We start from the raw sequence: 55,929 nt of genomic DNA, 5'->3' as shown, positions 1-55,929 counted from the left end.
TCAGGCCCGCACCGGCCCATGCGATCTGCCAGGTGAGGAACCGCGCTACGACCTCGGGCAGGCCCGTAGGACTGGCGTTCGTCTGCATGAACTGCTTGGCACCTTTGAGGTAGGCCGCCCAGACAATAGCGGCGCTGGCCGGAATCCCGAAGACGAATGCCAGGCGCGCGGCATGCCGTGCGTTGTCCCACCAGCTGTCATACGGGCCCCAGCTCAGGGCCACGTCCACCACGGACAGCTGATCGGGCAGGCAGTCGCGGTCGCATCCGGCAGGCCGCCAATGGCGCAGCCGGCGCAGCCGGTCCTCCAGCAGCTCCCGAGTCGTGCCCTTCTCCGCGTGGCCTTGATCCACCAGGCGCAATTGGCTGTGCAGATTGCGGTACTCGTGGGCTTTCTCCAGCATGTCGCTACGGCCTTGAGCGGTACCCAACGCTCGGATGAGGAACTCTCCTCCCGCCTGACTCAACACCGACCACCGTCGGCCTACCGCCCGTACGGCGTAGAGAGCGGCGATATTCAGCACAAGCCACACCACGAACAGCAGGGAAGAGCCCGCGAACAGTGACTGCCTGGTCGCCACGACGATGGCGAAGACAAGGGACGTCAGCCGCATATCGTTCTGGGAGGGCCCCAGAGAGACCTGCTCCGGGTGTCGGTCAGCCTGTTTCTGCGCTGCCTTGGCACGGGCGTTCAAAAGCGCCACCAGTGCGATGTCCGTCAGCACCCATGTGTGGGCGTAGGCCCATCGAAGACCGGTCGGTCCAAAGCTCGCAAGGGCATCTCGTAGGAACTTGTCGTGTTTGGAGTGGTACGTGTTGTCGTGATCGCTGAGCCAGGTGGCACGTTGCCAACTGAGCTCGGTGGCCCGCCAATGTGAGAGAAGCATGATCACCGAGATCAGACCCAGGGCCGCACCTACGGCCCCCAGGCAGCGGACGGGCGCTCTGTCCCAGGTCTCTCCCCAGGCACGGGGGATCAGTTCCCCTTCCCGTGCGAACCGCCACGCCCACGCAGCCATCGCGGCCAGCCACAGCCAGAGCAGCACCAACGCCAACAGCATCTGCCCGGCAACACCGGCGTCAGGTGGCGCCAGATCTCCTGGCAGATGGACGAGTCGCGGGGCCAGAACCACCAGCAGGCCCATCGCAGCCGCCGCCGAAGAAGCCACGATCACGGTGCGGCCCCATGCTCGACTGTGCCGGACAGCCGCTCTCGCATCGGACTGTGGAGCGTCGGCCGATGCGATGGGGGCCGATGCGATGGGGCGCCATGGGCGGGCGCCGATGATCAGAGCCAGGCTTGCCGCGATGCCGATGACGGTTTGCCACACGGTGAACGAACGCAGATCCGGGATCAGCAGCGCGAGTGTCAGGCCAAGGCCGGCGCTGAGACCCGCCCACCACAGCAAGGCGGTCGGCGCAGGGCGCCCTTGGGAGTGGCTTCCCATGCGGGGCGACCACCACCTCGACCACCGCGCGTACCGTCCGGATGGCTGCGGGGCGACCGGCAGACGTGGCCGGGTGCACTGCAACGCTCCCTCTTTGGAGCCCCTGCCGAACCGGCGAACCAGCTGTCGTGGCCACTCTTCGTGCCGCCCCGACACCGCCGGGCGGGAGGACGAGCGTGGTCGAGTGCTGAGCACGGCCAGCGCGAACATCGCCGAGCCGCATACCCACCACAATCCGATGCCCAGCCTGCTCCAGAAAGGCTGGTCGGCACTTTTCAGAGCGAAAGAGGCGTGCCAGGGCGGGGTCAAGCCGATCGACACATCTGCCCGTGATCGATCTGTCCATACCCGACTGTCCTGGGTGGCCGCCGATGCTTTCGGATGGGAATCGCGAGCACTGAGCCCGCCCATCCGGATTTCGATACGTTCCCAGTGCGCATTATTCAGCGTTTTCGACCGAGCTTCCGGTGGAAGGGTCACCCGCCAAACGTCATTTCCTTCGTGGACGCTGATGAGCCAAGGTCCGAGCCAGGACTTCCCAAAGTGATTGATCCAGGAAAATGCCTCGTAGTGAACCGTTACTGAGTGCTTGTTCGCGGTGACCCGTGGCCGGTGGAGGCGCCATTCATACGCTCGGGAGGGCGAGAACGCCCTTCGCTGGCGCAGCAGACGGCGCATCGCACGCCGGTATGTGTCTGATTCCTCGCCGAGCGTCAGCGAATCCGCGAGATGCCATGTCATAGGCACCTTGATCGTCGTGATCGCGTGTGCCTGGACGAACGTTTGATGGTGGTGGCTGAACTGGATTTCCGCCACAACGCAGGGTTTCTTGATTTTCTCTGTCCCACAGCCGTGACGGCCCGCCGCGTGCACCGCCTCCGGCCATGACCCCCACCATCCGACCACGGCGATCAACAGCGCCAGCCAGCGCCACCACCGGAATGCCTTCATCCTCTGCTCCGCTACCCGCACGATTGGCCTGCTGGGCGCTCACCTACTCATAGGGCGCGGTGTGTCAGCGGCAGGCGCGCAGTTGGAGATGGATGTTCAACCCTGTTGGTCGCGCCCGAACGGACTGCCCCGGATTGCGAGACCCTGTGCAGCCGCTTACGATGCGATGGGGGTACATAGGCTGATCCGTATGCGCAGGAGAAGACTATGACCAATGAAAAGGTGACCGCTCAAAGGCCCGCGCTTCCCCGATTCGAGGACGCCGAGGGATTGGGCCCGCAGGACGCGGAATTCATCCAGGACCTGATCGCGGTGCTCCAGAAACACGGCAACCTCGACCGCTTCGGCCTGTGCCTGCTGCACGACCATTTCCCGCTCGAAGCAGACGAAGTTCTGGTCGAGACGAACGACCCACGCGCTCGGACGTTGAACACCCGCGTGGAGAAGACGAGCCGGACGAAGCACGTCAAGCCCTCGCAATGGCGGTTCGTGCCGAACGTCGGCCACTCGCGTGCTGCGGAGTTCGAAGGACAGCCCTATCAGGCGATCCTGCAGTGTGACGTGCTCAGCCTTTGTCCAGGCCGTGAGCGATGATGGGCGGCGCGCGCCGGGGGTGACCGCGGCGGGGGCCGCCCATCGTGGGGTGGTCGGGTCAGCCAACCGGGCCGCGGTCGAGGCGGCCCCTGCGGACCCCGCTTATGAACGCGGTCCACGCGGTGGCGGGTATGAGGAGGGCGGGGCCGGTCTTGTTCTTTGAGTCGCGGACGCCGACGGCGGTGGTCAGGTCTGCGATCTCCACGCAGGCGCTCGGCTCTTGGCCGCTGTAGGACGACTTGAACCAGATAGCTTCTTTACGGACGTTCATGGCTAGACCAACTCTCTTGCTAGTTCTTTGAGGAAGCGAGGCGTTTCCGTCGGAGGTAGCGCGCCCTCGCGCATGGCATCGAAGCGGCGGTTGTGTTTCCAGACCTCACCCTTCTTATCGGTGTAGCTGTTGGTGCTGTTGTCGAGTACGACGACTGAGTCGAGGCCGCCGTCGAAATCGAGAACGATGAAGTTGTCCTCTGCCCTGTAGGTGGCCAGGGACTGGGGCAGGATTTGGACGGTCACGTTGTCGAGACTGCACAACTCGGCGATGGCCTCGTACTGTTCCCGCATGATCTCCGGGCCACCGATGACTCGGCGCAGCGCCGATTCGTCAAGGACGACCCGAAGTTCAAGCGGGCCGTCTTGACGCGTGATGACTTGCTTGCGTTCCATGCGTACGCGCGTGTTGTCCTCCACGAACGCCGTTGTCGTCTCCTCAACGGGCTTCGCGGTCATGAACATCGCCCGCGCGTAGTTCTCGGTCTGCAACAGCCCGAAGACGACCTGCGCATTCCAGGCGCGCATCGCACGGGCGTCCATCTCCAGCCCAATGAATGTGTGCAGACCCGATGGCAGCACGTTGCGGTAAGGCGTCCACCAATCCCTGGTGAGCGAGTCGCGGTGGAGTGTCAGCAGGGTCTCTCGGTCATCGATGTCCGTAATGCCGTAGCGGTCCAGCAGCGCCTCCATGTCGGCAACCCGGGGGAGGCTGTTGTTACCGGTCTCCACCCGGCTGAGCTTGGCCTCCGAGCACCCGAGCCCCTTCGCCGCCTCAAGAATGGTGAGGCCGTTCTTCTCGCGCAGGCGGCGAAGCTCTTTACCGAGTTCCCGGCGGCGGAACGTAGTACCTCGTCGTGCTGCCATCTGTGTTCCCTCCACGTGCCTCTGTAGGGCCCCGGCACGCTGCTGTGCCGAGTCTGCCATCACCAGATCCCCCTGAAACAGCCCCTGTTGACGCAGCGGCATGTACCACTTTCACGGTAGTGGCACTTTAGCTTGCAAGTGAGCCCGCAAGTGCAGAACAGTAGTTGAGGTACCGAGGGCCGGGTCGGGGCGGCGGCTGGAGCCGGTCGATCTCTGCGCCCGAAACACCCGTCTGCCCAGCAACTTCTCGATGATGGGAGGCAGTCACATGGCCACTGTCATTACCGGGCTGAAGCGCATGAGCGTTTCTGTCGCCACCAATCCGAAAAACGTTCGAGGGTTACTCCGTGCAGGTGTACGGACCTTCGCGGAGTGGGGCCTGAAAGGGCTCGTGAGGGCGACCGGCCGGGGTCGGCATAGCGCGGCGTACCTGGCAGCTCACCCCGCCCGCATTCCCGTACCGCCGCCTCCGATGCCCGTGGCCACGGAATCCTCCGCGCCCTCCGTCCCGTGCTCTGTCGCTTACGAGGACCCGCCGACGCTCTTTCTCCCGCGCGTTCCCGCTGCCGAGCGCTTCCCGATCGTCTGGGACGCCGACCCCGTGGGGTTGTACGTCGTCCGGTACGAGCGTGAGCTCGCGTTGGGGGTGGCGAGGTGAGCGGGGAGACGCCTCCGCAGGAGACGCAGGGGGGTTCCGGCCCGTGCCCCACTCTCAAGGAGCTGGAGCAGCGCGCGGAGGCTCTGGCCAAGGCGATCCGTAAGCATCTGGAGCGGGGGACGCGGCGGTGAGGTCGTTGATCGTGCGAGCTGCCGACGACACGGAAGGGTGGGGCATGACCGCTGGAACCCGGGTCTGCGCGAAGTGCAAGAGGTACACCGCGTTGCGCGAGAAGGCCAAGCAGGACGGGGATTACGGCGAGGCGACCACGTATGAGATCTTGCGCCGCCGTCACCCGTCCCATGAAACGCCGAGCCGTACGGCCCGTTGGGGGTTGCCCGCATGAAGGAGCCGACGCCGTACAAGGGCCCGAGGGTGGGCCAGGAGGCCTACGACGCTGCAACGGGGCGCGTCGGCGTCCTCCAGGACGTCTGCCACGTTGACGATCTCGCCTTCGACCACAGGATGCCGGGGCCCCGCGTCGCCTTCCTGCGTCCGACCGAAGGCGGCCGGGAGTGGACGACCGACGCCGTGAACGTCACGTTCCCGGAGGAGGCGAAGAAGCGCCCCGACGTCTACGACGAGCCACGGCGGGAGTGACGTCGACATAAAGGCCGATGTCGGTGACTTTGCGGTGAGTATCGGACAGCGACACGCCAACACCACGGCGTGTCGCTGTCCGATACTCACCGCAACTCAGGTGGACGGGCGGGGCCGCTGCGTGTGGGGACGGTACGAACGGAACGCGCCCGGCGCCTGCCTGCGCTTTGCGGGGATTCAGCAGACCTCGACCTCATCGGTGGCCTACTGTACGGACACGCCACGCTACCCACCGTGGTTATCTGAGGAGGAATACTGTGTCATCGCCCTGCGACCCTGCGCACGCTCCCGCCGGCGATGTGGGCGCAGCGCTCATGATGATCGACTCTCGGCTCAAAGGCATTTACGACGGTAAGACCGAGACCGGTCCCGAACAGCAGGCGCTGATGGACCAGTTCACCGCGTCCCTGGGCCCCGGGGGAGCCGATGCCGTGCTGGACGGCGCGTGCACGCTCATCTTCATGTTCATGAAGTGGCTGCGGATGGCCTACGAGGATCACGGTAAGGACGTCATCGAGTACGTGGTGCCCAACCTCGTGGCCACGATGCGCATGATGCCCAGGAGCGTCGGTCCCGAGGCCATCCCCACCATGGCCGGCCTGCTCGTCGCCGCGGGCACCGGCCTGAGCCCCAGCCTGTGGCGCAAACAGTACGGATACTGGACCGAGGCCGAGATGACTCCCCTGGAAGCCACCGCCTTCCTGCTCGCGGAGCACATCAACCGCCTCACCGACGACCGCGACTTCGCCACCCGCATGATCAGCGAAGCTCTGTCGAGTGCGGGCGAAGACTGACGTGGGCGGGGCCCAGGAGCAGCGTCCGTAGCTGCTCGGCGAACTCCTTCGGGTGCTCCGTGGCTCCCACATGCCCGCCCGGGAACTCCACGATCTCGCCGCCGAGCAGCTGCGCCAGCCGCCGGGCCGGCCCGTACAGCGGCTCTTGCTCCCGGGAGTCCCTGCCCGCCGCGAGCACCAGCCGGTCCGCGGCGGGGCGCAGGGCGGCGAGGTTGGGGGCGGTCGCGGTGAACGGGCACAGGATGTGTTCCAGGAAGACGGGGAGGTTGGCGTGCATGCGGGCGGCCATCTCCTGGATCTCCGGCGGCAGTTCGGTCGGCCGGTCCGAGGGGCGTCCCCCCAGCCCCTCGCTGAACCGTGCCATCGCGGGGCCCGGCCCGTCCCTGCGGAACGTTTCGCGGACCCCGGCGAAGAAGCGGCGGTGCGGGGCGGGGTCCTCCAGGACCTCGATCAGCGGGGGTTCGTGGGCGACCACCCGGCGCAGCCGCTCGGGGTGGCGGGCCAGGAGGTCGAGCGCGACGATGGCGCCCGAGCTGCAGCCGAGTACGTACGCGCTCTCGTGGGGCGAGAGCAGTTCGAGCAGCCGGTGGGCGTCATCGCTCCATACATTCACCCGCTGGTCGGCGAGCGGGCCGTGGAGGGGGCTGCGGGAGAGGCCGCGTGGGTCGTAAGAGACGACGGTGTAGTGGGCGGCGAGTTCGGGCGCCATTCCCTCGTACAGTCCGGCGTCGGCGGCGCCGCCGGGGATCAGCAGCAGGACGGGGCCGCTGCCGCGGGTCTCGTAGTGGAGGGTGGCGCCGGGGGCCTCGAGGGCGCCGGTCGTGGGCTTGGGCATGGCGGGAATGCCTCTTTCCTAGGGTCTCTAGGTTTAACCTAGCACTCCTAGGTTTGATGGGGCGGGGGAATTTTCGATGCCGTCGTCCCGCCGGCGTCTGTCAAGCCGCCTTGAACCACCTGCCCAGCGCCTCGCGCAGGCCCTCGTCCGTGGTGCCCTGCCAGGCGATGTAGCAGTCGGGGCGGAGCAGCAGCGCGGTGTCGCATTCCGGGACGGTCACGGTGTCGATGTGCGGCGCCCAGGGGCCTGTGTCGAGGGTGCCGGTGGGGTCGAGGAGGAGCGGGCGGGCGGTGCGGGTCGCCTCGCGCAGGCCCGGCAGGTCGGGGGCCCATCGGCCGACGAGCGGCCCGGTCGCCGGGCCCATGTCGTAGGTGATGTCAGCGCCGGACAGCAGATCCGCGAGGTGCTGCCGTGTCGTGGGCTGGGTGAGCAGCTCGCCGAACAGTTCCCGGAAGGCCGTCACCTGGCCGCCGGGCCGGATCAGCATCGACTGCGCCTGGGTGTGCATGGCCACGCGCCGCGCCACCGGGGCTCGTTCCGACTCGTAGGTGTCCAACAGCCCCTCGGGCGCGTGGCCGCGCAGCTCCGCGGCCAGTTTCCAGCCGAGGTTCACCGCGTCCTGCAGACCCAGGTTGAGCCCGGGGCCGCCGATCGCCGAGTGCACATGCGCGGCGTCCCCCAGCAGGAAGACGCGGCCCGCGCGGTAGCGCTCCGCGATGCGGGTGTTGCCGCCGAACAGCCGCCTCATCACATGCGGGCCCGGCCCGGTCGGCGGGGCGAGCGGCACATCCCCGCCGAGCACCCGGGAGGCGCTGGCCCGCAGTTCCTCGAGGGAGGCATCGCCCTCGGCCGGCTGGTCCCACTCCATCGTGACGAACATCGGATCGCGGTCCGGGAACGGCGCCCAGGCGACCAGGCCACGTTCGGTGCGCAGATGCTGGAACGGCGGTACGACGCCGAAGCCGGGCACGACCAGGCCGCCGTCGGCGGCGACCATCCCCGGGTCCACGCTCACCTGTCCCATGCGCGACACGGAGTCGTCGGCGGTCACGCCGGGGAAGCCGATCCCGCTGAGCTTGCGGACCGCGCTGCGCCCGCCGTCGGCGCCGACCAGGAACGCCGCTTCGACCGGCTCGCGCCCGCGCAGTTCGACCGTCACCGACTTCTCGTCCTGTGTCAGACCGGTGACCTCGTGGTCGCGGCGTATCTCGACGCCCAGTTCTGCGGCGCGCTCGGCGAGCATCTGCTCGATCCGGCGCTGCGGCACCATCAAGGTGTAGAGGGGGTTGTCCGGCAGGTCGCTCAGGTCGAGTGGGAACGCGCCGAACACATAACTGGGCACCGGCTCGGGTGTGGCCCCGGGCGTGGTCAGCCGCTCGTACAGGCCGCGCCGGTCGAGCAGCCGCACGACCTGGCCGACCATGCCGTTCGCGCGCTGCTCGGTGGACGGTTCGGTGAGGCGCTCCAGGACGAGCGGGCGTATGCCGGCCAGGGCGAGCTCGCAGGCGAGCATCAGGCCGTTGGGTCCGGCGCCCGCGACGACGACATCGATCATGAGCAGAGTCCTCTCGGGTTTTTGGCTTTCGGGTTTTCGGGCAGGGGGAATCGGCTCGTTCGGGCAGGGGGTATCGGCCCGGCGGCCCGCCGGGCTGTGCGTGTGCAGGCGATGCCTAGGGCGTGGGAAGCCCCGCCGCGAGCTGGGTGAAGGCGTCCGTGAGCAGCCGGCTCATCGGCACCGGCGGATCGGTGCGCAGGTGGTGTGCCCTGGCCGCGTTCGTCGCGGCCATGACCGCGGACGCGACGAGGTGCGGATACAGGTCCTGTTGCACATCGGTGCCGGTGCGCTCGGCGACGGCCGCGGCGATCTCGGCCTCGGCGATGGCCCCGGCCCGCAGCAACTCGCCTTGCAGGGCCGGTTCGGCGAGCATCACGCGCACCCCCGCCGTCCACTGCGCCGGGTCGGGAACGGGATGGGCGGCCGACGCGGCGTCGGGCCCGAACTGCGACAGCACAGAGCGGAGGACCGCGTCCCACAGCGGCTCCGCCGGGCGCTCGCGCAGCGTCTCCGCGATGCGCAGATACCGGTCGAGCTGGCGGGCGGCGATCGCCTCACCCTTGCTGGAGAAGTAGTTGTTGAACGTGCGCGGCGAGACTCCGGCGGCCTCGGCGATGTCCTCCACCTTGACGTTGTCGAAGCCGTGCTCGACGCTCAGCCGGATCGCCGCCCAGCTGAGCGCCGCGCGGGTCTCGGCCTTCTTTCGCTCGCGCAGCCCCATGGAGGCAACAGTAACAAAACTTGCGCGTCACGCAAAAGTGCGTGCCGCGCAAGTTTCACGGTGTGGTGTCGCGCCTGGCGGGTGGCGCGTATCCCTGGGCTGCCCGTCGTTCAGGTCTGGTCGCTCTGGCCCACGGCCTTGGCCAGGGCCCGCATCCGCCGGCCGAAGCCGTCCCCGTCCACGGACCCGAACCACACGGCCAGATGGTCCGCGTCAACGGCCCGCCACGCCTCCACCTCCTCGCGCACCTCTCCGGCATCGCGCCCGTCGTCGTCCCAGCCGATCCGCGCCCCGGCGTTGATCTCCCGTCCGTCGCTCAGCTCCCGCAGCCTCGACCGGTGCTCGGTGAACTCCCGCGGGCCCAGCCCGACCCCCTGCCACCAATCACCAACCCCCGCGGTCCGGCGCAGCGCGGCGGTCGAGTTGCCGCCGATGAGGAACGGTACGGGGTGCTCGGGGACGGGCTGGAAGACGGCGCGCTCGTCGAAGGAGTGGAACGCGTCCTCGTACGGCCCGCCGCCGCTCGCGTGCAGATGGCGGATCAGCCGCAGCGCGCTGGTCGTCCGGGCGCCCCGGGTCGCGAAGTCGGCCCCGGCGGCGTCGAACTCGTACTCCTCCCACCCGGTCCCCACCCCCAGGACGAACCGGCCGCCGCTCGCCCGTGCCAGTGTCGCCGCCTGTCGGGCGACGAGTAGCGGGTCGCGGAGCGGCAGGATGAGGACCGAGGTGCCGAGGGTGACTCTGCGGGTGACCGCCGCGAGGTAGGAGAGCGCGGTCAGGGGTTCGAGGACGCCGCCGTACTTCTCCGGTCCGTACGGGCCGGGCGGCAGCAGGTGGTCGGGCAGCCAGACGCCGTCGTATCCGAGTTGCTCGGCCTCCTGGGCGAGGGCGGCCAGCTCGTGGATGTCCAGCTCGGGTGACTCGGCGGGCAGGACGACGTGGAGTTGCACGGCGGGGCTCCTTGGCGCGCGTGGGGCGGCCGGGGCGGCGGCCCTTCGGAGCCTTTGTAGACCCTGACATCAATGCGAGGGTCAAGGTGCGGTCGTAAACAGCGGCCGTGAAGAGGTGATCGTAGAAAAGGAACGGGCCGAGCCTTCTGGCTCGGCCCCCCGTGTGGAGCGATGTTGTCCTAGTGGGGCAGGGGCAGCGGAAGGCTCTCGTCGAGCGGAGACGCGACGGGAATGTCCTTGTCCTGAACCGTGGCGCTTCGGGCGGGCCCTTCGTGGCCGGAAGCCGCCAGGGCGGGGGCGGCGGCGCCGAGTGCTGCGGCCCCTGCGATCGCCAAGGTGACGAAAGCCTTCTTCGTGCTCATCATTGCAGCTCCTCAGGGTGGGGAGATAATAGGCATTTTGTATTGCAAATGCGGCGGCGGGGGTACAGATGTTCGGCCATCTGGCTTGAACTGGTGGAACCTTGGCGTGAAGCGCCCCTGTTTCCCGCATGCACAGGGGCCGATGCCGGCAGCCTCCCCTCCCTGCCGCCGACATCGGCCCCTGCGGTTTCCCCCGTGTGGATCGAGAACCTCGCTCCCGTTACCGGGAACCCTCCGCGGCCGGGTTACTTGGTCTTGGCCGCGAGGGGCTTCGGCGTGGGCATCGCCTCGTCCATGGTGCCGATCTTGCTGGGATCGGCTCCCTGACCCTCGTCGGACTTGGCGGCGAGCGGCTTCGGCGTAGGCATCGCCTCATCCGCGGTGCTGATGCCCGGAGGCGCGGGCATGGCCTCGTCCTGGGTGGTGATGCCCGGAGGTGCGGGCATCGCCTCGTCCTTCGTGGTGATGGATGGAGGTGCGGGCATGGCCTCGTCCAGGGGCCGGTAGGCGTCGGACTTCGGCTTCTTGTCGGTCATAACGATCAACTTCCTCGAGCTGTGGTTGGCGGAGTGCGCAACGCCCGCCCGGCGACTCCCCCGTGGGTCGCCGGACGGGCATCTCAGGGCCGCTCACATTAGTAGGAGGACCTGACAACCGACCCGCCTGCCCCCCGCGGGGGCGGATCGACTAGGACTAGAGTGGCGGACCGCGATAAACGAAAAATAAACGGTCAAGCGGGTCTGTGTTATGGGGCGTTATGGGGCGTGAGATGAGGTCGCAGAGGCGGCCAGAAGGTCCCGGACCTCTTCCGCCTCAGCCGCTCCCAGTCGTTCGTGGATGGACAGCGCCTCCTGCCAGCAGGCCTCGGCCCGGCCGCTCTGCCTGAGCTGTGCCAGCGCCCTGCCGAGTACCGTCAGGACGATGGCGCGCCGCCATTCGCCGCCATGGCCACGCAGGGCGAGGGCCTGCTCGGCATGCGCGGCGGCCTGCGCCGCGTTGTGCATCGCGAGGTGGACCTCCGCCAGGCGCTGGTGGGCCATGCCCTCCCACAAGGGCTGACGGCTCTCCTGGAAGAGCGTGAGCGCCTCCGTCAGCTCGTTGAGCGCCTCCGCATGCTTGCCCGAGCCCGTAAGCGCTATTCCGAGCTGGTACTTGCCGGTGGCCAGGCGCAGTACATGGCCGAGGCTCTCCAGGATCTGGATCCCCTGCCGGGCCATCTCGACGGCGCTCTGTACGCGATCCGTCTCGAGAAGCACACGCGACAGGTTGCTCAACGCACCGGCTTCCCCTGGACGGTTGCCGTCCTTCCGGAAGGCTTCGATCGCCTGAAGGAAATACGTCTCCGCTTCCTCCGGGCTCCTGCGGGAGACGGCGAAGATGATGCCGAGCTGGTTCGGCACCCGGCTGGTCGGCACCGGGTCCTCCGCGGCCCGGCCCAGCTCCAGGGCGCGCTTGGCCTCTTTCTCGGCCTCGTCGTACCGGCCCGCCAGGCTGAGGGCGTGGGCCAGGAACGTCCTGGCGCGGCCCTCCGCCTGAACGTCTCCGACCTTGCGCGCCGCCTCGCCGACCAGCGCCGCGACGGCCTCGTACCGGCGCGAGTTCACACCGGACTCGGTGAGATCCGGCGCGGCCGCCACCAGATCCGCGGCCTTGCGCACCGTGGCGCCGGACGACGCCGCCTGCTGGGCGCACGCCAGCAGGCAGTCGGCCTCGGCGAACAGCCAGTCCAGCGCGGTGTTCTGGTCGGGGAAGTCGAGTCCGGGGCGCTCGGTCGTCGCCAGGTGGTCGACCAGCCGGTCGCCCGGCCGCTCCAGGGCGTACACGCGGGCGGTCGTCGCGAGGTAGAAGTCGAGCAGCCGCGACATCGCCGCCTCACGGTCCGCCACCGGCTGGTCCCGTTCCGCACAGTCACGCGCGTAGAGGCGTACGAGATCGTGGTAGCGGTAGCGCCCGGGGGCGGCGGATTCCAGCAGCGAGGCGTCGACGAGGGACTCGATGAGCTCCTCGGCGTCGAAGGTGTCCATGTCGAGCACGACGGCCGCCGCCGCGAGCGAGAGGTCGGGGCCGTCCGCGAGGCCCAGCAGGCGGAAGGCCCGGGCCTGCTGGGGTTCGAGCTGGCTGTAGCCCAGCTCGAACGTGGCCCGCACGGCCAGGTCGCCGGCCCGGAGTTCGTCCAGCCGCCGGCGCCCGTCGGCCAGCTTGCGGGCCAGGAAGGACACGGTCCACGTCCGGCGGGAGGCCAGACGGGACGCCGCGATGCGGATGGCCAGCGGCAGGAAGCCGCACGCCGCTACGACGTCCATGGCCGCGTCCCGCTCCGAGTTGACCCGCTCCTCGCCGACGATGCGGGTGAAGAGGACGAGGGCCTCCTCGGGGCTCATCACGTCCAGGTCGACCAGGTGCGCGCTCTCCAGGTCGACCATGCGGGTGCGGCTGGTGATCAGCGCCGCGCACCCCTCCGTGCCCGGAAGCAGCGGACGTACCTGCGCCGCGTCGCGCGCGTTGTCGAGCAGGGCCAGCACGCGGCGGCCGTCGAGTGTGGAGCGGTAGAGGGCAGCGCGTTCCTCGACGCCGTCGGGGATCGAGGAGTCAGGGATGCCCAGGGCGCGCAGGAAGGCGCCGAGGACCGCCTGGGGCTCGGCCGGTACCGGGCCCGCGCCCTGCAGATCGACGTAAAGCTGACCGTCCGGGAAGTGCTGCCGGGACGCGTGCGCTACGTGGACGGCCAGCGTGGTCTTGCCGACGCCGCCTATGCCGGCCACTGCTGACACGGCCATGACATGCCCCTCTGCGGTGGCAAGCTGGTCGCTCAGCTCATTGACGAAGGCTACGCGGCCGGTGAAGTCGGAGACGGTCGCGGGCAGCTGGGCGGGCCGCACATACGCCGGGCCGCCGCCGGACGTACGGGCCTCGGCCGGCGCGGCCAGTCCGGCGTCCGCCTGGAGGATGCGCTGCTGAAGGTCGGACAGCTCGGCGCACGGATCGGCGCCCAGCTCCTCGGCCAGCAGCCGCCGGGTGTCGTTGTACACGGCCAGCGCCTCGGCCTGCCGTCCGCTGCGGTACAGCGCGAGCATCAGCAGTTCGCGCAGCCGCTCGCGGAACGGGTGCTGGGCGGTGAGGGCGGTCAGCTCGGAGACCGCCTCCGCGTGGAACCCCACGTTCAGGTCCAGGTCGAGGCGGGTCTCGATGAGGACGAGGTGCCACTCCTCGAGCCGCATGCGCTGGGTCTCCGCGTACGGGCCGGGCAGCCCGGCCAGCGGCTCCCCGTCCCACAGGTCCAGCGCCTTGTTGATCAGCTCACGTGCCCGCGTCCGGTCACCGGAGTGCTGCGCCTTGTCCGCCTCCGCGGCCAGCTGCTCGGCCACATCGGTGTCCAGGGCCCCCACCCCGATCCGGACGGCGTAGCCGCCCGACTCGCTCACCAGCACTTCCGAGTCCGGCCCGAACGCCTTGCGCAGCCGTGAGGCGTAGGTGCGCAGTGCGGCGATCGCCGCGTCCGGGGGCTCGTCGCCCCACAGGCCGTCGATCAGCTCCGGCGCCGTCGCGGTGCGCCCGCCGCGCAGCAGAAGGGCGGCCAGCAGCGCCTTTTGCTGCGGCGAACCGGTGCCGATCTGTTCCTCGCCCCGCCAGGCCCGGACCGGTCCGAGCACGGTGAAGCGCAACTGCAGCCCTTGCACCCGCTCCCTCTCGGCCGCCATGGTCTCCCCCTGCCTGAGCTTCCTAGTCGCACGGGTAAGTTTGCCTTGCCTCAGCCCCCTACGTCAGTAGGGGCCTGGTCTCTCCACAAGCCCGCCATACTTGTCCGGCCGCCGCGTTCGCCGCTGGTTCGTACGTGCTCGGGGCGCGACCGGAGTGATCCCTTCGGGTGATGCTCGCTACGGCAAATGAACACTCCAGGCTGTCGTAACTCGCAAGTCCTACGACGTAATTGAGCCATCAACGAGCGCCCGTCGCGGGCTCGGTCGGCACGTCCGTCGCCGCCGGGTCGCGGGGACGCGTATGCCTGTGTCGCGGTAGCTGACGTGCCGTCAGATCGGCGCTACCGTGACAGGCATGGAGAGCTTCCCGAGGATCATTTCGGTGGACGACCACACGGTCGAACCCCCTCACGTCTGGCGGGACCGCCTCCCGTCGAAGTACCGCGACATCGCCCCGCGCGTCGTCCGGGCGCCCCTGAAGGAGATGACCTTCGTCGGCGGCAAGTTCGCCCCGAAGATGGGCGCCCCCGGCGACGACGGACCGATCGCGGACTGGTGGGTGTACGAGGATCTGCACCGGCCGCTCACCCGCCTCGACACCGCCGTGGGATACAGCAGGGACGAGGTCAAACTCGAGGCCATCACCTACGAGCAGATGCGGCCGGGCTCCTTCTCCGTGCCCGACCGGCTCGCGGACATGGACGTCAACCACGTCCAGTCCGCCCTCTGTTTCCCCACCTTCCCCCGCTTCTGCGGGCAGACCTTCACCGAGGCCAAGGACCACGAGCTCGGCCTGCTCGCGCTGCGCGCGTACAACGACTGGATGGTGGAGGAGTGGTGCGGGCCCGAGGCGCAGGGGCGGCTGATCCCGCTCACCCTCATCCCGCTGTGGGACGCCGGGCTGGCCGCCGCCGAGGTGCGCCGCAACGCCGCGCGCGGGGTGCGGGCCGTCTGCTTCTCGGAGATCCCGCCGAACCTCGGGCTGCCGTCGGTCCACACCGACGCGTGGGACCCCTTCTTCGCGGCCTGCGACGAGACCGGGACGGTGATCGCCATGCACATCGGCTCGTCCTCCCGCATGCCCTCGACCTCGGCGGACGCGCCCCCGGCGGTCGGCTCCACCATCACCTTCGCCAACTGCTGCTTCTCGATGGTCGACTGGCTGATGAGCGGCAAACTGGACCGATTCCCCCATCTGAAGATCATGTACGCCGAGGGCCAGATCGGCTGGATCCCATACATCCTGGAGCGCGCCGACGTGGTCTGGGAGGAGAACCGCGGCTGGGGCGGGGTGGCCGACAAGGTGCTGCGGCCGCCGTCCGAGCTGTTCGCGGAGCATGTGTACGGGTGCTTCTTCGACGATGCCTTCGGGCTGCGGAACCTGGACGCCATCGGGGTGGGCAACGTCCTGTACGAGACGGACTACCCGCACTCCGACTCGACCTGGCCCAAGTCGAAGGAGGTCGGCGAGGCCCAGATGGGGCATCTGCCGCAGGACGTCGTGGAGCGGATCGTGCGCGGCAACGCGATCGAACTGCTGGGGCTCACGGAGGACGGCCTCTGGGCCGGGCCCGGGGCCTGAGCGCGCCCCCGCCCACCCGCGACACCCCGCCGTCTCTCCCCCGGGGCGCCTCGGTAGCGTGCCCGCCATGGCGATGACCGTGTGGCCCCTCGATGGCAACCTGGTGGACCGGATGATCGAGCTCGCGGACCTGCCGTGGAGCCTCGAGGCGTACGAGGACGCCTTCGTGCGCAACGGCTGGCATGTGACGGGGGAGGACGGCGAGGCTGTCATCGGCTGGTACGAGCCGTGGCCGATCGCCGGTGAGGAGGGCGTGGACGAGTGGTGGCTGGTGCTCGGCGAGTGGCCGGGCTGCCGGGACGGCCGCGAGGTGGTGTGCGAGCACGCGGAGTGCCGTACGGACTGCTCCGTCCTGATGCCCTTCGCCTACTTCACCGACCCCGAGGACCCGGAAGGCTGGGACAGGGAGTTCGGCCCCTTCTTCAGCCGGTCCGACTGTCGGCCGGACGCCACCGTCGAGGACTTCCAGGCGGAGTACGAGCGCGCCGCGCGGCTGCTGCGCGAGCGGCTCGGTGAGCCGCTGCCCGAGGGGACCGTCAAGCCCGACGACGCCGACCAGTGCCTGGTCTGGGAGCGTGGCGGGTCCTGGGTGATTCTGCTGATGGGCACCGAGTGGATCTCGTACGGGGCCTATGACCAGGTGGCGATCGAGGTGCGCCCGAAGATCTGAGGTACGGCTCCGGGGCGCCGAAGAAGAACTGGGGACGGCGGGCTCCCGCCCTCTTGTCTGATGGACCGTCAGATACGACGATGGCGGTCCATCAGTAACGCGGTCGACCGCGAAGGAGGCGGCGGCGTGCGCATCCTGCCCCAAGGGCGGCTGAGCTACGGAATCCAGCTTCCGATCCAGTCGCAGTCCACTCTGTACGCCGAGTCGTGGGAGGTGCGGGCCGGCCCCGCCGATCTCGTCGAGATCGCCCGCGCCGCCGACCGGCTCGGCTTCGCTTACATCGCGGTGTGCGACCACGTCGCGATCCCCAGACGGCTGGCCGACGCCATGGGCACCGTCTGGTACGACCCGGTGGCCACCCTCGCCTACCTGGCCGCCGCCACCGAGCGGGTGCGGCTGCTCAGCCATGTCGCGGTCGCCGCGCTTCGGCACCCGCTGCTGACCGCCAAGCAGTACGCCACGCTCGACCACCTCAGCGGCGGGCGACTGATCCTGGGGGTCGGGGCCGGGCACGTACAGGAGGAGTTCGAGGCGCTCGGGGTGGACTTCACCGCGCGCGGCGCCCTCCTGGACGAGACGATCGACGCGCTGAAGGCCGCGCTGGGGCCGGAGGCGTTCCCCGAGTTCCGCGGCGAGCGGTTCGCGTTCACCGGGCTCGGGCAGGCCCCGCGCCCCGTACAGACGCCGCGGCCGCCCATCTGGGTGGGCGGGTCCTCGGCCGCGGCGGTGCGCCGGGCGGCGGTGCGCGGGGACGGCTGGCTGCCGCAGGGCGATCCGCGGGACCGGCTGCCGGGGCAGCTCGCCCGGCTGCGGGAGCTGCGCGAGCGGGCCGCCCGGCACGATCCGGACTGCGCGGAGCCCGCCGAGATCGGGGCCATCGCGGAGCCCCTGTACGTGGGCGCCCCCGGCTGGGAGGTCGGCCGGCGGACGCTGACCGGCGAACCGGACCGGCTCGCCGAGTCGCTGCGCGCGTACGCGGCGATGGGGGTGGACCAGATTCAGGTGCGGTTCCGCTGCCGCGACCGGGCCGAGCTGATCGACCAGATGGCGGCCTTCGCCGCCGATGTCGCTCCGCATCTCAATGACTGACCGCATCTCAAGGGCTAGGAGGCGCAATGGGCAAGCTGGACGGGCGGGTCGTCATCATCACGGGTGCGGCACGCGGACAGGGCGAGCAGGAGGCGCGGCTGTTCGTCGCCGAGGGCGCGCGGGTCCTGCTCGGCGATGTGCTGGACGAGCAGGGCGAGGCGCTGGCCAAGGAGTTGGGGGAGGCGGCCCGGTACCTCCACCTGGACGTGGGGCGGGAGGAGGACTGGGCCGCCGCCGTCTCGGCCGCCAAGGACTCCTTCGGCGCGGTCGACGGGCTGGTCAACAACGCGGGCATCCTGCGCTTCAACGAACTGGTGAGCACCCCGCTCGAGGAGTATCTGGCGGTCGTCCAGGTCAACCAGGTCGGGGCGTTCCTCGGGATGCGGGCGGTGGCGCCGGAGCTGGAGGCGGCCGGCGGCGGGACGATCGTGAACACCGCCTCGTATGTGGCGCTGTCCGGCATGGCCTTTCTGACCTCGTACGCCGCGACCAAGGCGGCCGTCGTCGGGATGACGCGGGTGGCCGCGATGGAGCTGTCCCCCAAGGGGATCCGGGTGAACGCGATGTGCCCCGGAGCGATCGACACCCCGATGACCAACCCCGCCCAGCTCGACCCCGGGGCCGACCTGGCCGAGGCGTCGGCGGCGGTGGACGAGCTCTACAAGAAGCTGGTGCCGCTCGGGCGGATCGGACGGCCGGAGGAGGTCGCCCGGCTGGCGCTGTTCCTGTCCTCGGACGACTCCTCGTACATCACCGGCCAGCCGTTCGTCGTGGACGGCGGATGGCTGGCGGGGGTCTCGGTCTTCTGACCGCCTCGTCCGGCGGCCCTATGGGGGCGGCCCTTGACGGTCAAACCTCGTGGTGTCAGAGTCAAGCAGAATCTGACGGAGCGTCAGATAGAAACTGAGGCGGTGACCCTCCATGGAATTCGGACTCTTTGTGCAGGGATATGTGCCCAGGAGTCGGCAGGAGGCCGACCCGGAGGCCGAGCACCACGCACTGATCGAGGAGACCGAGTACGTCATCCAGGCGGACCGGTCGGGCTTCAAATACGCGTGGGCCTCCGAGCACCACTTCCTGGAGGAGTACTCCCACCTGTCGGCCAACGACGTCTTCCTCGGCTACCTCGCGCACGCGACCGAGCGGATCCACCTGGGCTCGGGGATCTTCAACCCGCTGCCCCAGGTCAACCACCCCGTCAAGGTCGCCGAGAAGGTCGCCATGCTCGACCACCTCTCCGGCGGCCGCTTCGAGTTCGGCTCGGGGCGCGGGGCGGGCAGCCACGAGATCCTCGGGTTCCTGCCGGGCGTGACCGACATGAACCACACCAAGGAGATCTGGGAAGAGACGATCGCCGAGTTCCCCAAGATGTGGCTGCAGGACGAGTACCAGGGGTTCACGGGTACGCACTGGTCGCTGCCGCCGCGCAAGGTGCTGCCGAAGCCGTACGGGGCCTCGCACCCGGCCATGTGGTACGCCGCCGGGTCGCCGCCCTCGTACGCGATGGCGGGGAAGAAGGGGCTCGGCGTGCTCGGCTTCTCCATCCAGAAGGTCTCCGACATGGAGTGGGTCCTCGACTCGTACAAGAACGCCGTCAAGGAGGCCGAGCCGGTCGGCGGCTTCGTCAACGACAACGTGATGGTGACGTCCACGGCGATCTGCGCGGAGACCCACGCCAAGGCGGTCGAGATCGCGGTGGGCGGCGGGCTCAACTACCTTCAGTCGCTGCTCTTCCGCTACCACGACACCTTCCCGCGGCCGGAGGGCATTCCGGAGTGGCCCGAGCTGCTGCCCGAGTACACCGAGGAGATCATCGAGCTGCTGATCGCCGAGGAGCTGATGATCTGCGGCGACCCGGACGAGGTCTTCCGGCAGTGCAAGCGGTGGGAGCAGGCGGGTGCGGACCAGCTGTCCTTCGGGCTGCCGATCGGGATCGGCCGCGAGGACACCATGAACACGATCAAGCTGATCGGCGAGCACGTCATCCCGAAGATCGACACCGACCCGGTGCACCGGACGACCCGCTTCCGCCAGGCGGCCCGCGACTGAGCATGACCCGCGACTCAGCAGAACGAGCGTGAAGGGAGAACCACCGTGCTCGACCACCTCATACGCGCCGCGACCGTCGTGGACGGCACCGGCACGCCCTCGTACGTCGCCGACGTCGGTCTGCGGGACGGGCGCATCGCGGTCATCGCCGAGCCCGGCACCGTGACGGAACAGGCACGGAGCGTCGAGGACGCGACGGGTCTGGTGCTGGCGCCCGGGTTCGTCGACCCGCATACGCACTACGACGCGCAGCTGTTCTGGGACCCGTACGCCACCCCCTCCCTGAACCACGGCGTGACCACCGTCGCGGGCGGCAACTGCGGCTTCACCCTCGCCCCGCTCAACCCGGAGCGCCCCGAGGACGCCGACTACACCCGGCGGATGATGAGCAAGGTCGAGGGCATGTCGCTGGTGGCGCTCGAGGAGGGGGCGCCGTGGAACTGGCACACCTTCGGCGAGTACCTGGACGCGCTGGACGGGCGGATCGCCGTCAACGCGGGGTTCATGGTGGGGCACTGCGCGCTGCGCCGCCATGTGATGGGCCCCGACGCGATCGGCGGACAGCCCACGGCCGCGCAGCTGGACGAGATGCTGCGGCTCCTCCACGCGGCCATGGACGCCGGGGCCTGGGGGCTCTCCACCACCCAGTCCTCCACCCACTCGGACGGCGACCGCAAGCCGGTGGCCTCCCGCCACGCCCGGCCCGAGGAGCTGATCGCGCTGGCGCGGGCGGTGGGCGAACACGAGGGAACACAGATCGAGGCGATCGTCGCGGGCTGTCTCGACCGGTTCTCGGACGACGAGATCGACCTGTTGGTGGAGATGAGTACGGCCGCCGGGCGGCCGCTCAACTGGAACGTCCTCACCATCGACGCGGCCGTCCCGGAGCGGGTGCCGCGGCAGCTGGAGGCGAGCGAGCGGGCCCGTGAGGCGGGCGGCCGCATCGTCGCGCTGACCATGCCGATCCTCACCCCCATGAACATGTCGCTGGGCACCTTCTGCGCGCTCAACCTCATCCCCGGGTGGGGCGACATCCTCGGGCTGCCGGTCCCCGAGCGGATCGTCAGGCTCCGCGACCCCGCCGTACGCGAGGAGATGCTGCGCCGCGCCCTCAGCCCCGAGGCCGGGGTCTTCCGGCGGCTGGCCAACTTCGAGCGCTACGTCATCGGCGACACCTACTCCCCGGCCAACGCCGGGCTGACCGGGCGCGTCGTACGGGACATCGCCGCCGAGCGCGGGACGGACGCCTTCGGCTGCCTGGTGGACATCTGCGCCGCCGACGAACTCCGTACGGTGCTGTGGCCGATGCCGACCGACAACGACCCGGCGAGCTGGGAGCTGCGGCGGCAGACCTGGGAGCATCCGGACGTCTTGCTCGGCGGCTCGGACGCCGGGGCCCACCTGGACCGGATGTGCGGAGCGCCGTACACCACCCGCTTCCTGGGGGACTGCCTGCGCGGGCGGCGGCTGGTCGGCCTGGAGCGGGCGGTGCGGATGCTCACCGACGACCCGGCCCGGCTGTTCGGCCTGCGGGAGCGCGGCCGCGTCGCCGAGGGCTACCACGCGGACCTGGTGCTCTTCGACCCCGAGCGGATCGACGCGGGCCAGGCGACCCTGGTGCACGACCTGCCGGGGGACAGCCCCCGGCTGGACTCGCGGGCGATCGGCATCGTGGGCGTGCGGGTGGGCGGCGTCGAGACCATCCGGGACGACCAGGTCACGGGCGCGCTCCCGGGGAAGGTCCTGCGGTCGGGGCGCGATACGGAGACGGTGAGCACGAAGGGCTGACCCGGTGGTGAGCGCTACGGGTGGGCCGGGCAGCGGTACCGGCGGGGCGGCCGGCGGTACCGGCGGGCCCGCCGGCCCTGCCGGAGCCGTCACGCCGGAGGGCGGGCCCGGTGGCGTACACGCCGCCCTCGCGGGCCGCGCCGCTCTGGTCACGGGCGCCTCCCGCGGCATCGGCCTGGCCGTGGCGGAGGCGCTGACGGAGGCCGGGGCGGCGGTGTGCGTGACGGCGCGCGACCCGAAGGGGCTGGCCGACGCCGTACGCCGCCTGGGCCCGCGAGCCATCGCGTGCCCAGGCGACGTAGCGGACCCGGCCCACCTCGAAGAGGCCGTGTCCCGCACCCTCGCGGCGTTCGGCCGCCTCGACGTCCTGGTCAACAACGCCGCCACCAACGCCCCGCTCGGCCCGCTGATGGCCGCGGACCCGCTCGCCTGGCGCACGGCCTTCACGGTCAATGTGGAGGCCCCGCTCCGGCTGGTCCAGGCGGCCTGGCGGCGATGGATGCGCGAGCACGGCGGCGCGGTCGTCAACATCTGCACCGAGGGCACCCACGGCGTCGGCCCGGGCGTCGGCGCCTACGGCACCACCAAAACCGCCCTCCTCCGCCTCACCCGGCAACTCGCCGCCGAACTCGCCCCCTCCGTCCGCGTCAACGCCGTCTCCCCGGGGCTGATCCGCACGGAGATGGCCCGCTTCGTCTGGGAGCCAGACGAGCCATCCATCGCGGCCACCCTCCCCCTGGCCCGTATCGGCGAGCCGGAGGACGTGGCGCGGGCGGTCCGCTGGCTGCTCTCGGACGAGGCGTCCTGGATCACCGGCGCGGACCTCGTCGTGGACGGCGGCCGCCGCGTCCGCGCGGCGTACCGCGCACGCCCGGCCCCCTCGCCGTAGCCCGTGCCCTCGCGCTGCCGGTGCGGCCCCCCGAGGCCACGCCCTACGGCCCGACGGCCCGGGGGCCCCGGGCCTGGGGTCTCGGGCTTCGGGTCTCGGGCTGCGGGCCCCGGGTCCCTGGGCCGGGCCGCCGGGCCGCCGGGCCGTCGGGTCGCCGGACTACCGGGTGCCCGGGCCCCCGGCCCCCGGTAGTCCGCAGGAGCCGCCGGGAGCCCCCGGGCCCGCGGGAGCCCCCGGGCCCCCGCGAGCCCACTACCGCTTGCCCAGCCAGATCGGGTTCGTCATCGCCACCATCGGGCCCGGTATCCCGGACGCGCCGCCGTCCGCCGGGGCGTGGCGCACCTCGGCCCGTACATACGCCGCGTAGGACGCCGTCGTACGCCATTCGGCGGTGGCCGACCCGGAGTCGGGGACCGCCGTGCCGTAGAGCTGGCCCTGGTCGGTGATGAGCCGGATCGCGCAGCCCGAGCCGACGCCGGAGACCTTCAGCCGGACCGTCACCTCGTCCTGCCGGCCGACCTTCAGCCGCTCGCCGATGCCCGCGTGCTCCCCGCGGCCGCCGACCGCCTCGAAGGAGAGGTCGATCGCCGACGACTCCGCGATCCAGCAGCGCCCGGCCCGTATGCCGTCCTGGATCGCCGTGCGCGACAGGTCGTCGGCGAGCACCACCGTCTGCGGCAACCCGACGACCTGGGGCTCACGGTGCGCGTCGCTGTGGCCCACGGCCGGGAGCCAGCGGCCGTCGCCGCGGGCGGCGGCCACCAGGGTGTTGTCCCACTCCTGCACCGTGACCTCATCGTCCGGGGTGAAGTCCGCGTTCCACACCTCGACCGCGTCCGCGTCGTTGAACCCGAACTTCCAGTTGCAGCCGACGCAGGTGCCGTGCGGATGGGCCGGGATGACCAGGCCGCCCGCCTGCCGGACCTTGCGGGCGTACTTCCCGAAGGCGTTGTCCCGGGCGCGGTAGCGCCAGTCGATGAAGACGCCCGGGTCGGTGCCGAGGGCCACCACATGGCCATTGCGCGTGGTGATCTCCTCGCCGGTGAGGATCAGCAGGTCATCGCCCCACAGCCCCTCCCAAGCCCTGTGCGAGGAGGTGGTGTTGTGCTCGGTGGTGGTGATGAAGTCGAGCCCGGCGGCCCGGGCGGCGGCGGCCACCTCGGCCGGGGTGCGCTTGCCGTCGGAGTGGACCGTGTGCAGATGGGAGTCGCCCCGATACCAGGCCCGGCCGCGCCCCTTGGCCCGCTGCGGCGGGAAAACCGGCTTCGGCGTCTCGTCCGGCTCGCCGAACCGCAGCGTGACCGTGACGTGGTAGTCGAGCCCCTGCGGAGCCACCGTGTACGGGCCGAGCACGACATACCAGGTGCCCGCCTTGACCGGCCCCGCCAGATACCCGGGCGTCGCCTGCTCGGCGCTGATCGCGAACTCGGTGCGGGCGCCGCCCGACCAGCCACGGAAGCCGCGCCCGCCGAGATCCGTGCCGCGCTCGTCGAAGATGCCGATGTCGCAGGCGTTTCCCTGGGTGCCGGCCGGGACCGTCGGCTTGTCGTACGAGTACGAGACGGCGATCTCGCGGACTCCGCCAGGAATGTTCACCGGCAGATAGACGAAGTCGGGGGAGCCGGTGGGCAGATGGCCCGTGACCGTCTTCGTCCGCTCGCTGCCGGACCCGCCGTCGCGCTCCTCCGCATGGGCGAAGGTCACCGGATCGAGTGTCAGCACGCCCGCCGCACCCGCCAGAGCGGAGAGTCTGAGTACCTCGCGTCGCTGCATGAGTGCCCCCTGTGGCCGTCGTGCCGTCCGTCACCAGCGCTCACACCGTTGTACGCGGGAGTGACACGTACGGAAAGGCCTGTGGATAACTCGATGGCCGTGAGGGAACATACGCGCAGCCACATCCGGCCCACGCGGAGGTGCAGCCCGCCATGCGGATCGCGACCACCATCTTCCTCACGGACGAGACCGTAGGCCCCACCTGGCTCGCCCGCGAGCTGGAGCGGCGCGGCTTCGCCGGGCTCTATCTCCCCGAGCACACTCACATCCCCGTCAGCCGCGACACCCCCGCCCCGATGGGCGAGCCGCTGCCGCGTCAGTACGGCCGCACGCTCGACCCGTTCATGGCCCTCGGCCAGGCCGCCGCGGTCACCGAGCGGCTCGCCCTGGGCACCGGCATCGCGCTGGTCGCGCAGCACGACCCCATCGCGCTCGCCAAGCGGGTCGCCACCCTCGACTTCCTCTCCGGCGGCCGGTTCACCTTCGGCATCGGCTTCGGCTGGAACGTGGAGGAGGCGGCCGACCACGGCGTCGACTGGCGCAGCCGGCGGCGGCTCGTACGGGACCGGATGGCGCTGATGCGCGCGCTGTGGGCCGAGGAGCCGACGGCCTACGACGGCGCGTACGGCTCGGTGCGCGCCAGCTCCGCACACCCCAAGCCGCTGCGGGCCCGGGAAGGGGCCGGTCCCGTGACCGGTCTGCCCGGGCCGCGCACGCTGATCGGCGGCGCGGCCGGGCCCCGGCTCTTCGAGCACATCGCCGACTACGCGGACGGCTGGCTGCCGATCGGCGGCCGCGGCCTGACCGAGGCCCTCCCGGCGCTGCGCCGGGTGTGGCGGGAGACGGGCCGGGACCCGGCGGCGCTGGAGGTGGTGCCGTACGCGGTGCGGCCGGCGCCCGGCAAACTCGCGCACTACGCGGACCTGGGGATCGAGGAGGTCGTGGTGCAGCTCCCGGCGGGCGGGGAGCGGGAGGTCCTGCGGACGCTCGCCGCCTTCGCCCAGTACTTGTGACGGAGCCGGCCTCCGTATTCCCGCCCGCGGGCCCGAACGGCCGTGAGGAGACCCACAACCCCAGTCGATATGTCCCTCGTATGCTCGGAGAATGACCACGAGTGCGCAGGGATCCGAGCCGTCCGCCCAGGCTGCCCCCACCGCCAACGCCATGCGCCGCGCGCTCAAACGCGCACGCGGGGGCGTGGCGCTGGACACCGCCGAGGCGGCCGTTCTGCTCCAGGCGCGCGGGGCGGACCTCGCCGACCTGACGGCCTCGGCGGCCCGGGTCCGCGACGCCGGCCTGGAGGCCGCGGGCCGCCCCGGGGTCATCACGTACTCGCGCAGCGTCTTCATCCCGCTGACCCGCCTGTGCCGGGACAAGTGCCACTACTGCACCTTCGCCACCGTCCCCGGCAAGCTGCGCCGCGCCGGCCACGGGATGTTCATGTCCCCCGACGAGGTCCTCGCCATCGCCCGGCGCGGGGCCGAACTGGGCTGCAAGGAAGCGCTCATCACCCTCGGGGACCGCCCCGAGGACCGCTGGCCCGAGGCCCGCGAGTGGCTGGAGGCCGAGGGCTACGACGACACCATCGCGTACGTACGGGCCATCTCGATCCGCGTCCTGGAAGAGACCGGGCTGCTGCCGCACCTCAACCCCGGCGCCATGACCTGGACGGACTTCCAGCGGCTCAAGCCCGTCGCCCCCTCCATGGGGATGATGCTGGAAACCACCGCCGAGCGGCTGTGGAGCGAGCCCGGCGGCCCGCACTACGGCTCCCCGGACAAGGAGCCCGCCGTGCGGCTGCGCGTCCTGGAGGACGCCGGGCGCAGCTCCGTCCCCTTCACCAGCGGGCTGCTGATCGGGGTCGGGGAGACCTACGAGGAGCGCGCGGACTCGCTGTTCGCGCTGCGCCGCGTGGCGCGCGCCTACCACGGCATCCAGGAAGTCATCATCCAGAACTTCCGCGCCAAGCCGGACACGGCGATGCGCGGCATGCCGGACGCGGAGCTGGACGAGCTCGTCGCCACCGTCGCCGTCGCCCGCCACATCCTGGGCCCCGCCGCCTGTATCCAGGCGCCGCCCAACCTGGTCGAGGGGGAGTACGCGCGGCTCATCGGCGCCGGCGTCGACGACTGGGGCGGCGTCTCCCCGCTCACCATCGACCACGTCAACCCCGAGCGCCCCTGGCCGCAGGTGGACGAGCTCGCCGAGCACTCGGCCGCCGCCGGCTTCCGGCTGCGCGAACGGCTCGCGGTGTACCCCGAGTTCGTACAGCGCGGCGAGCCCTGGCTCGACCCCCGGCTGCTGCCCCACGTCAGCGCCCTGGCCGACCCGGCCACCGGCCTGGCCCGCGAGGACGCAGCTCCGGTCGGCCTGCCCTGGCAGGAGCCCGACGAGGGCTTCACCGCCTCAGGCCGCACCGACCTGCACCGCACCATCGACACCGAGGGCCGCGCCGGCGACCGCCGCGACGACTTCGACGAGGTGTACGGCGACTGGGAGGCCCTGCGCGAGGCGGCGGCGCCCGGCATGGTCCCCTCACGTATCGACGCGGATGTCCGCGCCGCCCTGTCCGTCGCCGCCGACGACCCCACCCGGCTCACCGACCCCGAGGCGCTGGCCCTCCTCCACGCCGACGGCCCGGCGCTGGACGCGCTGTGCCGCATCGCCGACGACCTGCGCCGCGCCACGGTCGGCGACGACGTCACATACATCGTCACCCGCAACATCAACTTCACCAACGTCTGCTACACCGGCTGCCGCTTCTGCGCCTTCGCCCAGCGCCGCACCGACGCCGACGCCTACACCCTCTCGCTGTCCCAGGTGGCCGACCGCGCCCAGCAGGCCTGGGACGTCGGCGCGGTCGAAGTGTGCATGCAGGGCGGCATCCACCCGGACCTGCCCGGCACCGCCTACTTCGACATCGCGCGCGCCGTGAGGGAGCGCGTGCCCGGGATGCACGTCCACGCCTTCTCCCCGATGGAGGTCGTCAACGGCGCGACGCGCACCGGCCTGTCCATCCGCGAATGGCTGACCGCCGCGCGCGAAGCCGGCCTCGACACGATCCCCGGCACCGCCGCCGAGATCCTCGACGACGAGGTGCGCTGGATCCTCACCAAGGGCAAGCTCCCGACCGCCACCTGGGTCGAGGTCATCAAGACCGCCCACGAGCTGGGCATCCGCTCCTCCTCCACGATGATGTACGGCCATGTCGACCAGCCCCGGCACTGGCTGGGCCATCTGCGGCTGCTCGCCGAGATCCAGCAGGAGACGGGCGGCTTCACCGAGTTCGTGACCCTCCCCTTCATCCACACCAACGCCCCCGTCTACCTCGCCGGCATCGCCCGCCCCGGCCCCACCGCCCGCGACAACCGCGCCGTCACCGCCATGGCCCGGCTCCTGCTCCACCCGCACATCCCCAACATCCAGACCAGCTGGGTCAAGCTGGGCGCGGAGGGCGCGGCCGAAATGCTCCGCTCCGGCGCCAACGACCTGGGCGGCACCCTGATGGAGGAGACCATCTCCCGCATGGCGGGCTCCTCCTACGGCTCGTACCGCTCCATCCAGGACCTCGTCGCCATCGCCGAATCCGCCGCCCGCCCGGCCCGCCCCCGCACCACCACCTACGGCGAGGTCCCGCCCGACCGCCAGGCGGCGGCCCTGGCCTCGGACGGGCACCTGCCGGAGCTGCTGCCGGTGCTGGGCGACTGAGGGCGCTGCCCCATATCAGGGACTTCGTAGTGAGTTTGGGACAGCGACACGCCGACGCCATGGCGTGTCGCTGTCCCAAACTCACTACGAATTCAGGCGTGGGCCCGCACGACGGCGGCGAAGTTGGCCGCCAGCCGGCGCGCGGCATCCGTCGCCCCGGGCTCCGCCGCCTGCGCCTCGGCGCGCAGGGCGGCCAGATCGAGCCCCTTCTCGGCCAGCGCCGCCTCGTCCCAGCCGTCGAGCCGGTCCGCGCCGGCCTCGGGGTGGAACTGGACGCCCCAGGCACACCCCCCGACCCGGAAGGCCTGCACCGGGCACGCGTCGCTCTGCGCCAAGTGGGCCGAGCCGGGCGGAAGGCGCGTGATCTGGTCGCGATGGTTCTGGATGGCGCGAAACCGCCGCGGCAGCCCCGCCAGCAGCCGGTCCCCTCCGGCCTCCTCGCGCAACTCGACGGCGCACGAACCGCGCTCCGGCACCCCGTACGACCCCTCCACCATGCCGTCCTCCGCCACCGCCAGCACCTGGGCCCCCAGACAGATCCCGAGCAACGGCACCCCCTCGACCACGGCCCGGCGCGTGAGGTCGCGCTGAGCCGGCAGCCACGGCGCGTGGGCGTCGTCGTCCGGCAGAAACCCGCCCCCGAGCAGCACGACGGCGTCGTACCCGGCCGGATGGGCGGGGGCCTCGGCCCCCGCCAGCTCCACCACGTCCAGCCCCTCGTCCCGCAGCCACGGCAGCAGCCGGCCCGGCCCGCTGCGCTCGGCGTTGCGCACCATCAGCACCCGCGGTGAGATCATCACGCGTCTCCCGGGCCGCCCTCGACCCCCGACAACCCATCGGCCTCCGCGTCCAGCCGCCGCCTGTCCCCCTCGCCGAGGAACGGCAGCAGCGCCCCGCAGTCCCTGCACGCCCGCGCGAACCCGGCATGGAACGTCGGCCGCGCCTTGAGCGCCCCCGGGCGGGCGAACTTCAGCCGCAGCCGCTTCTGCATCGAGTCGGACGAGGTGAGCTCCCCGACCGGGCTCAGCCGACCGGACCCGCATATCGCACAACGCATGGCGGGGACGATACGCCTGGCCGCCGACTCGTCAGAGCACGACGCGCGCGGGCAGCGCGTCCGGGCGGCCGTATGCCAACACCCGCCGCAGGGCATCCAGGAACCGGGCGGTGTCCTCGACCGGCGCGTCGAGCATCGCCTCGATCTCCGCGTCCCCCAGCCCCAGCGCGTCCAGCACCGAAGGCTCCAGACGGACCCGGAGGACCTTGCCCTCCAGCACCGCCTCCCGCACGCACCCATACGCCGTGCCCTGGTCGGCCGTGACCACGCAGTGCGTGTCGAAACCCCAAGCCACGTCCTGCCCGTCCGGCTCCGCGGCGCCGCACATGAACAACAGGACGAAGCCGGTGCCGTCCGCGCCCTCCGAGACGCCGGCCTCGATGTAGTCGCCCTCGGCGTCCAGCTCTCCTTCGGCGGCGTGGGCCACGAATCGATACGTCATGGCGGAGTTCTACCAGCGCGCCCACAGGATAGGACGCTGCCCGTACCGCGCCTGATGGGACGCAGCCACTATGGCCGACCCTCGCGGACCGGCGGGCGTCTAATGATCTGCGTGCTGTCCGTGCGAGGTCTCGGGCTGCCGTATCCACGCGGCCAGTAGCCGAAGCGCCTCTTCGGAGCTGGAGCCTTCCTCGGCGGTGTAGACACTCAGCCGCTGGTCCGGGTCGGCGGGCAGGGTGAGGGACTCGTAATTGAGGGTGAGCGGGCCGACGATCGGGTGGTGGAAGTGTTTGCTGCCATGCGTGTGCCGATACACGTTCTGGTCGGCCCACCAGCGGCGGAAGTCCTCGTCCGTGATCGAGAGTTCGCCGACGAGTTCGGCCAGCAGTGGATCGTGGGGATGGCGTCCGGCGTCGCGCCGGAGCGAGGCGACAATGTCCTGGGCGTGGGTGTCCCAGTGGGCATACAGCGAGCGGGCGGTCTCGTCGCAGAACATGAACCGCACCAGGTTCCGCTCGCGGTGCGGCAGCGCGTCGAAGTCGGTGAGCAGCGCACGTGCCATGTGGTTGGACGCAAGTACGTCCAGTCGCCGCCCCAGCACAAGGGCGGGGGTGTGCTCGAGAATCCGGAGCAGGTCGCGCAGCCCCGGGCGGACCGGCTGCGGACGTGTCGCCGTGCGGCGGGGCCTGCCTGCGGCGGGCTTGGCGAGCTGGAACAGATGGGTGCGTTCGACGGGATCGAGGCGCAGCGCGCGGGAAATGGCGTCCAGCACGGTCTCGGAGACGTTCAGTCGGCGTCCGCGTTCCAGGCGTACGTAGTAGTCGACGCTCACGCCCGCCAGTTGCGCGATCTCTTCGCGGCGCAGTCCTGGCACTCGCCGAGAGCCGCCGTCGTCGGACAGGCCCGCCTGGCGCGGGGTGATCCGCGCCCGCCGAGAGCGGAGGAACTCACCGAGAGCTGCGTTGCGGTCCATGCCGTTCACGATAGGGCCCCAGATCGCCCCGACGGCCCGTGAAAGGGGGACTGGCAGTCCCCCGGTCCGGCTGTCCCCGGGGCGAAGCGGGCCCCCCGGAAGTCGGTCAGCAGCCGATTCCGGTGCTGAAGTGGAACGTGTCGAGACCGACCGGGGCTCTCACCGCCCCGGTCGGCCTCTGTTGGCATCGTACGAAGGGAACTCCTGTGTCGGACACCAAGACATTCCTGATCACCGGCGTCAGCACCGGCCTGGGCCGCGCACTCGGGTGCGCGGCGTTGGCCGCGGGCCACCGGGTGGTGGGCACGGTGCGCACGCCCGCCGACGCACGGGCCTTTGAGGCGCTCGCCGGCGACGCGCACGCCCGCATCCTGGACGTGACCGACCATGACGCGGTGGACACGGTCGTGGACGAGACCGAGCGCGACCTGGGCCCGGTCGACGTACTCGTCGCCAACGCCGGGTACGGCCATGATGGCCTCTTCGAGGAGTCGTCGATGGATGACCTTCGCCGTCAGTTCGAGGTGAACGTCTACGGAACCGTGGCGGTGATCAAGGCCGTGCTGCCGCACATGCGGGAGCGCCGTTCGGGCCACATCATCGCCGTCACCTCGATGGGCGGGCTGATCACCATGCCGGGCCTCAGCTTCTACCACGGCAGCAAGTTCGCGGTGGAGGGCATCCTCGAAACGCTCGGCAAGGAGGTCGCCGATTTCGGCATCCATGTCACCGCCGTCGAGCCGGGCAGTTTCCGGACCGACTGGGCCGGCCGCTCGATGATCCGCGCACCCCGTGTGATCGCCGACTACGACGAGCTGTTCGAGCCGCTGCGCGCCCGGCGCATCCACGGCAGCGGGCGCCAGCCGGGCGACCCGGACAAGGCCGCGGCCGCGGTGCTGCGAATCGTGGCGGCCGACCAGCCGCCGACGCGCCTGCTCCTCGGCACCGACGCGCTTCGGCTCGTCCAGGCCGGACGCGACGCCTTCGAGCGCGACATGCTGGCATGGGCCGAGCTGTCGGCCTCCACCGACTTCGACGACGTCAGCCGGTTCGCCTGACGTCATTCGCTGTCGGGCCCCCAGCGCGGGGCCTCGACGGCGGCCGTCATCACCAAGCCGGCGTCTGGGGCCCGTGGACAGGCCGATCGCCGTGTGGGACGGACTGCCCGCCCGGGGCTACGGCGTCAGCCGTGCGACCGCGCCCGTCTCAAGAGCCGCCCAGAGCGCACCGTCGGGGCCCACCGCGATGCCGTGTGGTTCGGACGACGGTGACGGCAGGTCGTATTCCGCGATTTCGCCGGTCGCGGTGATGTGACCGAGGCGATTGGCTCCCCACTCGGTGAACCAGCAGTCCCCGGCGGAGGCCGCGACGACGGCGTGGGGTTTGGCCGTGCGGTCGGGAAGCGGGAACTCCTCGATTTCGCCGCCGTCCACCGAGATCCTGCCGATCTGGCCCGCCGCGATCTCGACGAACCACAAGGCGGTGCCGTCAGTGGTGATGCCCACGGGCGCGGCGCCGGGGGTGGGCAGGGGGTGCAGGGTGATGTCGCCGTCGACGGTGATGCGGCCGATCGCGTTCGCCTGGTTGAGCGTGAACCAGAGGGCTCCGTCAGGGCCTGCGGTGATCGCTGAGGGGAAGGCGCCCGCTACGGGAAGGGCGAACTCGGTGATCTCTCCCTTGCCGGTGGCGCGGCCGATGCGGTCGGTGTTCATCTGTGTGAACCACATCGCGCCGTCCGGACCGGCGGTGATACCGAAGGGTGCGCTGTCGGGTGTCGGGATGCGAAAGGCTTCGGTTTCGCCGTCGACCGTGATGCGGCCGATTCGGTGGTCCTGGGACCGGGTGAACCACAGTGCGCCGTCGGGCCCGGGAGCGATGATCATGGGACGGCACTGGGGCGAGTCCAGGGGATATTCCGTGAGTTCGCCATCGAGGGTGAGGCGCGCGATGCGACCGCTGTGGACGAAGGTGATCCACAGGGCACCGTCAGGGCCGGCCGCGATGCCGTAGGGGCCGGCTTCCTTGTCCGTCACGGGAATCTCTCTGATGACAGGGGCCTCAGAAGGCAGCACAGCAACTCCTTTCGCAGCACCGCACCTTGCCGTGCGTCAGGCGATGGACGCAACTGCTTTCTCAGCGCACCGCGTAGTCGGCCAAGGACGCCTCCAGCAGGCCGAAGACCTGGCGGGCCGAGCGGGTCGCGGAGGCGGCGATCTCCTGGTTGCCGCGGCCCGCCAGGCCGATCACGGCGTCGTGGCGCTCGACGGCGGCCAGGTACTCGGTCGTGGTAGTCGAGGGCGAGGTCTTCCTTGCGCGGGAAGTAGTTGGTGACGGTCATCTTCGCCACCTGGTGGACTTCACCCAATGGAAGGCCGCTATGACGAACGGCAGGTCTGGCCCACCGAGGAGTACCACCTGGTTCGCTCCGACGTCGAGGTCACGTTCCCCGAGGACGACCTGTTCAGCGGCTGCGCGCCCAGCCGCTGAACATGCCGATCTCCGGGCCCGGCGCTTCGTGAAGTGGTGAGGTCAGTCCTGGGACTGGGCCTTCAGTACTTCGGCCAGCGCCTTGGCGATGTTCGCCTCGGCGGCCGCCTTGTCGATGCCGAGGCCGGCCAGGACGCCCGAGCCGTCCTCGTGCTCCAGGAGGGCAAGCAGGATGTGCTCGGTGCCGATGTAGTTGTGGCCGAGCCGCAGGGCCTCGCGGAAGGTGAGCTCCAGGACCTTGCGGGAGGCCGCGTCGTACGGGATGAGGTCGGGGACCTCGTCGGCCGCGGGTGGCAGGGCCGCGGTGGCGGCCTGGCGGACGGTGTCCAGGAGCACGTCCTGGGCGGTGATCGCCTTGGCGGCGAGGCCTTCGGGCTCGACGAGGAGGCCGAGCAGCAGGTGTTCGGGGCGGATGTCGGAGTTGCGGGCAGCCTGGGCCTCGTTCATCGCGGCCATGATGACGTTCTTGGCCCGGGGGGTGTAGCGGCCGAAGCCCTGGTTGGGGTCGAGGGCGGACAGCTCGCCCGGGTCCTTGGGGACGAACCGCTTCTGGGCCGCCTGCCGGGTGACGCCCATGCTCGTGCCGATCTCGCTCCAGGAGGCGCCCGAGCGGCGCGCCTGGTCGACGAAGTGGCCGATCAGGTGGTCGGCCACGTCACCGAGGTGGTCCGCGGCGATGACCGCGTCGGAGAGCTGGTCGAGGGGCTGGGGGTGGACCTTCTTGATGGCCTCGATCAGGTCGTCGAGGCGGACGGCGGCCGTCGGGCCGACTGGATTCGTCATGAGGCAACCCTAGGTTGACACCCCGAGGAGTGTCAACCGAAGGTTGACAGTGCCGTCGGGCTACTCCTCGAAGTCCTGGTAGCCGTACGCGGCGAGGCGATTCCCGGTCAGGAGTACGGCTTCGACGTCCGGCCCCACGGTCTCGCCGATGAGCGAGGGCACGGGGATGCGGTCCCAGTCGACCGAGACCTTGACCGTGTCGCCGAGGTCGTCCGCGAACATCCGGTCGGCGAGGTTGTCCTGGTCGTCTTCTTCCTCGTCCTCGAAGTCGTCGTCATCCTCGAAGTCGTCGTCTTCGTCTTCCTCGTCGCCTCGGAAGTCGTAGCCGACCGGTTCGCCCGGGCCCGCGAAGGTGATGTCCGGATAGCCCTTGACGGAGATGGTGATGAAGGGGTGGAGGTCTATCGACTCCGTCAGTTCCCCCTGCTGGTAGACGTCCAGCGTCAGGCGTGCGCCGTACCGGCACAGCAGGTACAGGCTGATCCCTTCGGTGAGTTCCGACGCCAGGTCGCGCTTCACCTCGTCCAGGGTGGCGCTGATGAAATGGGCGTCCTTGCGGGCTCCGCCCGGGTCCACTCCGAAGGCCAGATCATAGAAACTCTCATCGAACATGCGGGTCAACGTAGCGGGTGGCCGTGTTCTCGCATACCTGGGGGTAAGTACGCACTTTTTTGTGGGTACTTGAGTTTGGGCCCAGCGGATAACAGGATCGATGAGAGCCCGGCGCGCGCGGGGGATTTGTCACGGACTCGAAAGCAAGAAACAAGAAATAGGTGGTGCTGTCATGGCAGGCGAAAATCGTACGCCGGTGACGGTCATCGGTCTTGGCGCGATGGGCCAGGCGCTGGCCGGGGCATTCTTGGCGGCCGGCCATCCCACGACCGTATGGAACCGCTCCGCTCACAAGGCCGACGCCCTCGTCGCCCGCGGTGCGGTGCGGGCGAAGACGCCCGCCGAGGCGGTGGTGGCGGGGGAGCTGGTGGTGGTGTGCGTCGTGGACTACGAGGCGAGTCAGGCGATCCTCGGGCCGCTGCGGGCGGAGCTGGCGGGCCGGGCGCTGGTCAACCTCACCTCGGACACCCCCGAGCGGGCCCGTGAGGCCGCCGCGTGGGCGGCGGAGCACGGCGTCGACTACCTCGACGGGGCGATCATGGTGCCGACCCCGGTCATCGGCTCGCCGCAGGCGCTGCTCTTCTACAGCGGGTCGCGGGCGGTGTTCGAGGCGCATGAGGCGACGCTGAAGGCGCTGGGCGGCAACAGCCGGTATCTCGGCGCGGACCATGGGGTCGCGCCGCTGTACGATCTGGCCCTGCTCAATGTCTTCTATTCCAGCATGGCCGCCATGGTGCATTCGCTCGCGATGGTGGGCGCCGACAAGGTGACGGCGAACGAATTCCTGCCGTACATCAAGGAGTTCTTCGCCCTGTTGCCCGCAATGGCGGATCAGGTGGCGGACGGTGTCGACACCAACAGCTATCCGGGGGATCTGGGCAATCTGGGGATGGAGGCGGTCGGCGTCGATCACATTCTGGAGGCGAGCGAGAGCCGGGGCCTGGACTCCGGGCCGCTCGCGGCCGTGCGGGACCTGATGGGGCGCGCGATCGCGGACGGGCGTGGTGGTGACGGCTTCGCGAGCGTCATCGAGGTCATCAGGAAGCCGGTCGGCTAGCACCACGCCGGCCCCATCGCCGCACGGCCCGAGGAGGCCGGGCCCGGAAGTCCGGGCCCGGCCTCTTTCGTGTGCTGCGATCGTGTGCTGCGACCCTGTGCTTCGACGGATTTGGAATGAGGCGCTCCGTGGTGCCCTCCGTGTTGACGCCTTCACAATCATCGGCGGGCTGAAGGCGATCATTCGGTGTCTATTACAGTGCGAAGGCAGTCCTCTGGCCGTGCGTGCATCGAGGGAAAGGGGCGAGGTCGTGACGGCAACCACCAGTGCGGCGACCGGCGTATGGGGCCGCGCCGAGCAGCAGGACTTCCGCAGCCGGGTGCGCGGCTGTCTGCTCGGCGGTGCGATCGGGGACGCCCTGGGCGCGGCGGTCGAGTTCTCCTCGCTCGCCGACATCCGCGCGGAGCACGGCCTGGAGGGCGTCACGGACTTCGTCCCGGCGTACGGGCGGCGCGGCCGCATCACCGACGACACCCAGATGACGCTCTTCACCGTCGACGGGCTGATACGCGCGCAGGTACGGCGCGACACCGGCGCCTGGCACCCGCCGACCGACATCCACGCCGCGCACCGCCGCTGGTACGCCACCCAGCGCGACTGGGGGCCCGACGAGCGGCGGGAGGACGCGGGCTGGCTGGCCCGCGAGGAGTGGCTGTACGCCCAGCGGGCACCCGGCCGGGCCTGTCTGACCGGGCTGGCGGACGAGACCATGGGCACCCTGGACAGCCCCAAGAACCCCGACTCCAAGGGGTGCGGCGCGGTCATGCGCTCGGCGCCCTTCGGGCTGCTGGTGGGCTGGGAGCCGCAGCTGGTGTTCCAGCTGGCCATCGAGTGCGCGGCGCAGACCCACGGGCACCCCACCGGCTATCTGTCCGCCGGGGCCTTCGCCCTGATCGTGCACGGGCTCGCGCGCGGCGACGCGCTGGACGGGGCGGTGCAGCGGGCGCTGGCCCATCTGGCCACCCGTCCCGGCCACGAGGAGACCACCGACGCGCTGCGGTACGCGCTCGGCGCCGTACGGCAGGGGCTGCCCACGCCCGAGCGGGTGGCGTCCCTGGGGGAGGGCTGGACCGGCGACGAGGCCCTGGCCATCGGGCTGTACTGCGCGCTGGTCGCCGAGGACGTGTACCACGGCCTGCTGCTCGCCGTGAACCACGGCGGGGACAGCGACTCCACGGCGGCGGTGTGCGGCAACCTCCTGGGCACGCTGCACGGCGAGACCGCGCTGCCCCCCGCGTGGCTGGCGGAGCTGGAGGGGCGCGGCACGATCCTGGAGCTGGCCGACGACTTCGCGATGGAGATGACGCAGGGCCCGGCCCTGCACGGCCCGGCGACCTCCGCCCCCGCCTGGCTGGCCCGCTACCCCCGCGCGTAGCTCGGCTCGGTGCGCCGCGGGGCGCGGCCGTCGGGGATGTGCGGGCGCCGGGTGCGCAGGGCCCGTATGGTCAGCAGCCCGGCGACGGCGAGGAAGACCACGCCGATGATCGGGTAGACCGCGGTGAGCAGCATCTGGCCGGGGTTCTGGTGCAGCTCCACGCGCTGCGGCAGGTCGTGTGGCACGTACCACATCATGAACGAGCAGAACAGCAGGGCGGTCACCGCCGTGAGCCACCTCCACCGCGCGGTGCGGCGGCGCAGCGCCTCCGCGCCCAGCAGCAGCACCATGGGCACCGCCCACACCCAGTGGTGGGACCAGGAGATCGGGCTGATCATGAGGGCGGTCACGCCGCAGGCGACGGCCGCCCACGCCCGGTTGCCGGGCAGCCGGCCCTCGGCGAGCTGGGCGGCGACCGCGGTGGCCAGGCCCGCGCAGGCGAACAGGGCGGCCGCGGCGAGCCACCACAGGCCCGGGTCGGAGGTGTGCAGAAGGCGGGCGAGGACGCCGCGCAGGTTCTGGTTGCCCGCGCCCTCGACATCGCCCGGCCGGTCGGTCGCGAACAGGATCTCGGTCCAGTAGCGGTGTGAGTCGTGCGGCAGGGCCAGGCCGGACAGGGCGACGGTGGTGACGAACGCCCCGGTGGCCACGGCCGCGCGGCGCAGGTGCTCGTTCCGGAACCGGCCCTCGGACCGCAGCCGCCGCACCCCCTCGATCAGCCCGGCCAGTGCGAGGAAGACCACGAAGAGCGCCGGGGTGATCTTGATGCTCGCCGCGATGCCCGTGCCCACGCCGGCCCAGCGGTAGCCGCGGCGGCCGGCCCGCCGGGTCAGGTCCCACAGCACCAGGACGGTGACCAGCAGGTTGATCTGCCCGTAGCGCAGCGTCGTCCACACCGGCTCGCACCACACACCGACCGCGGCCAGGGACAGCGCGGCCGCCGGCCGGGGCACCACGCGCGGGCGGCCGATCAGGCGCAGCGCCAGGTGGACGAGCGCGACCATCAGGGCGAGGTTGAACGCCGTCGCCAGCGTCCGCATGAGCCCGGTGCTCAGGAAGGTCAGCGGGGTGAAGAGGAGTGAGGCGAACGGGGGGTAGGTGTTGGGCAGGTTGTGCACGGTGGCCCGCATGTCGTACAGGTCCATCGCGTTGCGCACGGACCAGCCCTCGGCGCGGTAGACCATCAGGTCGGCCATGGACACATGGGCGGCGCGCTGTGCGATCCAGAAGCCGGTGAAGGACAGCAGGCAGAACGCCGCCGCGAAGAGCGTGGGGCGGCGGAGGAAGGCGGCGCGCACCGCGCGCACACGGGATTCGGTGATCGTCGGTTTCACGGTCACGGGGAAGAGCTCCAGGTCCACGGTGCGGCGACGGACGGCAAGGTCGAGACGGACGACACGGACGACACGGACGGCCGACGATAGTACGCATGAGCGATACGTACGGAAGAGGGGCACGGACGGGGCTCGGTTCCCATCCCCGCGCCACATGTCCCAGCCGTCACCCGTCGCGCCCATTACCTCGCGGGTAATCGACGTCTCTTTCGGGCCGCGCGAGCATCGTGCACAGCACCGGACAGCACAAGCATCGGGAGAGTACCGGCATGACCGCCACCACCACGACCACCGAGCGCACCCGCGCCACCGTTCAGGAGTTTCTGGCCCGGATGGCGGCCGGCGATCTGCCCGGCCTCGGCGAGCTGTTCGCCGAGCGCGTCGACTGGCTGATCGCCGAGAACCCGGACGTCCCGTGGATCCGCCCCCGCGCGACCCGCGCCGACGCCGTCGCCCACTTCCGCGAGCTGGCGGAGGGCGTGGCCCCGGACCCGGACGGAAACACGATCGATGTCATCGTGGTGGAAGAAGCCGAGGCGATGGTGACGGGGACCCTGGCCGGCACCGTACGCGCCACGGGCAAGCGCTACCGGTCTCCCTTCGCGGTGCGGGTGACCGTCGAGGACGGGCTGATCACCCGCTATCGCGTCTACGAGGACAGCCGTATGTTCGCCGCCGCCTGCACACCGGACGCCTGAGCGGCTCACATCCAGCCGGACTCGGGCCAGTTCGACCAGTGCGTGTTGGGCTTGAGGGTGGGGCGGTAGCGGGCCGGGTCGCCGGTGGCCAGGACCTCGGCGATCTGCCGGTATGTCTCGCTCTCGCTGGGCGGCTCCTCACACACGTCCTCCGGCTGGTGCCACTCCTCCAGCCGCAGCAGCTCCGGCAGATCAGCCGGTATGCGGGCGCGCAGCTCGGCCTCGTCGGCCAGCAGCAGGTCACGATGGGCCGGGACGAGCGCGCGGCAGGCATCCCACATGCGCACGCCGGGCTCCACGGCCACCTCGAGGGCCCGGCCGCGCACGATCAGGGGAATGCCCGCGTAATTCCACTCGCCGTCGTGCACCTCGTCCATGTTGTCGAGCCGCTGGAGGAAGTCCTCGTCGAGCAGGCCGGGCTCGCCGACGGTGAGGCAGTTGCCGTAGACGTGGCGCTTGTCGATCAGGTTTCCGGCCCGCGGGTTGTAGCCGACGGCCTCGACGATCAGGGCCCAGCGCTCCTCGTCGCGATACAGCCGCATGCGCGCGTCGACCGCGTAGTAGTAGACGTGGCCGAGATCGGGGAAGTCGAAATCGGCGGCGGATGCGTCGAACTGGGCCAGGATGACCTCGGTGCTGTCCATACGGTCGACTGTAGGTCCGGGCACTGTCATGGGCCCTGGTGGTGGGCGGGCGAGAGGACACCTGCGGGGCGGGAGGTGCTCCCGCCCCGCAGGTGCCTGTCCGCCGCGGGTCAGTCCAACGCGCCGGCGACCGAGCTCCGGTCGGTCGCGCCCTGCTTCGGCACCGACAGCGCGGCACTCGCCGAACCCGGCCCGTCGTCATCCGAGTTGAGCGAGTCCAGGATGGCGTCGCGCTCCGGTGTGTCCTCCGGCTTGATGTAGCCGATCACGATGTAGAGCACGAGCGAGACCGCGAGCGGGATGGAGACCTGGTACTCCAGGTTCACGCCGCCGTCGATGGAGTCGTTGATCGGGTAGTTGACCAAGTAGAAGGCGAACAGCCCCAGCCCCCAGCTGACCAGTGCCGCCGTCGGACCCGACTTGCGGAACGGGCGCAGCAGCCCGAGCATCAGCGGGATCGCGATCGGGCCCATGAGCCCGGCGACCCACTTGATCACCACGGTGATGATGTCCCCGAAGAAGGACGAGTTGACCTGGGTGGCGATGGCCATGGACAGGCCGAGGAAGAGCAGGGTGGTCCAGCGCGCGGCGATCAGTCCGGCCCGGGTGTCCCAGGCCCGGACCCGCCGGGAGACCGCGGGCATGATGTCGCGGGTGACGACCGCGGCGATCGCGTTGGCGTCGGAGGAGCACATGGCCATGGTGTGGGAGAAGAAGCCGACGATGATCAGGCCGAGCAGGCCGTGTGGCATCAGGTGCTCTGCCATCAGCGCGTAGGAGTCCGCGGAGGTGTGGCCCTTCGGGATGTCGATGACCAGCGGGGCGACCCACATCGGGAAGAAGAGGACCAGCGGCCAGAAGAACCACAGAAGGGCCGAGAGCCGGGCCGAGCGCTCGGCCGAGCCGGCGCTGTCGGTGGCCATGTAGCGCTGAGCCTGGTTCCACATGCCGCCGTTGTACTCAAAGGTCTTGATGAACAGATAGGCGAGCAGGAAGGTCAGCGTGTACTTGTCGACGGTCGGGTGGTGATGGGTGGCGGGCAGGTCGTCCCAGACGTTCCACAGCGTGCTGATGCCGCTCAGGTCGTGGAGCACCGCGATCAGCATCGCGACGCCGGCGACCAGCTGAATGACGAACTGGCCCAGTTCGGTCAGCGCGTCGGCCCACAGCCCGCCGACCGTGCAGTAGACGGCGGTGACGGCGCCCGTGATCAGGATGCCCTGGTTGAGGGAGACGCCGGTGAAGAAGGACAGCAGGGTCGCGATGGCGGCCCACTTGGCCCCCACGTCGACGATCTTCAGCAGCACACCCGACCAGGCCAGCGCCTGCTGGGTGGAGAGGTTGTAGCGGCTCTTGAGGTATTCGAGCGGCGAGGCCACGCGCAGCTTGCTGCGCACCCGGTTGAGCCGGGGCGCGAAGAGCTTGGAGCCGAGGGCGACGCCGATGGCGATCGGGAATGACCAGGTGACGTAGGAAGTGATGCCGTAGTCATAGGCGATGGCCGCGTACGCGGTGAACATCACGGCGCTGTAGCCGGACATGTGGTGGGAGATGCCGGAGAGCCACCACGGCATCTTGCCGCCCGCGGTGAAGAAGTCGCTGACGTTGTCCACACGTTTGTGGGACCACAGACCGATCGCGACCATGATGCCGAAGTAGCCGATGACCACGGCCCAGTCGAGACTGTTCATGCCCCCTCCAGGGGTCCGTCTTATGAACAGGACCGCACTTCGCCGCGACGTTCGTCATGGGCGGATTCCCCCGAGCGGGAGCGGGGTACTTCCGGGATTGAACCGCTTGTTCAGGCGGCCGGTCAAGAGATTTCCGGTCACGAATGTGAACATAAATCAGACCTCAGAACGATTTTGCCCTTTCTTGACCCACTCAACAGTTGTCGTGAACGCGCCCGCGAACCCACGATGAGCGGGCACTTCGCCAGACGCACGATCACGCTCGACCGCACCAACGGACGGGCCGTACGGGAGCGGGATCCCGTCAGGCCGGAGAAGGAGGGCGCAACCCCCGTGCAGCCCCTGCAACCCCTCTGCGCAACCCCCGCGTCACCGCATCAGTTCACCGGCGTTGACCAGCAATGACTGGCCGGTGATCGCCCGTGCCCGGTCGGAGGCCAGAAACACCGCGGCCTCCGCCACATCTCCGTCCGTCGCCAGCTCGGGCAGCGCCATCCGGTCGGTGAGCCGGGCCCGCACCTCGGCTTCCGGCACCCCCTCGGAGTGCGCGGCGAACGTGACGTACGCCTGCACCGGCGGCCCCCACATCCAGCCGGGCTGCACGGTGTTCACCCGGATCCGGTGCGGGCCCAGCTCGCGCGCGAGCGAGTACATCGCCGAGACGAGCGCGCCCTTGGAGGCGGCATACGCGGCCTGGCGCACCTGGGTGGGCGCGGCGACCGACGACTGCGTGCCGATCATCACCACCGAGCCGCCGCGCCGCTTGAGCGCGGGCAGGCAGGCCCGGGTCATGCGGAGCGTCCCGAACAGGTTGGTGTCCACGACCTGGCTCCAGGAGGCGAAGTCGGCGTCCTCCAGGCCGCCCATGTGGCTGTCCAGCGCCGCCACATGGATGACGGCGTCGATTCCGCCGAAGCGCTCGACCGCGAGCGCGGCAAGGGCCCCGCACTGCCGCTCGTCCGCGATGTCGGTCGCGCGCCACGCGGTGTGGCCGCCCTCGGGGTCGGCCTCGGCGGCGGCCTTCGCCAACCGGTCCTCCGTACGGGCCCCGAGCACGGCGTTGCCGCCGTCCCGCACACACGCCGCCGCGACCCGCAGGCCGAGGCCGGGGCCGACCCCCGAGACGATGACGGTCTTGTCGCGCAGCGGCATGGGATGCCTCCCCGGGTGATCGCGGTGACCCGACAGTCCCGACCTGACGAGGTGTCAGGTCAGGAGCCGCGTCAGGCTAGGGCGCGCGCGCCGAGAAGGCCATACCCACGCGTCGGCGGTGTCTCTTCCCCCACCCCTTCCCGGCGGCATCGATATGCGGCTCCGCCGCGCGGGGGGCTCCGCCCCCGGACCCCGGGCGCCGCGCCGAAACCGGGCTCCGCCCAGCCGCCCGAGGCACCCCGCCGAACCCCCGGAGGCCAGGGCTGCGCTCATGGGGCAGGCGCGGCGTACGCCGACTAGCGCAGCGCCTTCGCCAGCCGCCGCAGCCCCTCCCCGATCTCCTCCGGCGTGTGCGTCACGAACGACAGCCGCATCGCCGCCGGGTCCGGCACGCCCGCGAAGAACGGCGCCCCCGGCACGTACGCCACATCGTGCTCGACCGCCACCCGCAGCCGCTGCGTCGCGTCGTACCCCTCGGGCAGCGACGCCCAGACGAACATGCCGCCGTCGGGGCGGTTCCAGCGCGAGCCCTCGGGCAGGGCCTCGCCGAGGCCCGCCAGCAGCGCGTCCCGCCGCTCGCGGTAGGCGTCGCGGACGCGGGCGAGGTGGGCGTCCAGGTCGGCGTCGGCCAGATAGCGCGCGGCGGCCATCTGGGTGACCGTCGGGGTGTGCAGATCGGCGGCCTGTTTGGCGATGACGCAGGCGCGGCGGAGCGCCGCGGGGGCGCGCAGCCAGCCGAGCCGCAGCCCCGGCGCCATGATCTTGGAGTAGCTGCCCAGCAGCACGGTGCGGTCGGCGGCCTCCGGGCGGCTCGCGATCCACGGCACCGGCTCGCCCGCGAAGCGCAGCTCCCCGTACGGGTCGTCCTCGACGATCCACAGCCCGCGCCGTTCCGCGACCTCGGCCACCGCGCGGCGGCGCTCGGCGGGCAGGGTGCGCCCGGTGGGGTTCTGGAAGGTCGGGATGGTGTAGAGCAGCTTCGGCCGCTCCCGCTCGACCAGCGCGTCGAGCGCGGCCGGATCCAGGCCGTCCTCGTCGCTCGGCACGGACACGATCCGTGCGCCCGCGAAGGAGAAGCACTGCAGCGCGGCCAGGTAGGTGGGGTCCTCGACCGCGACCACGTCGCCCGGCTCCAGCAGCGCCGTCGCCAGCAGGGTCAGCGCCTGCTGCGAGCCGCTGGTGATGAGCAGCGCGTCGGGGTCGGTGGGCAGCCCGCGCGCGGTGAGGCGGCCCGCGGTGGCGGCGCGCAGCGCGGGGTCGCCCTCGGTCGTCGAGTACTGCAGGGCCTCGCGCGGGGCCTCGGCGAGGACCCGGTCGAAGGCCGCCCGTATCGCCTCCGCGTCGAAGAGCTCGGCCGCCGGCAGCCCGCCGGCGAAGGAGATCACCTCGGGGCGCGCGGTGAGCGCGAGGATGTCGCGTACCGGGGAGCCGGCGACCGAGGCGGCGCGGGAGGCGAGGTCGGGGAGGTCGGCACGCATGGGGCTCCTTCGCGGGGTACGGACGCCGGCACGGATGGTTCCGCTGTCGTCCGCAGCCTAGAGAGATCGGTGCACCAGGCAAGCGCTTTGTCCGCGATACGGTCGCGACTCTCCACATCTGACGTTACGTCAGCTACACATGGAGGACATGAGCAGTGACTCGAGTGAGGACACGCGCGCCGAGGCGTACGCGGAACTGGCCTCCGTCGGCCCGTACGGAGTGCGCCCGGGCCACGCCCTGATCACCATGGTCGAGCCGCACCCCGGTCACGAATACGCCTACAACCGCTGGTACGAGGACGACCACTTCATCGCCGGCGCGATGGCCATGCCCTGGATCTTCGCGGGCCGCCGCTGGGTCGCCACCCGCGAACTGCGGCAGCTGCGCTACCCGGAGAAGTCCGCGGTCGCCCAGCCGGTCACCGCGGGCTGCTACATCACGGTCTACTGGCTCACCGAGGGGCGCTACGCGGAACACATGAAGTGGACCGTCGGCATCAACAAGCGGCTCAACCGGGACGGCCGCGTCTACCAGGACCGTACGCACGTCTTCACGGCGTTCCAGGACCATGAGGCGACCGTCTACCGGGACGGCGCGGCGGGCCCCCGCGACTTCCACGCCCTCGACCACCCCTACGCCGGGCTGGTCGTCGAGGTCGTGGACGCCGAAGGCCCCGAGCGCCGCGCCGGGCTTCTGGAGTGGCTCCGGGCCAGACATCTGCCGAAGCGGCTGGCGGGCTCGCCCGCGGCGATGGTCACCGTCTTCCGGCCGACGCCGCTGCCGCTGGACCGGATGTCGTATGTGAAGCAGGTGGAGGGTGTGGATACGCGGCTGACGCTGCTGTGGTTCCTGCAGCGGGATCCGCGCGAGTGCTGGGAGGGGCATTTCACCGGGCTTGACGAGGACGTGGCCCGCTCGGGCCTCGGCCGCGTCGAATTGGTCGCGCCGTTCATCCCGACGGTCCCCGGGACCGACCGCTACGTCGACGAGCTGCGATGAGGCCGCGCGCCCTCGACCTCGTCGAGGCGGCGGCGAGCCCTCTCGGCAGGGACGGCGGCCGGACGAGAGGGCTCGGTGCCCGAAGGGCGGGTGGCGGAGATCAGCCGAGGTCGAAGGCCCCGCGGCGGACGTCGGAGACGAAGGTCGACCACGGTCCCGGAGCGAAGCTGAGGGTCGGACCGTGCGGGTCCTTGGAGTCGCGTACGGCCACCTCGTCGACGACGGGGGAGGCGATCTCCACGCAGGCGCCATTTCCCGCCGAGTACGAGGATTTCACCCACATACTCGTCTTTCCTTGCTGAATGGACACTTTTGCTCCGATACGTATTGTTGATGAGATGCACCCCGTTTGGAGGCGAGACCGACGTTACTCGTCAACATCGTCGGGAAAGCCCGTCGTTCACTCGACCGGATGGCATATTCCATTGGCCCCTTCCGCGCCGGAGCACGGAGGTGTAGGGTCCGGTCTTTTGGTGTCCACTCAGCGTGCGGTTCAGCTCACGGTTCAGCCCTCATCGTGTCGGCGCGCGTGGTCCCGCGCCACGTCCGTGATGAACTGACGGCTCTGCTCGACGTTCAGCGCCTGGGCCCGCAGATGCTCGTACATCATGCTGTAGCTCTGCACATCGGTGTGCTTCTCCAGATACAGGTCGCTGGTCACGCCCTCGAGGTAGACGACGCTGGTGTCCGACTCGTCCGAGAACTCGAGGATGGTGAACTGCCCGCTCATCCCCGGGTGGGAACCCATCCCGAACGGAAGCGCCTGCACGGTCACATGCGGCTCGTGGCTCATCCGCACCAGATAGTCCAGCTGATCACTCATGACCTTCGGGCTGCCGACCACCCGGCGCATCGCCGCCTCATCCACGACCGCCCACAGCCGCAGCGGCGCGACCGGTTCGGTGATCCGCTCCTGCCGCCTGAGACGGACCTGGACCCGCTGGGCGATCTGCTCCTGCGGGGCCTCCGGCAGCGCGCCGCTGATCACCGCCTCGGCGTACTCCGGGGTCTGCAACAGACCCGGGAGCACTTGCGGTTCATAGACCCGCAGCGAGGCCGCGTCCGTCTCGAATCCGATGTAGACGCTGTACGGGACGTCGCCGAAGGCGTTCCACCAGCCCTGCTGGCGCGACTCCTTGGCCATTTGCATAAGGGAATCGACCAGTGCCTTGTCCTCGACCTTGTAGGTGCGGCACAGGTCGCGTACGTCGCGCTGGCTGATGCTGCGGCGGCCGTTCTCCAGTCTGCTGATCTTCGACTGGGAGACCATCAGCTCCTCGGCCACCTCCTCCGCCGTCATCCCCTTCTCCTGGCGGAGCCTGCGGAGTTCCTGGCCCAATCGGCGTCGCCTGACGGTGGGGCCGACGTTCGATGTCACGGGACGTGCACCTCCGGCTTCGTACTGCTGATTCATGCTGTTCAGCAGCCTGCCACTACCGGTCGGCGCCGCGCTGGGAAATGGCCGCACAGGGTGCCTCTCGGGGCACACCCGACGCGCGCGGCCGGGGCCTGTGAACCATGCGGTCCACGCGGTCCACGCGGTCCCGCAGGGCGCCGGGGCGGCCGCCCGGGGCGCGGAAGAACGAGCGCGCGGGGCGGTGGGCCGACCGGTCCTCGGGGGGACGGGCCGGCCCACCGCCCCGCGCTTCAGCGGCTCCCGAACCGGGTCGGTGGGGACTGTGTGGTGCGGTCGGTCGGGTGGAGCGGGTGCGAGCTGTGCTCAGCGCGCTCCGACGCGGGCCATGCTTCCGCGGCGGGACGGCTGTGCCGGAACTCCGGACGCGGGCACCGCGGCCCGTGCCCCCGGCTGGCGGCCTGGTGCGGCCGGTGCGCGCCGTGGCTGCGCCGCGACACCGTTCTGCACGTCCATGACAGCGTGCGCCACGAGTCCGCCCATGGGGTCGTGCCTGATCAGATCCCGGAGCCTGGAGCGCGAGGAGCGCCCCTCGTTCCCGGGATACAGGTGCTTGCCGAGTCCGACCGCGTGGGCCAGGGCGGCGAGCGCCGCGGTCCGCGGGTCCGGCGGCACGCCGGTACGGATCGCGGTATCCAGCCGGGCCTTGATTTCCCGGCTGATCGCCGTCTCCGTCGCCTGGTAGCGAGTCGTCGGCAGTACCCCGCACATCTGGCCCTCCACGGCATGCACCATGCCGCAGCGCTCCAGATGCGTGAGATACGTCTGGCGCAGCCCCAGTCGGGGCCCGCCGATCCAGTGGACCGCGCGGACCGGGCTGCCGCGGCGGCGCAGCAGCTCCAGCGCGGAGTCCAGTGTCGGATCTCCGGTCGGCCGTGGCAGCACCACGGCGATACGATCCCCGTCAGGGGCTATCCGTCCGGCCAGAGCCAGCTCTACTAGCTGGGCTCCGGCAAGACCGAGGTCGAGCGACTGCGGCTGCGCCGTGGTTCCCGTGGTCGGGTCCAAGGCGAGCAGCAGAAGCTCCTCCGGAATTGTTCTGCGGCTCCTGCCCATCCATGCCTCCCCGCGTGGATGAATGACAGGGTGACCCCTCTCACATTGGTCTGTCGAGAGTGCCTGGGGGATTTGATATGGAACCGATAGGTATGTCTTTCTCGTCTATCGGGTGGGCGGCCCGCTGAAGGCACTCTGTCAGGGTGCCGTGGCGCGGCGGCACTCGGGGCACACAGGACACTGGTAGATGGTTCGGGCGGCGGGACGCGAGACCGAAGGCGGCGCGCGTCCCGCAAAACGTATTACAAGGAGGCATCGGTGGCGGGCGAGTCCCCCGACAAGTCGGAGCAGCAGAAGTCGTCGGGGGAGACGACTCGCGGCGAGCGCGATCCACGGCTCTCGGTCTTCCGCGAAGGGGAGGCCGGGGGCGGTAGGTCGGCGGTCGCCGTCGCGGACGAGGACCCGGAGGCGGGGGAAGAAGCGGAAGCGGAATCGGAATCTGATGTTCGCGAAAGCGAATCCGAATCCGATGATTCTGTTGAACCCGGCAAATCGGGCGACGATACCCAATCTCCGGATGAATCGGATGAGGAGTCGGCTGAGGGGTCGGCCGAGGAGTTGGCCGATGAGTCGTCGGACGAGCCGGTGGATCGGCCTACGGCCGCGTTCGGCGTGCTGCGGCAGAAGGAAGCTCCTCGGTGGGCTCAAAAGGCCGATAAAGCGGATGATTCCGTCGACACAGAGGAAAAAGCCGACGAGTCCGGCAAAGCGGATAAGGTCGACAAAGAGGGAAATAAGGGCGACGAGCCCGCCACTGGTACGGGCATCGACCAGCCGACCGCGGTGTTCAAGACCATCAAGGCCCCTGCCGCGGACAAGCCCGCCGAGGGCAAGGCGGCCGACGCGAAGCCCGCTGAAGACAAGCCCGCCGATAAGCCTGCCGATAAGCCCGCCGAGAAGGACGAGAAGAAGGACGAGAAGAAGGCCCCCGGCGTCGAGCGCCCCGAAAGCGGGCATCTCCCCGCGGCAGCCGAGGGAGCCGCGGAGCGCACCAGCCGCTTCGTACCGCTGAGGTCGGCCGACGCCCCGCCCGCCCGGCCCCCGGCGCGCCCTTCCGCGCCGGCTGCGCTGCCCGAGTCGGAGCGGACGAAGCAGCAGCCGCTGCCCGAGTCGGAGCGGACCAAGCAGCAGCCGCTGCCGCCCGTCGGCCAGCCCGCGCCGCTCGACCTGCTGGCGCAGCTGACCAACACGCCGCCCCCGGCGGAGACCCCGATGCGGACCGCCGTGCGGCGGGTCAAGATCTGGACGCCGCTCGTGGCGCTCCTCATCGTCGTCCTCGGCGTGGTGCAGGCGGTGCGGCCGCTGCCGGAACCGCAGCTGAAGCTGACCGAGGCCACGTACGCCTTCGACGGCTCCAAGCTGTCGCTCCCCTGGCCGGACCAGGGGCAGTCCGCGGTCGAGGTGGAGGGCGTGGGCAGCCTGGGCACCTCCGGGGCGCAGAAGCAGGTGCCCATCGCCAGTGTCACGAAGGTGATGACGGCGTACGTCATCCTCAAGGGCCACCCGCTCAAGGCGTCCGAGACGGGCCCGACCATCAAGATCGACGCCCAGGCGGGCAAGGAGTCGGGCTCCGAGGACGAGTCGCGGGTCCAGGTGGACGAGGGCCAGACGTACAACCAGCTCCAGATGCTCCAGATGCTCCTCATTCCGTCCGGGAACAACATCGCCCGGCAACTGGCCCGCTGGGACTCGGGGTCGGAGGAGTCGTTCGTGAAGAAGATGAACGACGCCGCCAAGGACCTGGGGATGAAGAACACCGTCTACACCGACCCCAGCGGCTTCAAGGCGACCACCAAGAGCACCGCGTCCGATCAGCTCAAGCTGGCCAGAGCGGCGATGCAGAGCGAGGCGTTCCGGGCGGTCGTGGCGACGCCCAACGTCAGGATTCCCGGCCTCAAGGTCCCCAACAGCACGCTCTACAACAACAACAATCTGCTGGTGAAGCCCGGTGTGATCGGCATCAAGACCGGGTCGAGCACCCCGGCCGGCGGTGCGCTGATGTGGGGCGCGGAGCGGACCATCGACGGCAAGAAGCGGCTGATCCTCGGCGTCGTCCTGGAGCAGCGGGCCCCCGGCATCCTGCAGAACAGCCTGGATCTGGTGCAGGAGAACAGCTACAAGCTGATCACCGCGGTGCAGGACGGCCTCACCTCCGCCACGGTGGCGAAGAAGGGCGATGTCGTCGGCCACGTCGACGACGGCCTGGGCGGCACGACCCCGGTCATCGCGACCAAGGACCTGACGGCGGTCGGCTGGGGCGGCCTCGAGGTGGACCTCGAGCTGACCGACGGCGGCAAGAGCGTGCCGCACTCGGCCAAGGCGGGCACGGTCGTCGGCCAGCTGGCCGTGGGCAGCGGCGCGGGTCGGGTGAAGGTGCCGGTCGCGCTGCAGAAGGACCTGTCCGAGCCGTCGTTCGGCTCGAAGCTGGTCCGGATCGCCTGATCCGGCGTAAGACACCGCCTGGCGCGGTGACCCGGCGTGTGGCGCGCCGGGTCACCGGTCAGCCGTATGTAGCAAGTTGTCCACAGCACCCCCTGCCGCCTGCCCTGAAGGCCTTTTGGGGCCCTTCGCGTGCTAGCGTCGCCTGCGCCTCCGGTCCCGGTCCTGCCGTAACGAACCGGGGTGAATCGGTACAAGGTTGAAGGAACATGGGGGCAGACCTCCGGGGAAGACGGGGAGAGCCGCAGTGACCACCGTGGATCCGACACGGGCCGAAAACAGCGGGAGTTCCGAGGAGAACACCGCGGCGCGAATAAGACTGCCCACGCAGCGCTGGCCCGCCGAGGGCCCGGACGCAGCGGAGGGCGTAAGCCCCGCCGAGGACGCGAGTCCGCCGGCGGGTACCGACCCGGCCGAGGGCGCGGGTCCGGCGCCGGCGCGCGGCGGTGCGGAGGGGGAGCAGGCGCTCGGCCGGGCGCGGCGCGTCTGGCGCTACCTGTGCCATCCCGTGCCCGCCGCCCTGGCCGTCGCCGGGGTGCTGCACGTGCTGTGGGTGGCGCTGCTGGCGAACAGCGGCGGCGACCTGGCCGCGCAGGACGCGTGGGCGGAGTTCGTGCTCCAGCACCCCGACTCGGCGTACAACCTCGCCTGGTACGGCGGGATGCACCCGGTCTCGTACAGCGTCATCTCGCCCTATCTGATGGCGGTCCTCGGCGTCCGTACCACGATGATGATCGCGGGGACGCTGTCCGCCGGGCTGCTCGCGCTGCTGCTGGTGCGCAGCCGTGTGGTACGCCGTCCGCTGTGGCCGGCCCTGTACGGCACGTTCGCGCTGATCTGCAACGCGATCTCGGGCCGGGTGACGTTCGGGCTCGGCGCGATGTTCGGTCTGGGTGCCGTGGCGGTCATCTTCGCGTGGCCCACCAAGTGGCGGTCCCGGCGCTGGCACCACAAGGTCGCGCGGGCCCTGCTGGCCGCTCTGCTGTCCGCGCTCGCGACCATGTCCAGCCCGGTGGCCGGGCTGTTCATCGGGATCGTGGCCGCCGCGCTGTGGCTGACCCGGCGCCATCCGGCCTCCTACGCGCTCGGCATCACGCCGGTGATCGTGGTCGGGCTGTCGGCCTGGCTGTTCCCGTTCTCCGGCGAGCAGCCGATGACCTGGCCGTCGACGATCCTGCCGGGCCTGACCGGCCTCGGGGTCTTCCTGTTCGCGCCGCGTGGCTGGCGGACCGTCCGGGTGGGCGGCGCGCTGTACGCGGCCGGGGTGGTGCTGACCTGGCTGATCCCCTCCCAGATCGGCACCAACATCTCCCGCCTCGGCATGATCTTCGGCGGGGTGGTGCTGATCGCCGCGCTGACCAACCGCCGGGTGCCGCCGCGCGAGAAGCGGCTCACCACGCGCCCGGGGCGGATGTGGACCGCGCTCGTGCTGTGCCTCGTGACGGTCACGGTGTGGCAGGGCGTCAAGACGGGCGACGACGTCATCCACACCACCCCCTCGGCATCCTGGGCGCGCGAGCTGGCGCCGCTGGTCCACCACCTGAAGCAGGTGAAGGCCGATCGGGGCCGGGTCGAGGTGGTGCCGGTGCGCAGCCACCGCGAGTCCTCGGCGCTCCCCCAGTACGTCAACCTGGCCCGGGGCTGGACCCGGCAGGCGGACATGGAGCGCAACCCGCTCTTCTACAAGGACACGCTCAGCGCGGCCGACTACCACGCCTGGCTCAAGCGCATGGCCGTGCACTATGTGGTGCTGCCGGCCGACGAGCCGGACCACGCCGCGACGCTGGAGGCCGAGCTCATCACCAAGGGCCTGCCGTATCTGCGTCAGGTGTGGGGCGACGACAACTGGAAGCTGTACGAGGTCAAGGACCCCACCCCGATCGCCGACCCGCCGGCCACGGTGGAGCGGGCCGGCGCGGACAAGCTGATTCTGAACGTGCGCGCCAAGGGTCCGGTGCTCATCCGCATCCCGTATTCGCCGTGGCTGGGCCTGGTGGACGCCAAGGGCCACAGGATCAAGGCGCCGGAGGCGGAGGAGGACGGCGAGCTGCCGGTGAACCGCAAGGGCTGCCTGACCAAGCAGGTCTTCGAGCCGAGCGAGGAGGGGGACCCGGAGGACGAATGGACCGTGCTGCACGCCCCGCACGCGGGCACCTACCGGATAGCGGGCAAGTACGACCTGCCGCGCGGCACGCCCTGCCCGGACGAGATGGCACCGTAGGCGTACACGTCCGACAAGACTGACAAGGGCGGTCGGCCCGGCCCGGGAACCCCCGGGCCGGGCCGACCCGGTCAACGGCACACCGTCGACGGCCAGGGCTGGTCCGGGCCCTGATCCTGGCCCCCGCTGTGCTCGGTGCTCTGGTGGACCTTCTCCAGGCTGCCCAGCAGCGGGCCCAGGCGCTTGCTCCGCTCCACGTCCGCATAGCTGAGGAACGTCAGGACGGCCCGCTGGAAGGCGAGCCGCATGCGCGGCGGCATGGCGTCGGACGCGTCCAGGCACAGCGAGGAGGACTTGAGCGTCCGCGCGATCGACTGGGCGACCCCGTCGTTCCCCTGGACGGACACGGGCACCTTGCTGTTCGCGGAGAACGGCTTGGCGGAGCGGGGAGGGGTCTTCTCGGCCCAGGCCCGCTGCCCCTCGACCTGGGTGAGATAGCGCATGAGCTGCCGCGCCTGCTCGGTGTGCCCGGTGTTCTTGAACAGCGCGGCGAAGTCCCCGGACACCTCATGCGCCGCGGAGGGTGAGCCGGGCAGCCTGAACAGGTTGGCGGAGTAACTGAACCTGGCCTGGTGGGGGCCGGGGTAGCTGCCGCGGATGAAGGAGCCCTGGTGTTCCAGCGCGCATGACGGGCGCTTCGCGAACAGCTTCTTCCCCGCCGCCCGGAAGTCGGTGCGCAGCGCGGTCTTCGCGGCCGCGCCCGACAAGAGCTCGCCCCAGGTCCGCCACGCCTCCGCGACGAGCGGATCGTCCCACGCCAGCTCGCCCTTGGCCCACCGCTCGTAGACCTCCTTGCCCTGCCGCTGCAGCAGGATGTCCTCGATCCAGTCCGTGCCGGGCCAGCCGGAGGTGGCGCCGTCGCCCATGCCCACGCACCACTGGCGGCTGTCGGCAGCCAGGGCGGGGAGGTCACCGGGGCCGTGGCGGGTGCCGTCGTACCAGACGATGCCCTTCAGGTCGGCCTTGACCGCGACGCCGTAGATCGCCCCGTTCTCCGTCAGCCCGGGCGTCCACAGGGGGTTGTACTCGGCCCGGGGGACCACCTCGTCGAGCTCGGCCAGATAGCCCTTCTTGGCGTAGGCGGCCAGCTCTCCCGAGCTCGGCAGCACGGCGATGTCGGGCGGGGTGCCGGACCGCACCTCGGAGAGCAGCACCTCGCGCAGCGCGGTGGTGCCCTGGTATTCGACGCGGATGTGGTGCTCTTGGGTGAAGGCGTCCAGCACCTGGCGGAAGGCGTCCTCCTCGGAGCCGGTCCAGGAGGCGAGCACGCGGATGGTGCCGCCGGACTGCTGGGCGCCCGCGTCGCCCGTGCCGAGGGCGCACAGGAGCACCAGCCACAGGCCGAGCACGGCGGCGGTGACGTTCCGGGGGCGGGTGGCGGCGCTCATCGGGCCCGGAACCTGTACTCGTCGATGCGCGGCTGCATCCCGACGAAGACGAGCGCGGCGAGGAGCACGCCACCCATCGGTATCCACACCACGGCTCCGGTGCGCCAGTGAGTCTCCGCCATCTTTGTGCTCACCCTCTTGTTGGTGGTGTCGGGGGCCTCGCCGATGTTCGGCTGGCGCAGGCTGGTGCGGGCCTGGGAGAGCCGGTTCTGCGTCTGGTAGGTGAAGACGGCCAGGGTCGGCACCGCGAGGAGCAACAGCCCGGTGGCCACGAGCAGGCAGGGGTTGAACCGGCGGCGGAAGCGGTGGCGCAGAAAGCGCTGGGTGCGCCACAGCAGCACGGCCAGCGCGACAGAGCCCGCCGGGACCAGCACCCACCACGCGAGCGACAGCAGCCAGCCGAAGGAGGTCTGCTGGTTGAGCAGGCGGAGCTGTTTGCCCTGCACCTTCACCAGCCGGGCGAGGATGTCGCTGTCGCCGTCCCGCACCGTCTCGCCCGAGCCGTCGTCGCCCCGGAGCATCGTTTCGGCGTAGCCGAGGTACGCGTCGCGGAGGGCGCCGTTGTCACGGTTGACGTACGCCTGCTGGACGAGGTCGCCGTAGGAGGAGACCAGTCCGGTGATGGTGAGCAGCGACTGGCGGGCCGAGGTGCCCGCGGTGGTGGACTTGAGGGCCTGGGCCAGGGCCTGGTTGGCCGTCGACAGCGTGGTGCGGTAGTCCTCGCCGAGGCCCTCGATGTCGCCGGTGTCGCCGGTGAGGCTGCGCTCCGCGTCGTCGTACGAGTCGTTCAGGGCCACCTCGGCCGCGGCCACCTGCAGTATCGCGGGGGCCGACGCGTCCCGTACGGCCTGGGTGTTGCGGCTGACGCCGTAGTACGCGGTGAACAGCGCGGCCGCGGTGGCGGCCGAGAGCGCCAGCAGCGTCACCAGACGGCGGATCAGGAAGCCGCGGGTGCCGTTCATGCCGCACCGGCCGGGGTGCCGGGGCCGCCGGGGCGCAGGGTGGTGTCGCACTGCTGGCAGAAGGTGGCCGTGGCGGGGGCCACGCGCCCGCAGTTGGGGCACTCGAGGTCGGGGCCGGCGGATGCGGCGGGTGCGGTGGGCACGGCGGGGACGCCGGGGACGGCGAGGTCGATGGCTCCCGGGCCCGGGCCGTGGAAGCGGCTGCTCTCCTCGGACAACACCATGGCCGAGTTCAGGTCGAGCGGCCGGATCCGCTCACGCAGCCGCACCTCGCCCGCCGCGGCGTCCACGATGTCGACCAGTCCCCGCAGCCGGTCCAGCATCTTCTCGTTGCCCAGCTCGTGCGCGAGCCGGACCGCCCGGCCCCAGTGCGTCAGGGCCCGCTGGGGCTCGCCGGCCACATACGCGTCGTAGGCCGCGGTGACGGCGAGGCCCAGGGCGTCGTCCGCGCCGTAGTGCGCGAGCCGGGGGTGGATGCGGGAGGACAGCAGGGGGTCGTCCGTCCAGCGGACCAGGACGGACTGCGCGGCGGGCAGCCGGACGCCGGCCGCACCACCCTCTGACGCACTACCCTCTGGGACTCCGTCCAGCGACAGCTCCACCCAGGCGAGCTCGATCTCCTCGTCCTGCGCGTCGCCCTCCGGGTCGGCGGTCACACACACGTGGTACTCGCGCGCCTCGTCACCCCACGGCCCGCTGCGCCACTCCCAGGTGCGTGCGTCGGGCCGGGCGCCCTCGTCGGTCAGGTCCACCCGGGTCGGGTACACCTGCTTGACCATGCCGACCGCGCCGCCCGCGCGCGTCCGGACCCGGATCCGCAGCGCGGCCAGCGCCCGGGCCATCGAGCCGCGCGTCAGCGCCTCGAACTCGGCCGGCAGATCGGAGTGGTCGAGGACCGCGTCGGCCCGGCCGCGCAGCCGCCGCACGATCTCCTTCAGCTCGGTGGCGTCCCAGCCGTCGCCGATGCCGCGCGCGTCGCAGGTGAAGCACGGGGCGCACGCGTCGAGCACGCGCGCCAGATCGCCGGGGTCCTCGTGCTCGTTCTTGCCGTCGGTCAGCAGCAGGGTGTGCCGGAGCGGGGCGGGCTGCTCGGTGTGGAGGCGGCGGGCGAGGTCGAGCCAGGTGCCGATCGCGGTGCCGCCCAGCGCGGCCAGCTTCATCGCGGCGCGCGCGGCGGCCGCCTTGGTGTCGGGCCCGGCGATGGCCATGCCGCCGGTGGGCGGGTAGACGACCTCGGCCCGCTCGGTGCCCTGGACGACCGCGAAGCGCGTGCCGTCGCGCAGCGCGGAGACGGCGGCCGCGGTGGCCTTGCGGGCCGCCATGATCTTCGTCGGGGGCCAGGCCATCGACCCCGAGCAGTCGATGACGACGACCTCGGAGGCCGCGGCGCGCGCCGCGGCCGGGCCCAGGCCCCGGGCCTCGACCCGGACGATGGCGTGCATCTCGGCGCGGCCCGCGGCGGCCGGGAGGTACTCGTTCTGGTCCACGCGCAGGGTGATGGCGGCGCCGTGGCCCTCGTCCGCGCCGCGGGTCGCCGTTGCCCGATGGGCGCTCGCCCGATCCGTTCCCGCTGTGCCCTCGCTCATCCGATCCCCCTGTCAGACGCGGGTCATGGGCCTGACGGCGTTGGCCCGGTCGACCAGCACCCCCAGGGCCTCGGGGCTGTCCGCCTGCTGGGCCAGGGCCCGCAGGGCCTTTTCGAGGTCGGTGCGCACGGCGGACTCCTCGTCGCGCTTTCCGAACAGCGCCCCGGCCTCCCGCCTGTTCCCGTACCGGAGCACCCAGTCGAGCACGGCCTCCCACACCTCGGCGGTGAG

The 55,929-nt window shown here is 70.8% G+C and carries 52 protein-coding genes (2 of these 52 only partly in view); 22 read left to right on the top strand and 30 right to left on the bottom strand.

The window, feature by feature from the left end:
• Positions 1–2,398 carry the 5' portion of a DUF6185 family protein gene (locus PV419_RS11775; RefSeq protein ID WP_319687920.1) on the bottom strand. Its footprint begins 365 nt before the window's first position, so only the first 2,398 of its 2,763 coding nucleotides appear in the window; it begins with the start codon at positions 2,396–2,398; its stop codon lies beyond the left edge, outside the window.
• Between the two features lie 207 nt (positions 2,399–2,605).
• Between PV419_RS11775 and PV419_RS11770 the strand changes: the two genes are divergently transcribed.
• Entirely contained in the window at positions 2,606–2,992 is a 387-nt protein-coding gene (locus tag PV419_RS11770; RefSeq protein ID WP_319687919.1) for a hypothetical protein, read from the top strand.
• A gap of 58 nt (positions 2,993–3,050) precedes the next feature.
• Here the strand turns inward: PV419_RS11770 and PV419_RS11765 are convergent, their stop codons facing one another.
• Together PV419_RS11765 and PV419_RS11760 are read right to left on the bottom strand one after the other, a co-directional pair.
• Positions 3,051–3,263 carry a DUF397 domain-containing protein gene (locus PV419_RS11765; protein WP_319687918.1) on the bottom strand — a complete coding sequence of 71 codons (213 nt, stop codon included), beginning with the start codon at positions 3,261–3,263 and terminating at the stop codon, positions 3,051–3,053.
• A 2-nt stretch (positions 3,264–3,265) separates the two neighbouring features.
• Positions 3,266–4,129: a helix-turn-helix transcriptional regulator gene (locus PV419_RS11760; protein ID WP_319687917.1), complete on the bottom strand. Its 864-nt coding sequence runs from the start codon at positions 4,127–4,129 to the stop codon at positions 3,266–3,268.
• A gap of 654 nt (positions 4,130–4,783) precedes the next feature.
• On the opposite strand from PV419_RS11760, the gene PV419_RS11755 reads away from it, so the two are divergent.
• The 4 genes from PV419_RS11755 to PV419_RS11740 all read left to right on the top strand — a co-directional run bounded on the left by PV419_RS11755 (position 4,784) and on the right by PV419_RS11740 (position 6,181).
• Positions 4,784–4,918 (top strand): hypothetical protein, encoded by a 135-nt coding sequence (locus tag PV419_RS11755; RefSeq protein ID WP_319687916.1) that lies wholly within the window; start codon positions 4,784–4,786, stop codon positions 4,916–4,918.
• Positions 4,919–4,962: 44 nt separating this feature from the next.
• Positions 4,963–5,133, top strand: coding sequence for a hypothetical protein (locus PV419_RS11750; RefSeq protein ID WP_319687915.1), 171 nt, complete (start codon positions 4,963–4,965; stop codon positions 5,131–5,133).
• On the top strand, positions 5,130–5,387 hold the full coding sequence (locus PV419_RS11745; protein WP_319687914.1) for a hypothetical protein: 258 nt from the start codon (positions 5,130–5,132) through the stop codon (positions 5,385–5,387). The genes PV419_RS11750 and PV419_RS11745 overlap by 4 nt, the downstream gene beginning before the upstream one ends.
• Positions 5,388–5,644: 257 nt before the next feature.
• On the top strand, positions 5,645–6,181 hold the full coding sequence (locus PV419_RS11740) for a hypothetical protein (protein WP_319687913.1): 537 nt from the start codon (positions 5,645–5,647) through the stop codon (positions 6,179–6,181).
• Here PV419_RS11740 and PV419_RS11735 read toward each other — a convergent pair.
• The 7 genes from PV419_RS11735 to PV419_RS11705 all read right to left on the bottom strand — a co-directional run bounded on the left by PV419_RS11735 (position 6,147) and on the right by PV419_RS11705 (position 14,302).
• Positions 6,147–7,016, bottom strand: coding sequence for an alpha/beta hydrolase (locus tag PV419_RS11735; RefSeq protein WP_319687912.1), 870 nt, complete (start codon positions 7,014–7,016; stop codon positions 6,147–6,149). The two genes, PV419_RS11740 and PV419_RS11735, sit on opposite strands and share 35 nt — an antisense overlap.
• A gap of 100 nt (positions 7,017–7,116) precedes the next feature.
• Positions 7,117–8,571 carry an FAD-dependent monooxygenase gene (locus tag PV419_RS11730; protein ID WP_319687911.1) on the bottom strand — a complete coding sequence of 485 codons (1,455 nt, stop codon included), beginning with the start codon at positions 8,569–8,571 and terminating at the stop codon, positions 7,117–7,119.
• 115 nt (positions 8,572–8,686) lie between these two features.
• Positions 8,687–9,292, bottom strand: a complete 606-nt coding sequence (locus PV419_RS11725; protein WP_319687910.1) for a TetR family transcriptional regulator — start codon at positions 9,290–9,292, stop codon at positions 8,687–8,689.
• Positions 9,293–9,402: 110 nt separating this feature from the next.
• Complete coding sequence (locus PV419_RS11720; RefSeq protein ID WP_319687909.1) at positions 9,403–10,242, bottom strand: TIGR03619 family F420-dependent LLM class oxidoreductase; 840 nt, start codon at positions 10,240–10,242, stop codon at positions 9,403–9,405.
• Positions 10,243–10,421: 179 nt separating this feature from the next.
• Positions 10,422–10,604, bottom strand: a complete 183-nt coding sequence (locus PV419_RS11715; protein ID WP_319687908.1) for a hypothetical protein — start codon at positions 10,602–10,604, stop codon at positions 10,422–10,424.
• Between the two features lie 245 nt (positions 10,605–10,849).
• Entirely contained in the window at positions 10,850–11,140 is a 291-nt protein-coding gene (locus PV419_RS11710; RefSeq protein WP_319687907.1) for a hypothetical protein, read from the bottom strand.
• A gap of 219 nt (positions 11,141–11,359) precedes the next feature.
• Positions 11,360–14,302, bottom strand: a complete 2,943-nt coding sequence (locus PV419_RS11705) for an AfsR/SARP family transcriptional regulator (protein WP_319687906.1) — start codon at positions 14,300–14,302, stop codon at positions 11,360–11,362.
• Positions 14,303–14,657: 355 nt separating this feature from the next.
• On the opposite strand from PV419_RS11705, the gene PV419_RS11700 reads away from it, so the two are divergent.
• The 7 genes from PV419_RS11700 (at position 14,658) to PV419_RS11670 (ending at position 22,369) form a co-directional block, all read left to right on the top strand.
• Positions 14,658–15,884: an amidohydrolase family protein gene (locus PV419_RS11700; protein ID WP_319687905.1), complete on the top strand. Its 1,227-nt coding sequence runs from the start codon at positions 14,658–14,660 to the stop codon at positions 15,882–15,884.
• Between the two features lie 67 nt (positions 15,885–15,951).
• Positions 15,952–16,554, top strand: coding sequence for a hypothetical protein (locus tag PV419_RS11695; protein ID WP_319687904.1), 603 nt, complete (start codon positions 15,952–15,954; stop codon positions 16,552–16,554).
• A 126-nt stretch (positions 16,555–16,680) separates the two neighbouring features.
• Positions 16,681–17,643, top strand: a complete 963-nt coding sequence (locus tag PV419_RS11690; RefSeq protein ID WP_319687903.1) for a TIGR03619 family F420-dependent LLM class oxidoreductase — start codon at positions 16,681–16,683, stop codon at positions 17,641–17,643.
• 26 nt (positions 17,644–17,669) lie between these two features.
• Positions 17,670–18,452 carry a glucose 1-dehydrogenase gene (locus PV419_RS11685; protein ID WP_319687902.1) on the top strand — a complete coding sequence of 261 codons (783 nt, stop codon included), beginning with the start codon at positions 17,670–17,672 and terminating at the stop codon, positions 18,450–18,452.
• 112 nt (positions 18,453–18,564) lie between these two features.
• Positions 18,565–19,692, top strand: coding sequence for an LLM class flavin-dependent oxidoreductase (locus tag PV419_RS11680; RefSeq protein ID WP_319687901.1), 1,128 nt, complete (start codon positions 18,565–18,567; stop codon positions 19,690–19,692).
• Between the two features lie 45 nt (positions 19,693–19,737).
• Entirely contained in the window at positions 19,738–21,480 is a 1,743-nt protein-coding gene (locus tag PV419_RS11675; protein WP_319687900.1) for a D-aminoacylase, read from the top strand.
• Positions 21,481–21,484: 4 nt separating this feature from the next.
• A complete protein-coding gene (locus PV419_RS11670) occupies positions 21,485–22,369 on the top strand; it encodes an SDR family oxidoreductase (protein WP_319687899.1) in 885 nt (294 codons plus the stop codon).
• A 252-nt stretch (positions 22,370–22,621) separates the two neighbouring features.
• Here the strand turns inward: PV419_RS11670 and PV419_RS11665 are convergent, their stop codons facing one another.
• On the bottom strand, positions 22,622–24,142 hold the full coding sequence (locus PV419_RS11665) for a CehA/McbA family metallohydrolase (RefSeq protein WP_319687898.1): 1,521 nt from the start codon (positions 24,140–24,142) through the stop codon (positions 22,622–22,624).
• A gap of 152 nt (positions 24,143–24,294) precedes the next feature.
• Here PV419_RS11665 and PV419_RS11660 point away from each other — a divergent pair, with 152 nt between their 5' ends.
• Positions 24,295–25,155, top strand: a complete 861-nt coding sequence (locus PV419_RS11660) for a TIGR03619 family F420-dependent LLM class oxidoreductase (RefSeq protein ID WP_319687897.1) — start codon at positions 24,295–24,297, stop codon at positions 25,153–25,155.
• Positions 25,156–25,246: 91 nt separating this feature from the next.
• Positions 25,247–27,850: a bifunctional FO biosynthesis protein CofGH gene (locus PV419_RS11655; protein ID WP_319687896.1), complete on the top strand. Its 2,604-nt coding sequence runs from the start codon at positions 25,247–25,249 to the stop codon at positions 27,848–27,850.
• A gap of 92 nt (positions 27,851–27,942) precedes the next feature.
• Here PV419_RS11655 and PV419_RS11650 read toward each other — a convergent pair whose 3' ends face one another.
• The 4 genes from PV419_RS11650 to PV419_RS11635 all read right to left on the bottom strand — a co-directional run bounded on the left by PV419_RS11650 (position 27,943) and on the right by PV419_RS11635 (position 30,321).
• Complete coding sequence (locus PV419_RS11650) at positions 27,943–28,647, bottom strand: type 1 glutamine amidotransferase (RefSeq protein ID WP_319687895.1); 705 nt, start codon at positions 28,645–28,647, stop codon at positions 27,943–27,945.
• Positions 28,647–28,907 carry a hypothetical protein gene (locus PV419_RS11645; RefSeq protein WP_319687894.1) on the bottom strand — a complete coding sequence of 87 codons (261 nt, stop codon included), beginning with the start codon at positions 28,905–28,907 and terminating at the stop codon, positions 28,647–28,649. The genes PV419_RS11650 and PV419_RS11645 overlap by 1 nt, the downstream gene beginning before the upstream one ends.
• A 31-nt stretch (positions 28,908–28,938) precedes the next feature.
• Complete coding sequence (locus PV419_RS11640; protein WP_319687893.1) at positions 28,939–29,349, bottom strand: Imm10 family immunity protein; 411 nt, start codon at positions 29,347–29,349, stop codon at positions 28,939–28,941.
• A 99-nt stretch (positions 29,350–29,448) separates the two neighbouring features.
• A complete protein-coding gene (locus PV419_RS11635) occupies positions 29,449–30,321 on the bottom strand; it encodes a helix-turn-helix transcriptional regulator (protein WP_319687892.1) in 873 nt (290 codons plus the stop codon).
• Between the two features lie 206 nt (positions 30,322–30,527).
• Between PV419_RS11635 and PV419_RS11630 the strand changes: the two genes are divergently transcribed.
• Complete coding sequence (locus PV419_RS11630; protein ID WP_319687891.1) at positions 30,528–31,379, top strand: oxidoreductase; 852 nt, start codon at positions 30,528–30,530, stop codon at positions 31,377–31,379.
• 117 nt (positions 31,380–31,496) lie between these two features.
• Here the strand turns inward: PV419_RS11630 and PV419_RS11625 are convergent, their stop codons facing one another.
• Positions 31,497–32,393, bottom strand: a complete 897-nt coding sequence (locus tag PV419_RS11625) for a virginiamycin B lyase (RefSeq protein WP_319687890.1) — start codon at positions 32,391–32,393, stop codon at positions 31,497–31,499.
• 292 nt (positions 32,394–32,685) lie between these two features.
• On the opposite strand from PV419_RS11625, the gene PV419_RS11620 reads away from it, so the two are divergent.
• A complete protein-coding gene (locus PV419_RS11620) occupies positions 32,686–32,808 on the top strand; it encodes a hypothetical protein (protein ID WP_319687889.1) in 123 nt (40 codons plus the stop codon).
• Between the two features lie 42 nt (positions 32,809–32,850).
• Here the strand turns inward: PV419_RS11620 and PV419_RS11615 are convergent, their stop codons facing one another.
• Entirely contained in the window at positions 32,851–33,591 is a 741-nt protein-coding gene (locus PV419_RS11615) for a Clp protease N-terminal domain-containing protein (protein ID WP_319687888.1), read from the bottom strand.
• Between the two features lie 60 nt (positions 33,592–33,651).
• On the bottom strand, positions 33,652–34,203 hold the full coding sequence (locus PV419_RS11610; protein WP_319687887.1) for a hypothetical protein: 552 nt from the start codon (positions 34,201–34,203) through the stop codon (positions 33,652–33,654).
• A 172-nt stretch (positions 34,204–34,375) separates the two neighbouring features.
• Between PV419_RS11610 and PV419_RS11605 the strand changes: the two genes are divergently transcribed.
• Together PV419_RS11605 and PV419_RS11600 are read left to right on the top strand one after the other, a co-directional pair.
• Positions 34,376–35,260: an NAD(P)-dependent oxidoreductase gene (locus tag PV419_RS11605; RefSeq protein ID WP_319687886.1), complete on the top strand. Its 885-nt coding sequence runs from the start codon at positions 34,376–34,378 to the stop codon at positions 35,258–35,260.
• Positions 35,261–35,510: 250 nt separating this feature from the next.
• A complete protein-coding gene (locus PV419_RS11600; RefSeq protein WP_319687885.1) occupies positions 35,511–36,635 on the top strand; it encodes an ADP-ribosylglycohydrolase family protein in 1,125 nt (374 codons plus the stop codon).
• Here PV419_RS11600 and PV419_RS11595 read toward each other — a convergent pair.
• Complete coding sequence (locus tag PV419_RS11595; RefSeq protein ID WP_319687884.1) at positions 36,620–37,975, bottom strand: glycosyltransferase 87 family protein; 1,356 nt, start codon at positions 37,973–37,975, stop codon at positions 36,620–36,622. The genes PV419_RS11600 and PV419_RS11595 overlap by 16 nt on opposite strands.
• Before the next feature lie 263 nt (positions 37,976–38,238).
• Between PV419_RS11595 and PV419_RS11590 the strand changes: the two genes are divergently transcribed.
• A complete protein-coding gene (locus PV419_RS11590) occupies positions 38,239–38,667 on the top strand; it encodes a nuclear transport factor 2 family protein (RefSeq protein WP_319687883.1) in 429 nt (142 codons plus the stop codon).
• 5 nt (positions 38,668–38,672) lie between these two features.
• On the opposite strand, the gene PV419_RS11585 is transcribed toward PV419_RS11590, so the two are convergent.
• The 4 genes from PV419_RS11585 to PV419_RS11570 all read right to left on the bottom strand — a co-directional run bounded on the left by PV419_RS11585 (position 38,673) and on the right by PV419_RS11570 (position 43,632).
• The gene (locus tag PV419_RS11585) at positions 38,673–39,311 is read right to left on the bottom strand and encodes a DUF7003 family protein (protein ID WP_319687882.1); all 639 of its coding nucleotides are present in this window, start codon (positions 39,309–39,311) and stop codon (positions 38,673–38,675) included.
• A gap of 110 nt (positions 39,312–39,421) precedes the next feature.
• Positions 39,422–41,002, bottom strand: a complete 1,581-nt coding sequence (locus PV419_RS11580) for a sodium:solute symporter family protein (protein ID WP_319687881.1) — start codon at positions 41,000–41,002, stop codon at positions 39,422–39,424.
• Between the two features lie 369 nt (positions 41,003–41,371).
• The gene (locus PV419_RS11575; protein ID WP_319687880.1) at positions 41,372–42,154 is read right to left on the bottom strand and encodes an SDR family oxidoreductase; all 783 of its coding nucleotides are present in this window, start codon (positions 42,152–42,154) and stop codon (positions 41,372–41,374) included.
• A 296-nt stretch (positions 42,155–42,450) separates the two neighbouring features.
• Positions 42,451–43,632, bottom strand: coding sequence for a PLP-dependent aminotransferase family protein (locus tag PV419_RS11570; RefSeq protein WP_319687879.1), 1,182 nt, complete (start codon positions 43,630–43,632; stop codon positions 42,451–42,453).
• 139 nt (positions 43,633–43,771) lie between these two features.
• Between PV419_RS11570 and PV419_RS11565 the strand changes: the two genes are divergently transcribed.
• Complete coding sequence (locus PV419_RS11565) at positions 43,772–44,632, top strand: hypothetical protein (RefSeq protein ID WP_319687878.1); 861 nt, start codon at positions 43,772–43,774, stop codon at positions 44,630–44,632.
• Positions 44,633–44,732: 100 nt separating this feature from the next.
• Here the strand turns inward: PV419_RS11565 and PV419_RS11560 are convergent, their stop codons facing one another.
• The 3 genes from PV419_RS11560 to PV419_RS11550 all read right to left on the bottom strand — a co-directional run bounded on the left by PV419_RS11560 (position 44,733) and on the right by PV419_RS11550 (position 47,102).
• A complete protein-coding gene (locus PV419_RS11560) occupies positions 44,733–44,942 on the bottom strand; it encodes a DUF397 domain-containing protein (protein ID WP_319687877.1) in 210 nt (69 codons plus the stop codon).
• Between the two features lie 195 nt (positions 44,943–45,137).
• On the bottom strand, positions 45,138–46,010 hold the full coding sequence (locus PV419_RS11555) for a helix-turn-helix transcriptional regulator (RefSeq protein WP_319687876.1): 873 nt from the start codon (positions 46,008–46,010) through the stop codon (positions 45,138–45,140).
• A gap of 342 nt (positions 46,011–46,352) precedes the next feature.
• On the bottom strand, positions 46,353–47,102 hold the full coding sequence (locus PV419_RS11550) for a GOLPH3/VPS74 family protein (protein ID WP_319687875.1): 750 nt from the start codon (positions 47,100–47,102) through the stop codon (positions 46,353–46,355).
• A 558-nt stretch (positions 47,103–47,660) separates the two neighbouring features.
• Between PV419_RS11550 and PV419_RS11545 the strand changes: the two genes are divergently transcribed.
• Positions 47,661–49,544, top strand: a complete 1,884-nt coding sequence (locus PV419_RS11545; protein ID WP_415925286.1) for a D-alanyl-D-alanine carboxypeptidase — start codon at positions 47,661–47,663, stop codon at positions 49,542–49,544.
• A 244-nt stretch (positions 49,545–49,788) separates the two neighbouring features.
• Positions 49,789–51,762, top strand: coding sequence for an MFS transporter (locus PV419_RS11540; RefSeq protein ID WP_319687873.1), 1,974 nt, complete (start codon positions 49,789–49,791; stop codon positions 51,760–51,762).
• 71 nt (positions 51,763–51,833) lie between these two features.
• Here PV419_RS11540 and PV419_RS11535 read toward each other — a convergent pair whose 3' ends face one another.
• The 4 genes in view from PV419_RS11535 to PV419_RS11520 are tightly spaced (at most 12 nt apart) and all read right to left on the bottom strand, a layout consistent with a single transcriptional unit that may run on beyond the window.
• Positions 51,834–53,150, bottom strand: a complete 1,317-nt coding sequence (locus PV419_RS11535) for an ABC transporter substrate-binding protein (RefSeq protein ID WP_319687872.1) — start codon at positions 53,148–53,150, stop codon at positions 51,834–51,836.
• Complete coding sequence (locus PV419_RS11530) at positions 53,147–54,112, bottom strand: hypothetical protein (protein ID WP_319687871.1); 966 nt, start codon at positions 54,110–54,112, stop codon at positions 53,147–53,149. Before PV419_RS11530 ends, PV419_RS11535 begins: the two co-directional genes overlap by 4 nt.
• Positions 54,109–55,698 carry a VWA domain-containing protein gene (locus tag PV419_RS11525; RefSeq protein ID WP_319687870.1) on the bottom strand — a complete coding sequence of 530 codons (1,590 nt, stop codon included), beginning with the start codon at positions 55,696–55,698 and terminating at the stop codon, positions 54,109–54,111. Before PV419_RS11525 ends, PV419_RS11530 begins: the two co-directional genes overlap by 4 nt.
• A gap of 12 nt (positions 55,699–55,710) precedes the next feature.
• Positions 55,711–55,929: the 3' end of a serine/threonine-protein kinase gene (locus PV419_RS11520; RefSeq protein WP_319687869.1), read on the bottom strand. Its footprint extends 2,127 nt past the window's final position; only the last 219 of its 2,346 coding nucleotides appear in the window; the start codon falls outside the window, past its right edge; the stop codon is at positions 55,711–55,713.

It is taken from the genome of Streptomyces sp. ME19-01-6, assembly GCF_033793745.1.
Lineage (GTDB): Bacteria > Actinomycetota > Actinomycetes > Streptomycetales > Streptomycetaceae > Streptomyces.
This window is presented reverse-complemented; position numbering and strand designations above follow the sequence as displayed.

What these genes read in the sequence shown, in the direction of transcription:
- PV419_RS11770 (WP_319687919.1), top strand. Translation starts at nt 2,606, where the DNA reads ATGACCAATGAAAAGGTGACCGCTCAAAGGCCCGCGCTTCCCCGATTC.
- PV419_RS11765 (WP_319687918.1), bottom strand. Translation starts at nt 3,263, where the DNA reads ATGAACGTCCGTAAAGAAGCTATCTGGTTCAAGTCGTCCTACAGCGGC.
- PV419_RS11760 (WP_319687917.1), bottom strand. Translation starts at nt 4,129, where the DNA reads ATGGCAGCACGACGAGGTACTACGTTCCGCCGCCGGGAACTCGGTAAA.
- PV419_RS11750 (WP_319687915.1), top strand. Translation starts at nt 4,963, where the DNA reads ATGACCGCTGGAACCCGGGTCTGCGCGAAGTGCAAGAGGTACACCGCG.
- PV419_RS11745 (WP_319687914.1), top strand. Translation starts at nt 5,130, where the DNA reads ATGAAGGAGCCGACGCCGTACAAGGGCCCGAGGGTGGGCCAGGAGGCC.
- PV419_RS11735 (WP_319687912.1), bottom strand. Translation starts at nt 7,016, where the DNA reads ATGCCCAAGCCCACGACCGGCGCCCTCGAGGCCCCCGGCGCCACCCTC.
- PV419_RS11730 (WP_319687911.1), bottom strand. Translation starts at nt 8,571, where the DNA reads ATGATCGATGTCGTCGTCGCGGGCGCCGGACCCAACGGCCTGATGCTC.
- PV419_RS11725 (WP_319687910.1), bottom strand. Translation starts at nt 9,292, where the DNA reads ATGGGGCTGCGCGAGCGAAAGAAGGCCGAGACCCGCGCGGCGCTCAGC.
- PV419_RS11715 (WP_319687908.1), bottom strand. Translation starts at nt 10,604, where the DNA reads ATGAGCACGAAGAAGGCTTTCGTCACCTTGGCGATCGCAGGGGCCGCA.
- PV419_RS11710 (WP_319687907.1), bottom strand. Translation starts at nt 11,140, where the DNA reads ATGACCGACAAGAAGCCGAAGTCCGACGCCTACCGGCCCCTGGACGAG.
- PV419_RS11705 (WP_319687906.1), bottom strand. Translation starts at nt 14,302, where the DNA reads ATGGCGGCCGAGAGGGAGCGGGTGCAAGGGCTGCAGTTGCGCTTCACC.
- PV419_RS11700 (WP_319687905.1), top strand. Translation starts at nt 14,658, where the DNA reads ATGGAGAGCTTCCCGAGGATCATTTCGGTGGACGACCACACGGTCGAA.
- PV419_RS11695 (WP_319687904.1), top strand. Translation starts at nt 15,952, where the DNA reads ATGGCGATGACCGTGTGGCCCCTCGATGGCAACCTGGTGGACCGGATG.
- PV419_RS11685 (WP_319687902.1), top strand. Translation starts at nt 17,670, where the DNA reads ATGGGCAAGCTGGACGGGCGGGTCGTCATCATCACGGGTGCGGCACGC.
- PV419_RS11680 (WP_319687901.1), top strand. Translation starts at nt 18,565, where the DNA reads ATGGAATTCGGACTCTTTGTGCAGGGATATGTGCCCAGGAGTCGGCAG.
- PV419_RS11665 (WP_319687898.1), bottom strand. Translation starts at nt 24,142, where the DNA reads ATGCAGCGACGCGAGGTACTCAGACTCTCCGCTCTGGCGGGTGCGGCG.
- PV419_RS11660 (WP_319687897.1), top strand. Translation starts at nt 24,295, where the DNA reads ATGCGGATCGCGACCACCATCTTCCTCACGGACGAGACCGTAGGCCCC.
- PV419_RS11655 (WP_319687896.1), top strand. Translation starts at nt 25,247, where the DNA reads ATGACCACGAGTGCGCAGGGATCCGAGCCGTCCGCCCAGGCTGCCCCC.
- PV419_RS11650 (WP_319687895.1), bottom strand. Translation starts at nt 28,647, where the DNA reads ATGATCTCACCGCGGGTGCTGATGGTGCGCAACGCCGAGCGCAGCGGG.
- PV419_RS11645 (WP_319687894.1), bottom strand. Translation starts at nt 28,907, where the DNA reads ATGCGTTGTGCGATATGCGGGTCCGGTCGGCTGAGCCCGGTCGGGGAG.
- PV419_RS11640 (WP_319687893.1), bottom strand. Translation starts at nt 29,349, where the DNA reads ATGACGTATCGATTCGTGGCCCACGCCGCCGAAGGAGAGCTGGACGCC.
- PV419_RS11635 (WP_319687892.1), bottom strand. Translation starts at nt 30,321, where the DNA reads ATGGACCGCAACGCAGCTCTCGGTGAGTTCCTCCGCTCTCGGCGGGCG.
- PV419_RS11620 (WP_319687889.1), top strand. Translation starts at nt 32,686, where the DNA reads ATGGAAGGCCGCTATGACGAACGGCAGGTCTGGCCCACCGAGGAGTAC.
- PV419_RS11615 (WP_319687888.1), bottom strand. Translation starts at nt 33,591, where the DNA reads ATGACGAATCCAGTCGGCCCGACGGCCGCCGTCCGCCTCGACGACCTG.
- PV419_RS11610 (WP_319687887.1), bottom strand. Translation starts at nt 34,203, where the DNA reads ATGTTCGATGAGAGTTTCTATGATCTGGCCTTCGGAGTGGACCCGGGC.
- PV419_RS11605 (WP_319687886.1), top strand. Translation starts at nt 34,376, where the DNA reads ATGGCAGGCGAAAATCGTACGCCGGTGACGGTCATCGGTCTTGGCGCG.
- PV419_RS11590 (WP_319687883.1), top strand. Translation starts at nt 38,239, where the DNA reads ATGACCGCCACCACCACGACCACCGAGCGCACCCGCGCCACCGTTCAG.
- PV419_RS11585 (WP_319687882.1), bottom strand. Translation starts at nt 39,311, where the DNA reads ATGGACAGCACCGAGGTCATCCTGGCCCAGTTCGACGCATCCGCCGCC.
- PV419_RS11580 (WP_319687881.1), bottom strand. Translation starts at nt 41,002, where the DNA reads ATGAACAGTCTCGACTGGGCCGTGGTCATCGGCTACTTCGGCATCATG.
- PV419_RS11575 (WP_319687880.1), bottom strand. Translation starts at nt 42,154, where the DNA reads ATGCCGCTGCGCGACAAGACCGTCATCGTCTCGGGGGTCGGCCCCGGC.
- PV419_RS11570 (WP_319687879.1), bottom strand. Translation starts at nt 43,632, where the DNA reads ATGCGTGCCGACCTCCCCGACCTCGCCTCCCGCGCCGCCTCGGTCGCC.
- PV419_RS11565 (WP_319687878.1), top strand. Translation starts at nt 43,772, where the DNA reads ATGGAGGACATGAGCAGTGACTCGAGTGAGGACACGCGCGCCGAGGCG.
- PV419_RS11550 (WP_319687875.1), bottom strand. Translation starts at nt 47,102, where the DNA reads ATGGGCAGGAGCCGCAGAACAATTCCGGAGGAGCTTCTGCTGCTCGCC.
- PV419_RS11535 (WP_319687872.1), bottom strand. Translation starts at nt 53,150, where the DNA reads ATGAGCGCCGCCACCCGCCCCCGGAACGTCACCGCCGCCGTGCTCGGC.
- PV419_RS11530 (WP_319687871.1), bottom strand. Translation starts at nt 54,112, where the DNA reads ATGAACGGCACCCGCGGCTTCCTGATCCGCCGTCTGGTGACGCTGCTG.
- PV419_RS11525 (WP_319687870.1), bottom strand. Translation starts at nt 55,698, where the DNA reads ATGAGCGAGGGCACAGCGGGAACGGATCGGGCGAGCGCCCATCGGGCA.